Annotated in this window: 59 protein-coding genes, 3 tRNA genes and 1 other RNA gene (2 of these 63 running past the window's edge); 31 read left to right on the top strand and 32 right to left on the bottom strand. The window is 68.4% G+C overall.

Annotated elements, in window-relative coordinates; translation table 11 throughout:
• On the top strand, positions 1-141 hold the 3' end of the coding sequence (locus tag PSR88_RS06185; protein ID WP_005571613.1) for a glycine--tRNA ligase. The gene continues 1251 nt to the left of window position 1, outside the view; 141 of the gene's 1392 nt are visible here — the last part of the coding sequence; its start codon lies off the left edge, out of view; its stop codon occupies positions 139-141.
• 7 nt (positions 142-148) lie between these two features.
• On the opposite strand, the gene PSR88_RS06180 is transcribed toward PSR88_RS06185, so the two are convergent.
• Together PSR88_RS06180 and PSR88_RS06175 are read right to left on the bottom strand one after the other, a co-directional pair.
• Entirely contained in the window at positions 149-823 is a 675-nt protein-coding gene (locus PSR88_RS06180; protein WP_016879991.1) for a hypothetical protein, read from the bottom strand.
• A gap of 161 nt (positions 824-984) precedes the next feature.
• Positions 985-3045, bottom strand: coding sequence for a TPM domain-containing protein (locus tag PSR88_RS06175; RefSeq protein ID WP_011594304.1), 2061 nt, complete (start codon positions 3043-3045; stop codon positions 985-987).
• A gap of 69 nt (positions 3046-3114) precedes the next feature.
• Here PSR88_RS06175 and PSR88_RS06170 point away from each other — a divergent pair, with 69 nt between their 5' ends.
• The 4 genes from PSR88_RS06170 (at position 3115) to dnaG (ending at position 8389) form a co-directional block, all read left to right on the top strand.
• Complete coding sequence (locus tag PSR88_RS06170) at positions 3115-3807, top strand: YdcF family protein (RefSeq protein ID WP_011594303.1); 693 nt, start codon at positions 3115-3117, stop codon at positions 3805-3807.
• 7 nt (positions 3808-3814) lie between these two features.
• A complete protein-coding gene (locus PSR88_RS06165; RefSeq protein WP_009473924.1) occupies positions 3815-5113 on the top strand; it encodes a deoxyguanosinetriphosphate triphosphohydrolase in 1299 nt (432 codons plus the stop codon).
• Positions 5114-5200: 87 nt separating this feature from the next.
• Positions 5201-6406, top strand: a complete 1206-nt coding sequence (locus PSR88_RS06160) for a lipase family protein (protein WP_029537249.1) — start codon at positions 5201-5203, stop codon at positions 6404-6406.
• A 48-nt stretch (positions 6407-6454) separates the two neighbouring features.
• Entirely contained in the window at positions 6455-8389 is a 1935-nt protein-coding gene (gene dnaG, locus PSR88_RS06155; RefSeq protein WP_009473922.1) for a DNA primase, read from the top strand.
• 15 nt (positions 8390-8404) lie between these two features.
• On the opposite strand, the gene PSR88_RS06150 is transcribed toward dnaG, so the two are convergent.
• Positions 8405-8653 carry a hypothetical protein gene (locus PSR88_RS06150; RefSeq protein WP_005570860.1) on the bottom strand — a complete coding sequence of 83 codons (249 nt, stop codon included), beginning with the start codon at positions 8651-8653 and terminating at the stop codon, positions 8405-8407.
• A gap of 138 nt (positions 8654-8791) precedes the next feature.
• Here PSR88_RS06150 and PSR88_RS06145 point away from each other — a divergent pair.
• Together PSR88_RS06145 and PSR88_RS06140 are read left to right on the top strand one after the other, a co-directional pair.
• Positions 8792-8864, top strand: a tRNA-Asn gene (locus tag PSR88_RS06145).
• A 125-nt stretch (positions 8865-8989) separates the two neighbouring features.
• Entirely contained in the window at positions 8990-10159 is a 1170-nt protein-coding gene (locus PSR88_RS06140) for an AI-2E family transporter (protein ID WP_016879993.1), read from the top strand.
• Here PSR88_RS06140 and PSR88_RS06135 read toward each other — a convergent pair.
• Positions 10100-10330 (bottom strand): DUF6480 family protein, encoded by a 231-nt coding sequence (locus PSR88_RS06135; protein WP_083853000.1) that lies wholly within the window; start codon positions 10328-10330, stop codon positions 10100-10102. The genes PSR88_RS06140 and PSR88_RS06135 overlap by 60 nt on opposite strands.
• Before the next feature lie 217 nt (positions 10331-10547).
• On the opposite strand from PSR88_RS06135, the gene PSR88_RS06130 reads away from it, so the two are divergent.
• Positions 10548-10621: transfer RNA gene (locus PSR88_RS06130), tRNA-Ile, on the top strand.
• Positions 10622-10715: 94 nt separating this feature from the next.
• On the top strand, positions 10716-11198 hold the full coding sequence (locus PSR88_RS06125) for an adenosine-specific kinase (protein ID WP_009473920.1): 483 nt from the start codon (positions 10716-10718) through the stop codon (positions 11196-11198).
• Positions 11199-11214: 16 nt separating this feature from the next.
• On the opposite strand, the gene PSR88_RS06120 is transcribed toward PSR88_RS06125, so the two are convergent.
• On the bottom strand, positions 11215-12048 hold the full coding sequence (locus PSR88_RS06120; protein ID WP_237723744.1) for an MBL fold metallo-hydrolase: 834 nt from the start codon (positions 12046-12048) through the stop codon (positions 11215-11217).
• Positions 12049-12114: 66 nt separating this feature from the next.
• Here PSR88_RS06120 and PSR88_RS06115 point away from each other — a divergent pair, with 66 nt between their 5' ends.
• From PSR88_RS06115 to PSR88_RS06100, 4 genes are all read left to right on the top strand, one after another.
• Positions 12115-12633, top strand: coding sequence for a DinB family protein (locus PSR88_RS06115; protein ID WP_016879996.1), 519 nt, complete (start codon positions 12115-12117; stop codon positions 12631-12633).
• Positions 12634-12743: 110 nt separating this feature from the next.
• Positions 12744-13871: an NDMA-dependent alcohol dehydrogenase gene (locus PSR88_RS06110; protein ID WP_005247847.1), complete on the top strand. Its 1128-nt coding sequence runs from the start codon at positions 12744-12746 to the stop codon at positions 13869-13871.
• Positions 13872-13916: 45 nt separating this feature from the next.
• Positions 13917-14735: a serine hydrolase domain-containing protein gene (locus PSR88_RS06105; RefSeq protein WP_016879997.1), complete on the top strand. Its 819-nt coding sequence runs from the start codon at positions 13917-13919 to the stop codon at positions 14733-14735.
• A gap of 125 nt (positions 14736-14860) precedes the next feature.
• A complete protein-coding gene (locus PSR88_RS06100) occupies positions 14861-15370 on the top strand; it encodes a DUF3145 domain-containing protein (protein ID WP_005247843.1) in 510 nt (169 codons plus the stop codon).
• A 72-nt stretch (positions 15371-15442) separates the two neighbouring features.
• Here PSR88_RS06100 and PSR88_RS06095 read toward each other — a convergent pair whose 3' ends face one another.
• The 6 genes from PSR88_RS06095 to aceE all read right to left on the bottom strand — a co-directional run bounded on the left by PSR88_RS06095 (position 15443) and on the right by aceE (position 23894).
• On the bottom strand, positions 15443-16876 hold the full coding sequence (locus PSR88_RS06095; protein ID WP_009473915.1) for an acyl-CoA carboxylase subunit beta: 1434 nt from the start codon (positions 16874-16876) through the stop codon (positions 15443-15445).
• A gap of 94 nt (positions 16877-16970) precedes the next feature.
• The gene (locus PSR88_RS06090) at positions 16971-18221 is read right to left on the bottom strand and encodes a KasA/KasB family beta-ketoacyl-ACP synthase (protein ID WP_005247840.1); all 1251 of its coding nucleotides are present in this window, start codon (positions 18219-18221) and stop codon (positions 16971-16973) included.
• 8 nt (positions 18222-18229) lie between these two features.
• Positions 18230-18541 carry a meromycolate extension acyl carrier protein AcpM gene (acpM, locus tag PSR88_RS06085; RefSeq protein ID WP_005247839.1) on the bottom strand — a complete coding sequence of 104 codons (312 nt, stop codon included), beginning with the start codon at positions 18539-18541 and terminating at the stop codon, positions 18230-18232.
• Positions 18542-18647: 106 nt separating this feature from the next.
• The gene (locus tag PSR88_RS06080) at positions 18648-19565 is read right to left on the bottom strand and encodes an ACP S-malonyltransferase (protein WP_005247836.1); all 918 of its coding nucleotides are present in this window, start codon (positions 19563-19565) and stop codon (positions 18648-18650) included.
• Positions 19566-19692: 127 nt separating this feature from the next.
• On the bottom strand, positions 19693-20964 hold the full coding sequence (locus tag PSR88_RS06075) for a PucR family transcriptional regulator (RefSeq protein ID WP_005261202.1): 1272 nt from the start codon (positions 20962-20964) through the stop codon (positions 19693-19695).
• A 74-nt stretch (positions 20965-21038) separates the two neighbouring features.
• Positions 21039-23894, bottom strand: coding sequence for a pyruvate dehydrogenase (acetyl-transferring), homodimeric type (gene aceE / locus PSR88_RS06070; protein WP_342338063.1), 2856 nt, complete (start codon positions 23892-23894; stop codon positions 21039-21041).
• A 224-nt stretch (positions 23895-24118) separates the two neighbouring features.
• On the opposite strand from aceE, the gene PSR88_RS06065 reads away from it, so the two are divergent.
• From PSR88_RS06065 to PSR88_RS06050, 4 genes are all read left to right on the top strand, one after another.
• Positions 24119-24655 carry a hypothetical protein gene (locus tag PSR88_RS06065; RefSeq protein WP_011594296.1) on the top strand — a complete coding sequence of 179 codons (537 nt, stop codon included), beginning with the start codon at positions 24119-24121 and terminating at the stop codon, positions 24653-24655.
• Positions 24656-24823: 168 nt separating this feature from the next.
• A complete protein-coding gene (locus PSR88_RS06060) occupies positions 24824-25249 on the top strand; it encodes a DUF3052 domain-containing protein (RefSeq protein ID WP_005247829.1) in 426 nt (141 codons plus the stop codon).
• A gap of 40 nt (positions 25250-25289) precedes the next feature.
• On the top strand, positions 25290-25754 hold the full coding sequence (locus PSR88_RS06055) for a peroxiredoxin (RefSeq protein ID WP_009473911.1): 465 nt from the start codon (positions 25290-25292) through the stop codon (positions 25752-25754).
• Between the two features lie 32 nt (positions 25755-25786).
• Positions 25787-25858, top strand: a tRNA-Val gene (locus PSR88_RS06050).
• A 100-nt stretch (positions 25859-25958) separates the two neighbouring features.
• Here PSR88_RS06050 and PSR88_RS06045 read toward each other — a convergent pair.
• Complete coding sequence (locus PSR88_RS06045; protein ID WP_029537284.1) at positions 25959-26219, bottom strand: hypothetical protein; 261 nt, start codon at positions 26217-26219, stop codon at positions 25959-25961.
• Positions 26212-26727, bottom strand: a complete 516-nt coding sequence (locus PSR88_RS06040) for a GbsR/MarR family transcriptional regulator (protein ID WP_009473909.1) — start codon at positions 26725-26727, stop codon at positions 26212-26214. Before PSR88_RS06040 ends, PSR88_RS06045 begins: the two co-directional genes overlap by 8 nt.
• A gap of 135 nt (positions 26728-26862) precedes the next feature.
• On the opposite strand from PSR88_RS06040, the gene PSR88_RS06035 reads away from it, so the two are divergent.
• Positions 26863-27051 carry a hypothetical protein gene (locus tag PSR88_RS06035; protein ID WP_011594293.1) on the top strand — a complete coding sequence of 63 codons (189 nt, stop codon included), beginning with the start codon at positions 26863-26865 and terminating at the stop codon, positions 27049-27051.
• A 4-nt stretch (positions 27052-27055) separates the two neighbouring features.
• On the opposite strand, the gene PSR88_RS06030 is transcribed toward PSR88_RS06035, so the two are convergent.
• Together PSR88_RS06030 and PSR88_RS06025 are read right to left on the bottom strand one after the other, a co-directional pair.
• On the bottom strand, positions 27056-27247 hold the full coding sequence (locus PSR88_RS06030) for a hypothetical protein (protein ID WP_009473907.1): 192 nt from the start codon (positions 27245-27247) through the stop codon (positions 27056-27058).
• Between the two features lie 332 nt (positions 27248-27579).
• Entirely contained in the window at positions 27580-27942 is a 363-nt protein-coding gene (locus PSR88_RS06025; protein WP_009473906.1) for a DUF5655 domain-containing protein, read from the bottom strand.
• 49 nt (positions 27943-27991) lie between these two features.
• On the opposite strand from PSR88_RS06025, the gene PSR88_RS06020 reads away from it, so the two are divergent.
• A complete protein-coding gene (locus tag PSR88_RS06020) occupies positions 27992-28975 on the top strand; it encodes a cobalamin biosynthesis protein (protein WP_016880003.1) in 984 nt (327 codons plus the stop codon).
• On the opposite strand, the gene PSR88_RS06015 is transcribed toward PSR88_RS06020, so the two are convergent.
• The 3 genes from PSR88_RS06015 to PSR88_RS06005 are packed head-to-tail and all read right to left on the bottom strand — an operon-like array spanning position 28916 to position 31002.
• The gene (locus PSR88_RS06015; RefSeq protein ID WP_016880004.1) at positions 28916-29797 is read right to left on the bottom strand and encodes an SURF1 family protein; all 882 of its coding nucleotides are present in this window, start codon (positions 29795-29797) and stop codon (positions 28916-28918) included. The genes PSR88_RS06020 and PSR88_RS06015 overlap by 60 nt on opposite strands.
• Positions 29798-29840: 43 nt before the next feature.
• Positions 29841-30314 carry a low molecular weight protein-tyrosine-phosphatase gene (locus tag PSR88_RS06010; protein ID WP_009473904.1) on the bottom strand — a complete coding sequence of 158 codons (474 nt, stop codon included), beginning with the start codon at positions 30312-30314 and terminating at the stop codon, positions 29841-29843.
• Positions 30301-31002 (bottom strand): HAD-IA family hydrolase, encoded by a 702-nt coding sequence (locus PSR88_RS06005; RefSeq protein ID WP_016880005.1) that lies wholly within the window; start codon positions 31000-31002, stop codon positions 30301-30303. The genes PSR88_RS06010 and PSR88_RS06005 overlap by 14 nt, the downstream gene beginning before the upstream one ends.
• Positions 31003-31031: 29 nt before the next feature.
• On the opposite strand from PSR88_RS06005, the gene cobC reads away from it, so the two are divergent.
• The 4 genes from cobC to PSR88_RS05985 all read left to right on the top strand — a co-directional run bounded on the left by cobC (position 31032) and on the right by PSR88_RS05985 (position 35142).
• Positions 31032-32066 (top strand): Rv2231c family pyridoxal phosphate-dependent protein CobC, encoded by a 1035-nt coding sequence (gene cobC / locus PSR88_RS06000; RefSeq protein WP_009473902.1) that lies wholly within the window; start codon positions 31032-31034, stop codon positions 32064-32066.
• The gene (locus tag PSR88_RS05995; protein WP_016880008.1) at positions 32063-33202 is read left to right on the top strand and encodes a Nif3-like dinuclear metal center hexameric protein; all 1140 of its coding nucleotides are present in this window, start codon (positions 32063-32065) and stop codon (positions 33200-33202) included. The genes cobC and PSR88_RS05995 overlap by 4 nt, the downstream gene beginning before the upstream one ends.
• Positions 33203-33301: 99 nt before the next feature.
• Complete coding sequence (locus tag PSR88_RS05990; RefSeq protein WP_009473900.1) at positions 33302-34039, top strand: zinc ribbon domain-containing protein; 738 nt, start codon at positions 33302-33304, stop codon at positions 34037-34039.
• Positions 34036-35142, top strand: a complete 1107-nt coding sequence (locus tag PSR88_RS05985; protein ID WP_016880009.1) for a bifunctional RNase H/acid phosphatase — start codon at positions 34036-34038, stop codon at positions 35140-35142. Before PSR88_RS05990 ends, PSR88_RS05985 begins: the two co-directional genes overlap by 4 nt.
• 7 nt (positions 35143-35149) lie before the next feature.
• Here PSR88_RS05985 and PSR88_RS05980 read toward each other — a convergent pair whose 3' ends face one another.
• Positions 35150-36400, bottom strand: coding sequence for an SLC13 family permease (locus PSR88_RS05980; protein WP_016880010.1), 1251 nt, complete (start codon positions 36398-36400; stop codon positions 35150-35152).
• A 7-nt stretch (positions 36401-36407) separates the two neighbouring features.
• Positions 36408-36935 (bottom strand): DUF1697 domain-containing protein, encoded by a 528-nt coding sequence (locus tag PSR88_RS05975; RefSeq protein ID WP_029537293.1) that lies wholly within the window; start codon positions 36933-36935, stop codon positions 36408-36410.
• A gap of 60 nt (positions 36936-36995) precedes the next feature.
• On the opposite strand from PSR88_RS05975, the gene rnpB reads away from it, so the two are divergent.
• An RNA gene (gene rnpB, locus PSR88_RS05970) (RNase P RNA component class A) lies at positions 36996-37434 on the top strand.
• A gap of 195 nt (positions 37435-37629) precedes the next feature.
• A complete protein-coding gene (locus PSR88_RS05965) occupies positions 37630-38433 on the top strand; it encodes an alpha/beta fold hydrolase (RefSeq protein ID WP_011594282.1) in 804 nt (267 codons plus the stop codon).
• A gap of 8 nt (positions 38434-38441) precedes the next feature.
• Here PSR88_RS05965 and PSR88_RS05960 read toward each other — a convergent pair whose 3' ends face one another.
• From PSR88_RS05960 to PSR88_RS05950, 3 genes are read right to left on the bottom strand one after another with little or no spacing between them, the layout of a single operon-like run.
• The gene (locus PSR88_RS05960; protein ID WP_009473821.1) at positions 38442-39065 is read right to left on the bottom strand and encodes a LysE family translocator; all 624 of its coding nucleotides are present in this window, start codon (positions 39063-39065) and stop codon (positions 38442-38444) included.
• 22 nt (positions 39066-39087) lie between these two features.
• A complete protein-coding gene (locus PSR88_RS05955; RefSeq protein ID WP_011594281.1) occupies positions 39088-39507 on the bottom strand; it encodes a MaoC/PaaZ C-terminal domain-containing protein in 420 nt (139 codons plus the stop codon).
• Positions 39504-39950 (bottom strand): MaoC family dehydratase N-terminal domain-containing protein, encoded by a 447-nt coding sequence (locus PSR88_RS05950; RefSeq protein ID WP_011594280.1) that lies wholly within the window; start codon positions 39948-39950, stop codon positions 39504-39506. Before PSR88_RS05950 ends, PSR88_RS05955 begins: the two co-directional genes overlap by 4 nt.
• Before the next feature lie 403 nt (positions 39951-40353).
• Between PSR88_RS05950 and PSR88_RS05945 the strand changes: the two genes are divergently transcribed.
• Together PSR88_RS05945 and PSR88_RS05940 are read left to right on the top strand one after the other, a co-directional pair.
• Complete coding sequence (locus PSR88_RS05945; RefSeq protein WP_009473817.1) at positions 40354-40539, top strand: hypothetical protein; 186 nt, start codon at positions 40354-40356, stop codon at positions 40537-40539.
• A gap of 30 nt (positions 40540-40569) precedes the next feature.
• Positions 40570-41970, top strand: a complete 1401-nt coding sequence (locus PSR88_RS05940) for an RNB domain-containing ribonuclease (protein WP_029537299.1) — start codon at positions 40570-40572, stop codon at positions 41968-41970.
• Positions 41971-41974: 4 nt separating this feature from the next.
• Here the strand turns inward: PSR88_RS05940 and pip are convergent, their stop codons facing one another.
• The 3 genes from pip to panB are packed head-to-tail and all read right to left on the bottom strand — an operon-like array spanning position 41975 to position 44312.
• Positions 41975-42940 carry a prolyl aminopeptidase gene (gene pip, locus PSR88_RS05935; RefSeq protein ID WP_016880014.1) on the bottom strand — a complete coding sequence of 322 codons (966 nt, stop codon included), beginning with the start codon at positions 42938-42940 and terminating at the stop codon, positions 41975-41977.
• A gap of 7 nt (positions 42941-42947) precedes the next feature.
• Entirely contained in the window at positions 42948-43403 is a 456-nt protein-coding gene (locus PSR88_RS05930) for a hypothetical protein (protein WP_016880015.1), read from the bottom strand.
• 39 nt (positions 43404-43442) lie between these two features.
• Complete coding sequence (gene panB / locus PSR88_RS05925; protein WP_016880016.1) at positions 43443-44312, bottom strand: 3-methyl-2-oxobutanoate hydroxymethyltransferase; 870 nt, start codon at positions 44310-44312, stop codon at positions 43443-43445.
• 183 nt (positions 44313-44495) lie between these two features.
• Between panB and PSR88_RS05920 the strand changes: the two genes are divergently transcribed.
• The 4 genes from PSR88_RS05920 to PSR88_RS05905 all read left to right on the top strand — a co-directional run bounded on the left by PSR88_RS05920 (position 44496) and on the right by PSR88_RS05905 (position 51506).
• The gene (locus PSR88_RS05920; protein ID WP_029537301.1) at positions 44496-46064 is read left to right on the top strand and encodes an alpha/beta hydrolase; all 1569 of its coding nucleotides are present in this window, start codon (positions 44496-44498) and stop codon (positions 46062-46064) included.
• 116 nt (positions 46065-46180) lie between these two features.
• Positions 46181-47521, top strand: coding sequence for a type I glutamate--ammonia ligase (gene glnA / locus PSR88_RS05915; protein ID WP_005247775.1), 1341 nt, complete (start codon positions 46181-46183; stop codon positions 47519-47521).
• Positions 47522-47529: 8 nt separating this feature from the next.
• A complete protein-coding gene (locus tag PSR88_RS05910) occupies positions 47530-50544 on the top strand; it encodes a bifunctional [glutamine synthetase] adenylyltransferase/[glutamine synthetase]-adenylyl-L-tyrosine phosphorylase (protein ID WP_029537308.1) in 3015 nt (1004 codons plus the stop codon).
• On the top strand, positions 50541-51506 hold the full coding sequence (locus PSR88_RS05905) for an endonuclease/exonuclease/phosphatase family protein (protein WP_016880019.1): 966 nt from the start codon (positions 50541-50543) through the stop codon (positions 51504-51506). Before PSR88_RS05910 ends, PSR88_RS05905 begins: the two co-directional genes overlap by 4 nt.
• A gap of 3 nt (positions 51507-51509) precedes the next feature.
• Here PSR88_RS05905 and PSR88_RS05900 read toward each other — a convergent pair whose 3' ends face one another.
• The 6 genes from PSR88_RS05900 to PSR88_RS05875 form a co-directional block, all read right to left on the bottom strand.
• Entirely contained in the window at positions 51510-52493 is a 984-nt protein-coding gene (locus PSR88_RS05900; RefSeq protein ID WP_009473807.1) for a glycine betaine ABC transporter substrate-binding protein, read from the bottom strand.
• A complete protein-coding gene (locus tag PSR88_RS05895; RefSeq protein ID WP_011594273.1) occupies positions 52493-53275 on the bottom strand; it encodes an ABC transporter permease in 783 nt (260 codons plus the stop codon). The genes PSR88_RS05900 and PSR88_RS05895 overlap by 1 nt, the downstream gene beginning before the upstream one ends.
• Complete coding sequence (locus tag PSR88_RS05890) at positions 53272-54498, bottom strand: ABC transporter ATP-binding protein (RefSeq protein ID WP_011594272.1); 1227 nt, start codon at positions 54496-54498, stop codon at positions 53272-53274. Before PSR88_RS05890 ends, PSR88_RS05895 begins: the two co-directional genes overlap by 4 nt.
• Entirely contained in the window at positions 54491-55141 is a 651-nt protein-coding gene (locus PSR88_RS05885; RefSeq protein WP_029537312.1) for an ABC transporter permease, read from the bottom strand. Before PSR88_RS05885 ends, PSR88_RS05890 begins: the two co-directional genes overlap by 8 nt.
• A 97-nt stretch (positions 55142-55238) precedes the next feature.
• Complete coding sequence (locus PSR88_RS05880; protein ID WP_016880020.1) at positions 55239-56219, bottom strand: antibiotic biosynthesis monooxygenase; 981 nt, start codon at positions 56217-56219, stop codon at positions 55239-55241.
• A gap of 6 nt (positions 56220-56225) precedes the next feature.
• Positions 56226-56271 carry the 3' portion of a multidrug effflux MFS transporter gene (locus tag PSR88_RS05875; RefSeq protein WP_016880021.1) on the bottom strand. Its footprint extends 1208 nt past the window's final position, so the window shows 46 of its 1254 coding nt (coding positions 1209-1254); the start codon falls outside the window, past its right edge; it ends in the stop codon at positions 56226-56228.

Here is a 56271-nt window from a genome sequence, read left to right as displayed (position 1 = left end):
ACACCGTTCTGCATCACCGTGGACTTCGACACGCTCGAGGACCACGCCGTGACCGTCCGTGAGCGTGACTCCATGGCCCAGGAGCGGGTCGCGCTCGACCAGGTCGAGGGCTACCTGGCGCAGCGCCTCATCGGTTCCTGATCCGCCGTCACCTGCGCGCGTCGCAGGTGACGGTCAGATAGTTCGTCAGGATTCGCCGGTTCTCCTCGGACACCGGGATGCGCGAGTATTCCGGTGCCGAGGAGCCGACGGCGATCCACAGCGGAAAGACGAAGGGCTTCTTCGCCTCCGCAAGGGCATGGGGGTCGCACCGCGCCGCGTCGATGGAGATGTCGACGCTCAGCCGGTCCTCGCCCGCCCGCATGGTGGCGGGCAGTGCGCCGTGCAGCGCATACAGGACGCTGCCGCCGATCTCGTCCAACCGGATGTCACCCGACGCCGTTCCCCGGCTCACGACGAGCTGGGCGGGCAGGGGTGCTGCCGGCTCGGGCGGAGCCGCCGCCGGGATCAGTGTCACCGGTACGGCCCGCGCCAGATCCTCTGCGGCGCAGTCACTGTCGTGGATACGGCCGAGGACGTCGTACGGGGCAGCGAGCGGCACCCGCACGGGCGAGCCGCTCGGATCGGCGACCCCGATCAGGGTGTACGCCGGCTCCGGGGGTGTGTCGCAGCGCACCGGGCCGTATTCGGCCTCGACATCGATCCGGTTGCCGGGACCGAGTTCGACCACGCGCCGGGTCTCGGGTGCCGCCTCGAAGCCGGGACTGTCCAACGCCACGGATGTCACGTCGACGGGCACATCGCCGGTGTTCGCTATCCGCACGTGAATCCGCCCACCCGCCGCGTCGTCCTCCCGGCTGCGATACGCCTCCGCCGACAGCGGGATCGCGTCGTCCTCGGTCGGATCCCCGCCCGCGCAGCCCGACAGGCCGCCGCAGGCGGTGGCCGCGACGCAGGCGAGTGCGACGAAGACTCGGGAGGACGTCAGAATCGGCCGCCCCCACTGATCCGGCCGGAGCTGCTCGGCCCGCCGAAGGACCGCGGGCCGCTGCTGCGGCCGCCGCCGCCGGAGCCGCGGCTTCCCCAGTTGCCGCCGCCGCTGAATCCGCCGCGCAGGATGCTGTCGATCAGGATGCCGCCGAGGATCGCACCGGTGGCGTTCCCGCCACCGCTTCCGGGCCCGGGGAGCTGGCGGGACTCCCAGCGGCTCACGTCGTTCTGCGCCAGGCGCAGTGCGTCGGCCGCCAGGCCGGCCGCGGCCTGGGCGTGCTGAAGCGCGCGGGAGGCGTCGGTGGCGCGGAGTTGCTGCGCGCCCGCCAGGTGCCGCTGCGCCTCGGTCAGGCGGGTCCGGGCGTCCGCTCCCACCGCGCCGCGTCGGGTGCCGATGAAGTCCGACGCCGCCGTGACCTGCGACTGCGCGGCCACGAGGTCCTGCTCGAGACGCTGCTGCGCGCGCTCGGCCTGCTGCCGGGATTCCTGCGCCTCGGCGAGGACGGCGTCGAGTTCCGCGTCTGCCTTGACGATCTGGGTGAAGCTGCCGAGCGGGTCGGTGTCCGCGGCAGTGCGGGCCGCCGCCAGCGCTGCCTCGGCCGCGGCGCGGGCCGACGCGAGCCGGTCTCCACCCTGCTCGGTGAACTGGGCTGAGGCCGCGATCCCGGCCTCCACGTCGGTGATCGCGGCCGGCAGCGTCGCGATGGCGTGCCGGATGTCCTCCGCGGCGTGGTCGACGGCGTCGAGTAGCGTCCGGGCCTGTTCGAGGGCGCCCTCGGCTCCGCGGATCGCCGACACCGCCGGTCCCTGTTTTCCGGGCGGCAGGGCGATCGCGTCCCTGCCGTCGGCCACGGCCCGTTCCGCGAACGCGAGCCGCTCCTCCGCCATCGTCACGTTGTGGGCGACGGAAGCGAGTGCGGCGGCCGGGAATTCGGTCTGCAGGGTGGCGAGCGTCTGCGTGGAATCGGGGATGCGCACAGTCAGCGCGACCATGTCCCGGGTGAGCGCGTCGAGTCGGTCGGGGGCGTTGATCAGCAGGTCCCGGAGTCCGTCGAACTCCTGAACCCGCTCGTTGAGTTCGCGGTCGGCGCGCCCGCACGAGGTGATGATGTCGATGAGCATCTCCCGTTGCTGCTGTGGGGTCTCGGGGATCGCGTCGTCGAGTCGCTGACGGACGGTGAACGCGGCCGCGAGTGTCGCCTTCGCCGTGTCGAACGCCGCCGTGAACGATGCCGTGGCCTGCTCGCCGAATTCCCCGCGGGCCAGGTCGAGTTCCTCCTGACTCGTACGCAGCGCGTCGTCGGTCTCGACGAGCACCTCCTTGGCGCGCTCGTCCAGCGTCGGCAGCGGCAGCGCCGTCAGCGCGGCGGTGTCCTCGGGGCTGATGCTGCGCGCCGCCTCGACGCCGGCCCGGATGCGGTCGTGCTTCTTCTTCCGCGAATACAGCACCACGCCACCCGCGCCCACGACGACCACACCGCCGCCGATCAGCAGTGTGCGCACCGACATTCCTTCGCCCGGACTCATCGCGTCGCCCAGGCCGCCCGCTGCGGCGATCGCGCCTCCGGCCCAATCCTCCTCGCGCAGGGCGGGTTCCACCGCATCCACCCGGATCGACTCGGCCTCGTCGCTGGTGATCTCCGACAGTCCGTCCGGCGCGATGAGGGCGTACTCGCGGTCGACCGTCGCGACCGCGAGCAGGGCGTCGCGGTCGCCGAGCGAGGACGCCTGCGCCGTCTGATCCGCCCACGGACCGGCGCCGAGCCCGTTGAAGTCGGGCACGTACACCACCCACAACCGCACCTTGTGCTCGTCGTACAGCTGGTCGATCGCGGCCTGGACGTCGCTCTGCTGGTCGGCGTCGAGCACACCGACGGTGTCCGTGATCTGGCCGGGAAGACGGAACGGTGCGTCCGCCGAGGCGATCGCGGGAGAGAACAGGATCGCCACGAGAGTCAGGAGTGCGGAGACGGCGCCGACGGCGGCGAACCGCCGAGCACGGGGCTGTCGGGGGCGGGACGACGGCGTCTGCTCGAGGCGCGGTGCGAGTGGCATGGCAGCAAATCTATCGGGTGTGGCGAGTCGTCATCGGGACAGTTCGGCGACAGCTGGCAGAATCAGGGAGTGAATTCTGCACCGAGCCGTGAACGCCACGACCTCCCGCGCCGTCCTGCGCGCCTGGGGTTCGCCGGCACGCTGGCCCGGTGGACCCGCCGGATCATCGCCGGCGTGGTCCTCCTCGCCGCCGCGCTGGTGCTCGGCACCGCGGTCCGGGTGTGGCAGGTCGCGCGGATCGACGACACGTCGGCCGCCGACGCGATCGTCGTGCTCGGGGCCGCCCAGTACTCGGGAACCCCGTCGTCGGTGTTCGAGGCCCGGCTCGAGCAGGCGTACAAGCTGTACGAGCGCGGGGTGGCCCCCGAGGTCATCACGGTCGGCGGCAAACAGGAGGGCGACGAGTACACCGAGGCGGCGTCCGGCAAGAACTATCTGATCTCGCGCGGCGTCCCCGCCGACAGCATCACCGCGGTCGAGGAGGGGTCCGACACCCTGCTCAGCATCGAGGCGGTCAGTGAGGCGATGGCGGCGCAGGGCATCGATTCGGCGGTCCTGGTCAGCGACCCCTGGCATTCGCTGCGGACGCGGACGATGGCACGCGACGCCGGACTCGACGCCTGGACGGCGCCCACCCGGCAGGGGCCGGCCGTGTTCACCCGCGAATCCCAGTTGCACGGAATCGCCCGGGAGACAGGGGCGTTGATCTGGTACCAGCTCACCCACTTCTCGGCCGACTTCCCCTACACGGCGGGACAGTAGACATTCGATGACAGCACACACGACACCCCTCGGCGACGTGTACTCCGCGCACGACGTCGCCCGGCGGGTCCGCGAGGCACCGAAACGGGCGGGAATCCCGGGCAGCCAGATCGCGGCCGCGCAACACCGATCCGTCTTCTCCCGCGACCGCGCCCGCGTCCAGCACTCGGCCGCGCTCCGCAGACTCGCCGACAAGACCCAGGTGGTGGGTCCCCGGGACGGTGACACTCCGCGGACACGGTTGACGCACTCGATCGAGGTGGCGCAGATCGGTCGCGGGATCGCCGACGGTCTCGGCTGCGATCCCGATCTGGTGGACCTCGCCGGCCTCGCGCACGACATCGGTCACCCGCCGTACGGCCACAACGGGGAGAAGGCCCTCGACGAGGTCGCGGAAAGCTGCGGTGGGTTCGAGGGCAACGCCCAGAATCTGCGTATCCTCACGAGCCTCGAACCGAAGGTGCTCTACCCCGACGGAAGCAGTGCCGGGCTCAATCTGACCCGCGCGTCGCTGGACGCGGCGATCAAGTACCCGTGGACCCGGCCGCGCCCCGGCGCGAAGTTCGGGGCCTACGACGACGACGCCGACGTGCTCGCGTGGATCCGCGAGGGTGCCCCCGACGGCCACCAGTGCCTCGAGGCGCAGGTCATGGATTGGGCCGACGACGTCGCCTACTCCGTGCACGACGTCGAGGACGGCGTGATCGACGGGCGCATCGATCTGCGGTCACTGGCCGATCCGGTGGATCAGCGGGCGCTCGCCGAGTTCGGTGCGTCGGAGTTCCCGGGGCTCGACGTGGAGGAACTGATCGAGGCCGCGACGCGGTTGAGTCTTCTGCCCGTCGTCGTCGAGGTGGGCAGCTACGACGGCACGCTCACCAGTTCGGTCGCCCTGAAGAACCTCACCAGCGAACTGGTCGGCCGGTTCGCGACCGCCGCGATCATCGGGACCCGCGACGTCCACGGCGACAAGCCGGTCGCCCGGTACGACGCCGACCTGGTGGTCCCGCCGGTGGTGGCGGCGGAGGTGGCGCTGCTCAAGACGTTCGCACTGAACTACGTGATGTCGGATGCCGGCCACCGGGCGCGGCAGGCACGCCAGCGCGACCGCGTGCACCGCGTCGCCGAATGGCTGCTCGCGACCGCACCCGCCGGTCTCGACCCCATCCTGGTTCCCGCCTGGAACGCCGCGGCCGACGATCCCGCACGGGTCCGGGTCGTCGTCGACCAGATCGCCTCCTACACCGAGAGCCGTCTCGAACGCGTCGACAAGTCGAGTCTCGGAGCCCAGGCGAGCTGGGGCTGACAAAGTCGGAAGCCGGACCCATCCTGCCGCCGCGGTGCTACGAATACGTCTAGAGACAGCTCGCACCCCAATGGTCAGGGAGACCGGATGAAGTCTGCAGTGCGCAAGATCATCGGTTCGACGTCCGCAGCGCTGGCGGTGGCGGTCGGTGCCGCCCTACTGGCCCCACCCGCGGCCCAGGCCGCGCCGGCGTACCCGTTCGCGGACCCCGACCCGTTCTACGGTGCGCCCGTCGACGTCGGGGCACGCGCCGACGGTGACGTGCTGGCGAGCCGACCGGTCGCCGCCACCGGATACCCCACCGCCGACGCCTGGCAGGTGAAGTACAAGTCGACCAACTCCGCCGGAGCGCCCATCGCCGCGGTCACCACGGTGCTGGTACCCCGCGGCACTCCCGCGAACCGGCCGCTCGTGTCCTACCAGCCGTTCGTCAACGCGCTCGGGCTCGAGTGCGCGCCGTCCCATCAGCTGTTCACCGGCGGAATCCAGGAGGGGCCCGCCCTCAACGCCCTGCTCGCGCGCGGCTGGGCCGTGGCCGTGCCCGACCACCTCGGACCGACCAGCGCGTACGGAGCCGCGAAACTCGGCGGCCGGCTCGTCCTCGACGGCGTCCGCGCCGCGCAGCGGCTCCCGGAAGCGGGACTCGGTGGCAGTCCGGTCGGGCTGGCCGGCTATTCGGGCGGCGCCATGGCGACCAACTGGGCTGCGGCGCTCGCACCCACCTACGCCCCGGAACTGAACATCGTGGGCGCCGCCCAGGGCGGCACACCGGTCAACATCGGTGAACTGGCCGACCGGCTGGGCAGCACCCGCTCGCAGGCGTTCGGCCTGGGATTCGCGGCCGCCATCGGTCTCGAGCGTGAATACCCGACGCGCTCGCCGCTGGGGGACGGCCTCAACGGCGACGGACTCGCCCTGCGGGCGCAGATGAGCAACATGTGCACGGATTCGATACTCGGCGCCGGTGCGGGGAAGTCGCTACCCGACCTGACCAACGGTCCCGGCATCCTCGCCGATCCGTCCGGCCGCTCGGTGATGGACGAGAACAGCGTCGAACTGTATCCGGGAGTCCCGAGGACGCCGATGTTCGTCTGGCACGGCAGCGCGGACCCCCTCGTCGCCATCGAGCCGGTGCAGAACACCGTCGCCCGGTACTGCTCACAGGGTGTGCCGGTGCAGTTCGACGTGATCCCGGGCGCCGACCACGGCACCGCCACCATGCTCGGTGCCGGTCCCGCATTCGGCTATCTCGGCGACCGATTCGCCGGGATTCCCGCCCCGTCGAACTGCTGACCCCGAGGCGGAAGTTCGGGCTGCGGCGGAGCGCCTAGACTGTCGTTCGTGGCTGGCAGAATCCCTGATCGTGACGTTGCGGCCATTCGCGAGCGCACACGGATCGAGGACATCGTGGGGGAGTACGTCTCCCTCAAGCGCGCGGGCGGCGACTCCATGAAGGGGCTGTGCCCGTTCCACGACGAGAAGTCGCCGTCGTTCCACGTGCGGCCCAACCACGGGCACTACCACTGCTTCGGGTGCGGCGAGGGCGGCGACGTCTACTCCTTCCTCCAGAAGATCGACCACATCAGTTTCGTCGAGGCCGTCGAGCAGCTCGCCGACCGGTTGAACTACACCATCTCGTACGAGGGCGGCGGCACCTCGGTGCAACGCGACCGCGGCACCCGCTCCCGGCTGGTCGCGGCCAACGCGGCCGCGCAGGAGTTCTACTCGGCGCGTCTGCAGGAACCCGATGCACAGGCGGCCCGCGACTATCTGACGGAACGGAACTTCGACGCGCAGGCCGCGCAGCAGTTCGGGTGCGGGTATGCACCCGACGGCTGGGACATCCTCACGAAGCACCTGCTGGGCAAGGGTTTCGACGTCAAGGAGCTCGAGGCCGCGGGCCTGTCGAAAGCCGGGCGCCGCGGTCACATCGACCGCTTCCACCGGCGCCTGCTCTGGCCCATCCGGAACCTGTCCGGCGACGTCATCGGGTTCGGTGCCCGCAAGTTGTTCGACGACGACACCATGCCCGGCAAGTACGTCAACACGCCGGAAACCATGCTGTACAAGAAGTCTCAGGTGCTGTTCGGGCTCGACCTCGCCAAGCGCGACATCGCCAAGGGGCATCAGGCCGTGGTGGTCGAGGGATACACCGACGTCATGGCGATGCACCTGGCCGGGGTCAAGACCGCCGTCGCCGCCTGCGGCACCGCGTTCGGTGAGGACCACCTCGCGATGCTGCGGCGACTGCTGATGGACGACAGCTACTTTCGCGGCGAGATCATCTACACGTTCGACGGGGACGCCGCCGGCCAGGCCGCGGCGATGAAGGCGTTCGAGGGTGACCAGAAGATGGCCGGGCAGACGTTCGTCGCCGTGGCACCCGAGGGCATGGACCCGTGCGAGTTGCGGCAGAAGTCGGGTGACGCCGCCGTCCGCGACCTGGTGGCGCGTCGCACACCGATGTTCGAGTTCGTGGTCAAGTCGATCCTCACCGAGCACGACCTCGAGACCGCCGAGGGCCGGGTCGAGGCGCTGCGGCGCACCGTGCCGGTGGTCGCGCAGATCAAGGAAGCGACGCTGCGTGACAGTTACGCCGTCCAGTTGTCCGGCTGGGTGGGCTGGGACGACATCGCCGCCGTCCGGCAGCGGGTGCGGGACGAGGCACGCAAGCGGGCGTCCACCCGCGGGTCGCTGCCTGCGCCGCCCAAGAAGAAGGCCGCCCGGGACGAGGACCAGGACACACCGCAGTTGCCGGTCGGGCTCACCCGGCCCCGGCCGAACGATCCGACGCTGTGGGCGCAGCGCGAGGCACTGAAGGGTGCATTGCAGTACCCGGCGATCGCGGGCACCGTATTCGACTCGTTGCCGGTGGAGACGTTCACGCATCCGACGTACGTCGTGATCCGTGAGTCGATGATCGCGTCCGGCGGCACCAGCGCGGGACTCGGCGGCGGCGAGTGGGTCGACGCGGTCAGCCGCGGTGTCGACGACGTCACCGCGGCGTCGCTCGTGTCCGAACTCGCAGTCGAGCCGTTGCCCGCCGAAGAGGACACCGTGCCGCGATACATCTCCGGCGTGATCGCACGCCTGCAGGAGGTGTGGGTGGGGGAGCAGGTGGCGGAACTGAAGTCCAAGCTGCAGCGCATTTCACCGGCCACGGCGTCGGACGAGTTCCATTCGCTGCTCGGCGACCTCGTCGCCCTGGAGCAGTACCGCCGCAGCCTGCTCGATCAGGCGATCGGCGACACCAACCGGGACGGGATGGCCGGCTGAACCGGCCCCCGCCGGCTATTTCTTCTTGAGCTGATCCTGAGGAACCAGGATGGTCGTTTCCTCGTCGAGCGGCTTCATGGGCTCGAGCTTCGGCTGAGTGTTCAGGGAGTCGGACAGCTTCTGACGCGACATCTGCAGCACCTTCTTCGTGGCCGGGCTGGTGGCCACGGCCTTGGTGGCCCGGCTGATCTGTTCGTAGCGCGCACGTCCTGCTCGCGTACCCAGCACGTACCCCGCAGCGATACCGATCAACAACCGCATCATTCCCGCTTCCTCCCGACACACAACGACCTGCACCCATCCTGCCTGATGCGTCGACAGGCAGGCGATTTGGTACTGGGGTGGGGCTATGCGCTACAGTTTCTCTCGCATCGCCGGGAACGGCGAAGCACAGCAGAATAATCCCCTGTAGCTCAATTGGCAGAGCTTCCGACTGTTAATCGGACGGTTGCTGGTTCGAGTCCAGCCGGGGGAGCATCGAAACCCCGTCCGGTTCATCCGGGCGGGGTTTTCTGCTGCGCCCGGTCAATTCGGACAGGTGCACCGTCCGGGGCGAGTACATTCCCGCTGTATCGGCAGCAATCGATCGCGGGGTGTGCGATGAGCGAGGACGGCCGCGAAATCGGGCGGACAGGGTCGATCGGGCGCTTCGGCACGGGCGACGCCCCGCGGTGGCTTCTGCCCTCGATCCTCTACGTCCTGCTGGCCGTCGCCGCCTACCAGTTGTCGGGTTGGCTGTTCGTCAACCTGCGGAGCTTTCTGGGTTTGCTGTTCCTCGCGTGGTTGTTCAGTATCACCATCGAACCGGTCGTCGACTGGCTCGAGCGCCGGGGGTTGCGGCGCGGCGCCGCCACCGGACTCGTGCTGTTCGCGCTGTTCGTCTTCGCCATCGGATTCCTGGCACTCTTCGGGACACTGCTCGCGCAGCAACTCGCCCAGCTCCTCAAGGCCCTGCCGGGTGCGCTGTCCTCGGTCACCGACTGGTCCAATCGCGTGTTCGACACCGACTTCGCGACGGGCGAGGATCTGATCCACCTCACACCCGATACCATCCGAGACCTCGCCGAGCGGTTCACGCCGGGAGTTCTGGGTGTGTTGTCGTCGCTGCTCGGTGTCGTGTTCCAGATGCTGACGCTGCTGCTGTTCGTGTTCTACATGTCCGCGCAGGGGCCTGCCCTTCGCCGCACGATCTCGAGCTGGTTTCCGGCGCGGCAACAGGGGGTCATCTCGGTGGTGTGGGAGATCTCGGTCGAGAAGGCCGGCGGATACGTGGTGTCGCGGCTGATCCTCGCTGCGGTGAGTTCGGTCGCCACGGGCATCTTCCTCGTGGCGATCGGAGTGCCCTACTGGTTGCCGCTGGCGCTGTGGACCGGCATCGTCTCGCAGTTCGTCCCCACCCTGGGCACCTACCTCGCGATCGCCCTCCCCGCGATCATCGCGGCGGCGTCCCAGCCGATGGACGGTGTGTGGGTGATCGTGTTCGGGACCGTCTACCAGCAGATCGAGAACTACGTGCTGCACCCGCGCATCACGTCCGCGACGGTCTCGATCCACCCCGCGGTCGCGTTCGGATCGGTGATCGTGGGCGCCTCGCTGTTCGGTCCGGTCGGCGCCCTGGTGTCGGTGCCGGTGGTCGCCGCGATCCAGGCCCTCGTCGAAACGTACGGGCGACGGTACGAACTCGTCGCAGACGCATCGGCGCCGGTCACCTCAGTCGAACAACGCAAACACGCGGGCGACGAAGAAGGCCGCGACCGCGAGGACGAGTAGACCCACCACGATGAACGCGAGGATCGGCACCCTCCGGCCCGGCATCGGCTGCGGATGCGACAACCCCGAGGTCTGGCCGGCATCCGGTGGCGTGTCACCCGGCTGAACGCCCCCTCCGTCGTCGAGCGCCGGTGCATCGTCCGGTTCCGGTCCTGGTCGTTCGACGCTCATCCTGTGCTCCCTCTCGTGATCCTCCGCACTGCGGATCACACCCGCGTACCCCGGAAGACGCGTTCGCACACACGGCGGCGGGGCAGTGCCCACGTCCGGACACGATCCGGTTCGCCGACCACGAAAGGTCCTGTCAGGGCGGGCTTCGTCCCGGCTACGCGCCCACGGCGGGCGCACGGTAACATCGGCACGCCGCGATCGCGAGTAGTGCGGCGATGGGGCGGTAGCTCAGTCGGTTAGAGCCGTGGACTCATAATCCATTGGTCGCGGGTTCGAGCCCCGCCCGCCCCACCGTTTTCCGCGGATCCCCCAAGTCGAACGCCCGCTCCGTCGTTGTTCTCCGTGCCGGAGCGGGGCAGACTGAAAGGCATCCGAGGAGGCCATCGTGGAGCTGCAGATCGTGGCGATCGACAAACCCGACGACATGAACGTGATCGTCGGACAGTCCCACTTCATCAAGACCGTCGAGGACGTGCACGAGGCCCTGGTCGGAGTGGGCCCGCATCTCCGGTTCGGTGTCGCGTTCTGCGAGGCCTCGGGTCCTCGCCTCGTGCGTTGCTCCGGCAACGACGACCGTCTCGTCGAGTTGGCCACCCGTAACGCCGTCGCGGTCGGCGCGGGACACTCGTTCTTCGTGTTCCTGGAGGACGGCTACCCGGTGAACGTCCTGAACACGCTGAAGCAGGTGCCGGAGGTGTGTGGCATCTTCTGCGCCACCGCCAACCCCCTCGAAATCATCGTGGCCGAGACGGAACTCGGCCGGGGCATCGCCGGCGTGATCGACGGCCGCCCACCCGCCGGTGTCGAGACCGATGCCGACGTCGCCGACCGCAAGGCGTTGCTCCGGACGATCGGTTACAAGCTCTGAGCGAGCGGAGCCCGGACTAGGCCAGCGGATCGACGCGTTCCCAGGCAACCGGGAGTTGCACGTCGACCCCCTCGGCCAGGCCCCTCTCGGTGAGAAACCGCAGGGACCGCCGGAAGTTGTCGGCGAAGCGGGGGAGCGGCGTCAGCGGCCGGTCGAGCAATTTCCAGAAATTGTCCCAGTGGATCGGGATCACGCGGCGTGCGCCGGTCCGGGTCACGAGTGCGTCCCAGTAGTCGCGGCGGAACCGGTCGGACTGCTTGCCGAGTGTGCCGATGCCGAGATAGACGGTGTCGGCGTCGTATCCGTCGAGCGCGCCGGGAACGAAGTTCGCACTGGCGTGGACGAGGACGCGGCCGTCGGGGTGCGCGAAGTGGAACGAGAAGCAGTCGCCCTGCGCGTATTCGCCGATCGATGCCGGCGGGTGTACCGCGTGTTCGATCGTGCCCGGGAACTTCGCCCGGGGGCTGTGCTCGGCGGGCAGCGCCGTCACCTCGAATGCGCCGTACCTCACGGGAGTTCGCACCTGGATCGTCCGGAACCGGTCCATCGCGAACCCGTAGCCCTCGGCGATGTGACGCGTCGACGGCGAACCGACGAGTTCCGCACCGGTGCGCTCCGCAACCGGCGGGGAGTCCATCGCGTGGTCGTAGTGCGAGTGCGCGACGAGGACGGCGGCGAGGCGGTCGGTTCGAGTTCGGGTGAGGGCCCGGTCGACGGCGGCACCGTCGGGGCGCAGCGGCCGGAGGACCGAGCGCAGGAGCGGCGGCCTGGAGAAGAACCCGTCCGTCATCAGCGACGTCTCGCCGTCGGACAACAGGATCGTGGAAACACCGAGAAAGGTGGCGTGCATGCTCGCGACCGTACCGGTGGGCGGCATGCGCACGGCGGGATCTGTGGCCGTTCTACGATGACCGCCATGGCGATCACTCCCGACACGAAGAACTGGACCTGGGTCCTCGACCGGGCGTGCCCCGACTGCGGGTTCGACTCGGCGGCAACACGGTACGAGGACATCCCGGCTCTCGTCCGGGCGAACGCGGAGGCCTGGTCGCCGGTCCTCGCCCGCCCCGACGTGACGGTCCGGCCGGACGAGCAGACGTGGTCGGCGCTCGAGTACGCCGCACACGTTCGCGACGTGTTCCGGATCTTCGACGTCCGGCTCCGGCTCGTGCTCGACGAGACGGATCCACTGTTCCCGAACTGGGATCAGGACGAGACCGCGGTCGCCGAACGCTACAACGAGCAGGATCCGGCCGTCGTCGACGCCGAGTTGCGCGCGGCAGGCGCTGCGGTGGCGGACGACTTCGAGGCCGTCGCGCCGGAATCCCGGGTGCGGACCGGGCGGCGGAGCGACGGCGCATCGTTCACGGTGGAGTCGCTGGCCAAGTACTTCGTCCACGATCCGATCCATCACCTCCACGACGTGTCGGGGTAACAGTTTCGGATTCCCGGACCCGATTCGGTAGAACGTGTTCCAATTCGGTCCGTTTGTGTCTATCGTCACATCAGCAGATGCGCAGACATGAATGAAGGGTTGGAAGACACATGAAGACCAAGGGTGCGATCCTGTGGGGCCTGAACGAGCCGTGGTCGGTCGAGGAGATCGAGATCGGCGATCCGGTTGCGGGCGAGGTGCAGATTCGCATGGAAGCCGCCGGAATGTGCCACTCCGACCACCACATCGTCACCGGTTCGATGCCGATGGCGTCCTTCCCGGTGATGGGCGGCCACGAAGGGTCCGGCGTCATCACCAAGCTGGGGCCGGAGGTGAAGGACCTCGAAGTCGGCGACCACGTCGTGCTCTCGTTCGTGCCCGCCTGCGGACGCTGTCCGGCGTGCTCGGCGGGACACCAGAATCTCTGTGACCTCGGAATGGGACTCCTGAGCGGGCTGGCGATCAGCGACGGCACCTTCCGCATCCACGCGCGCGGCGAGAACGTCATCCCGATGTGTCTGCTCGGGACGTTCTCGCCCTACATGGTCGTGCACGAGACGTCGGTCGTGAAGATCGACAAGGACATTCCGTTCGACGTCGCCGCCCTCGTCGGCTGCGGTGTACCCACCGGATGGGGTTCGGCGACGCGGATGGCGGAGGTGAAGCCGGGCGAATCCGTCGTCATCATGGGGGTCGGCGGCGTCGGCATGAGCGCACTGCAGGGCGCGGTGGCGTCCGGGGCGCGTCAGATCTTCGCCATCGACCCGGTGCCGTGGAAGCGGGAACAGGCACTGAAGTTCGGGGCCACCCACGCGTTCGAGAGTGCCGCCGCCGCAATCGAGCCGATCATCGCGCTCACCAACGGTTTGATGGCGCAGAAGACGATCATCACGGTCGGGGAGATGCACGGCGAATACGTCGAGGAAGCCCTGTTGCTCACCAGCAAGTTCGGCACGTGCGTCGTCACGGCCATGGGCGCGATGACCGACATGGACGTCAAGCTGAACCTGTTCCTCTTCTCGATGCTGCAGAAGGACCTGAAAGGCACCATCTTCGGCGGCGGAAACGCCCGGGTCGAGATCCCGAACCTGCTGGCCATGTACAAGTCGGGGCAGCTGAACCTCGACGACATGATCACCCGCACCTACACCCTCGAAGGTGTCAACGACGGGTATCAGGACATGCTCGACGGCAAGAACATTCGCGGCGTCATCCGGTACACCGAAGCCGACTGGTGACGGCTCGCCGCTGCTGACCGCGAGCCGCTCTCGTAGGCTGACCGGGTGCAGAGTCTCGATCAGATTGCCCGATGGCCCGTGGACAACGCTGCGGCGGTGGTCCTGTCGTACGACGAAGGGGTGATCGGCGAGTACGGCGACCAGCAGCGCGTCTTCCCCCTGGCATCGGTGACCAAGCTGCTCTGCGCGTACGCGGTCCTGGTGGCCACCGAAGAGGGGGCCGTCGAACTCGACCAGCCCGCAGGCCCGGAGGGCTCGACCGTGCGTCACCTGCTGGCGCACGCGTCGGGTCTCGCGTTCGATGCGAACCGTGTGCAGACGGCACCGGAGCGCAAGCGGATCTACTCGAGCGCCGGCTACGAGGTGCTCGCCGACTTCCTCACCGCCGAGACGTCGATCGATTTCGCCGACTATGTCGCGGAATCCGTCTTCGTTCCACTGTCGATGGGCGCGTCCGCGCTCGTCGGGCCCGCCGGTCACGGAGCGCAGGCGTCGGCGGGCGATCTCGGCCGGTTCGCAGTGGAACTGTTCCGCCCGGCCCTCATTTCGCCTCAGACGTTCGCGGACGCCACCTCCGTGCAGTTTCCCGGGCTGGACGGAATCCTGCCCGGATACGGCTCACAGCGGCCCAACGACTGGGGTCTGGGATTCGAGATCCGTTCGGGCAAGAGCCCGCACTGGACGGGCACCGGCAACTCGCCGCGGACGTTCGGCCACTTCGGGCAGTCCGGCACCTTCCTGTGGGTCGATCCGGCCGCCGGACTGGCGTGCGTCGCATTGACGGACCGGGATTTCGGCGACTGGGCCAAGCCCCTGTGGACCGAGCTGAGCGACGGTATCCTCTCGGAACGCAGAAGACGATGACACACCGATTGCTCGAATCACTGGCGCAACACAGGCATCACAAGGCACACTGATCAACCGAGCCCGCTGCACACACCGACTGAGGCCGTTGGGGAAGACGTCCCTCGTCGAAGCAGGAGGCTCGAGTGCGCGCATTGAATCAGTTCGCGGACGCGACGGCTGGTGTTGTCTACATCCACTCGTCGCCCGCCGCGTTGTGCCCCCATATCGAATGGGCGTTGACCGCGACCCTCGACTGCCGAGCCAACCTGAAATGGACCTCGCAGCCGGCCTCCAACGGCGTTCTGCGCGCGACCACCAGCTGGGTGGGGCCTGTCGGCACCGCCTCACGGCTGGTCAACGCGCTCCGCGCCTGGCCGATGCTGCGCTTCGAGGTCACCGAGGACGCCAGTGAGGGCGTGGACGGCGAACGGTACAGCCACGTGCCCGGTATGGGTCTGTGGCACGGGTCCACCAGCGCGAACGGCGATGTCGTCGTGGGTGAGATGCGGCTGCGGGCACTGATGCAAGCGGGCGGCGACATCGCGGCGGAACTGGACTACGCACTCGGAACCGCCTGGGACGAGGCTCTCGAGCCGTTCCGCAGCGGCGGAGAAGGCGCCGAGGTCACCTGGTTGCGCCGCGACGTCGGCTGACACCCCGCTCACGTATGCGAAAAGGCCCCCGCCACAACAACGGCGGGGGCCTTCTCTCGACCAGAGCTCAGATCACAGCGGGATGTTCTTGTGGTCGCCGCGGCTGGAGGGAGCAGCGGCGAGGGCGGCGGTGACGACACTGCGCGTCTTGGCGGGGTCGATCTCCTCGTCCACCACACCGATCGCGACGGCGCGGTCGACGCCACCGGCGATGCTCTCGTGTTCGACGGCCAGACGCTCGTGCAGGGCCTCACGCTCGTCTTCCGGCGCTGCGGCCAGGGCGCGCTTGTGCAGGATGCCGACGGCGGCCTTGGCGCCCATGACGGCGACCTCGGCATCGGGCCACGCGTAGACGGCGGTGGCGCCGAGCGCGCGGGAGTTCATGGCGATGTAGGCGCCGCCGTAGATCTTGCGGGTCACGACCGTCACGCGGGGAACGGTGGCTTCGGCGAACGCGTGGAGCAGCTTCGCGCCGCGACGCACGACGCCTTCCCATTCCATGCTCACACCGGGGAGGTAACCGGGTACGTCCACGACCACGACGAGCGGGATGCCGAATGCGTTGCACAACCGGACGAAACGAGCCGACTTCTCGGCGCTCTCCGAGTTCAGGCAACCACCCAGGCGGAGCGGGTTGTTGGCGATGACACCGACGGTGCGGCCGCCGAGGCGTCCGAGACCGGTGACGATGCTGCGGGCGTAATTGCCCTGCAGTTCCTCGAAACTCGACTCGCCCTCGACGTTGTCGAGAAGTTCGTGAACGATCGGACGGACATCGTAGGCGCGTTTCGCCGACTCGGGCATGAGCGCGCGGAGATCGGTGTCGCCGTGCGCGGCCGCGGCCTGATCGAACTCGCCCTGCTCGCAGAACATCGACACCAGGCGGCGCGCCCGGTGCAGGGCGTCACCCTCGTCGTGGGCGGCGATGTGCGCGACACCCGACTTCTTCGTGTGCGTGTCGGGACCGCCGAGGGACACCATGTCGACCTGCTCACCGGTGACACTGCGGACCACGTCCGGTCCGGTGACGAAGACGCGGGCCTCGGGCGCCATGATGACGATGTCGGTCAGCGCGGGACCGTACGCCGCACCGCCGGCCGCGAAGCCGAGGACGACGGAAATCTGTGGGACGCGGCCGGACGCGCGGACCATGGCCTCGAAGACCAGTCCGACGGCGTGCAGGGCCTCGACGCCCTCGGCGAGACGCGCGCCACCCGAGTGCCAGAGACCCACGATCGGGGCGTCTTCCTCGAGGGCGGTGTCGATCGCCGTCACGATGTGCTTGCAGCCTTCGACACCCATGGCGCCGCCCATGACGGTGGCATCGGAGCAGTAGGCGATGGTGCGGACACCGTCGATGTTGCCGGACGCGGCCAGAACACCGGACTTGTCACGCGGATGCAGAGGGACGACCGTCCCGGCGTCGAACAGCTTCTCCAGGCGCGCAAGGGGATCGCGCGGATCGATCGACGCATCGGACTTAGTCGCGGGTGCCAAGATTGTCATCGCGTCCTCCTTGTGGCGGGCCCGGGTGGGCTGTCGATGGGTGGAGACCCCTTCAGAGAAGGGGTCTCCACCCGCGAGCTAGCAGGACCGGCTGTCAGGCCCGGCCGAAGGCGAGCGCGACATTGTGCCCACCGAAACCAAACGAGTTGTTGATCGCGAAATCGATCTCGCCGTAACGGGCTTCGCCCTTGACGACATCCAGGTCGATCTCTGGATCCTGATTCTCGAGATTCAGCGTGGGCGGAATGACTCCGTCACGCAGACTCAGGACCGTGAGCACCGCCTCGAGCGCACCGACGGCGCCGATCGAGTGCCCCAACGCGGACTTCGGTGCGTACACCGCAGCATGGTTGCCGACGGCAGCCTTGATGGCGTTCGCCTCTGCCGTGTCACCGATCGGCGTTGCCGTGGCGTGCGCGTTGATGTGCTGGATGTCCGTCTTCGTCAATCCAGCCGTCTCGATCGCCCTCGTCATGGCCCGCGCAGCGCCCGAACCCGAAGGATCGGGAGCGACGATGTGGAACCCGTCGGAGGTGATTCCCGCGCCCAGCAGACGGGCGTGGATGGTGGCACCGCGAGCCTTGGCGTGCTCCTCGGTTTCGAGGACCATCATCGCTCCGGCCTCACCGAACACGAAGCCGTCACGATCCTTGTCGAACGGCCGCGAAGCCGCCTTCGGATCGTCGTTGCGGGTGCTCAGCGCGCGCATCATCGCGAAACTCGCGATCGGCACGGCGTCGAGGTAACCCTCCACACCACCGGCGACGATGATGTCCGCGTCGCCCATCACCAGCATGCGGTACGCATGGGCGATGGCCTCGGAACCCGAGGAACAGGCCGACACGGGAGTGATCACTCCGGCGCGGGCCCCGAGCTCGAGTCCGACGGTGGCCGACGGACCGTTGGGCATCACCATCTGGACGGCGAACGGCGACACCTTGCGGTACCCACCGGCCTTCATCTTCTCGACGGCGTCGATCAGAGCTTCGCCGCCGCCCAGTCCGGTGCCGATCACGACGCCGAGGCGATCCTTGTCGACCTCCGGGCTGCCGGCGTTCTCCCAGACCTGACGGCCCAGGACGAGCGCCAGCCGCTCGACGAAGCTCATCCGGCGGATCTCCACCCGGGACAGCGACTCGTCGGGCGACACCTTGAGCTTGCCGCCGATCGTCACCGGAAGGTCGTTCTCCGTGACGAAGGCTTCCCGGATGGTGTCGATGCCGCTCTCGCCGGCCAACAGGCCCTTCCACGTGGCATCCACGTCACCAGCGATCGACGTCGTGGCCGCGAGGCTGGTGACGACGATGTTGGGGAACTGCTTCCCGTTGGTCGAGGCGGAAGTCACGGCTGAGCTCACTCCTCGTCGTTCTTGGCAGCTTCGAGCTTCGCCTTCACGGCCTCCGCGTCGGCGCCACCTTCTGCTTCGAGCTTCTGGATGTAGGACACGGCGTCACCGACGGTGCGCAGTCCGGCGAGATCCTCGTCGGGGATCTTCACGCCGTACTTGTCCTCGGTCTGGACGGCGATCTCAACCATGGAGAGGGAGTCGATGTCGAGGTCGTCGACGAAAGACTTTTCGATGGTCACCTCGGACGGCTCAATACCGGTGACCTCCTCGATGATCTCCGCGAGTCCGGCGATGATGTCTTCCTGGGTGGCGGCCACTGAGTGGCTCCCTTCTAATTCGGTGTAGATGTATCTGGAGTTGTGCAGGCACGTCCCCATCGGCCGCGCCTGCGGGCCCTGCACGCACCGAGGTGCGCGCAGCAAACTAGCCGAGTTCTGTCAGTTCGGCTAGCGCGGAGATATCCCCCGGGGTCTTGAGTGCCAGAGTCGGCGTGCCGCGCATTTCACGCTTGGCGATACCGACGAGGGTTCCGGCTGGTGGAAGTTCCGCGATCGCGGAGACCTGAGCGGTCCGCAGGCTTGCGGTACACAGGTCCCAACGCACAGGTCGGGTTACCTGCGCGGCCAGTTTAGTCAGTGCGTCCGCTCCGGATGCGACCGGTGCGCCGTCGGCGTTGGAGAGCAGAGTGCGGGTGGGTTCACCCGGTGTGATCTTGGACGCAGCCTCGGTGACGGCCTCCTGCGCGGGAGCCATGAACCGGGTGTGGAACGCGCCTGCGACGGGAAGAGCGCGAACCCGCGCCTTCTCCGGCGGGTTGGCCGCGAGTTCCTCGAGCGCCGACAGCAGACCTGCCGCGACGATCTGGCCCGCCGCATTGCGGTTGGCCGGTTCGAGGCCCAGTTCGTCGAGGCGGGCGAGCACCTCGGCCTCGTCGCCCCCGAGGACCGCGGACATGCCGGTCGGTTCGAGTGCGCAGGCCTTCGCCATCTCCGCGCCGCGGACGGCGGCGAGGGCGACGGCGTCGTCGGCGGAGAGGACTCCGGCGACCGCGGCTGCGGCGAGTTCACCGACCGAGTGCCCGGCCGCGATGGTGTCTGCGGGAACCAGGCCACGCGCGTCGAGTTCCTCGAAGGCGAGGAGTGCGGCGGCCACGACGAGGGGCTGAGTCACCGACGTGTCGGTGATCTCCTCCGCTGTCGCGGTGGTACCGAGGCGGACGAGGTCGAGGCCGGCAGCCTTCGACCACAGTGCGACACGGTCATGAGAACCCGGCAGCTCCAACCAAGGGATGAGCATGCCGGGAGTCTGAGAGCCCTGACCCGGGGCGAGCAACGAAATCACTCTTCAAGAGAACACCGTCAACGGCGTGCTGCGAGATGTCGTTGCGGATGAACCTTTGTCGGCGGATTTGTTGGGTTCCCACAAAATTGCACGTGGGGTCCTCGCATCGAATCTGGACAGACGTTCGTTACAGCCCTGCTTCTCCGAATGGGAAGGGTGTGACTGGTGTTAAACGTGATATGGGTTCGTTATGGGAATGTGTCAATCGACCCACTGTGGCAGCCACTCTGAGTACATACGCATCCCGCGGATTCGTCGGATCGCGACCGGTGACTTCGGCGATTCTCTTGAGTCGATACCGCACAGTATTTGGATGAACAAACAGCTGCCGGGCACAAGTCTCAACCGCACCTCCACAGTCGAGATATGCGTCCAAAGTGTCGGTGAGAACACCTCCGGCGGCCGCCAGCGGCGCGACCAGATGGTCGTTCAGAGCGGTGACCGCGGCGTTGTCCCCGAGCAGTGCGCGCTCGGGTAACAATTCGGCGGCGTGGACGGGCCGAGGCGCGCCCCGCCAGCCGGCGACCGCCTGCATCGCGGCGAGCGCCTCGACGGCACTGAAGTGCGCCGCACCCAGCGTCGGCGTGGTCGGGCCGATGATCACCGGCTCGTCCGAGAACTTGCCGAGCAGGTCGGTCATGAAACTCGAGTGCCCCGACCCCTCCTGAAGTTCGCCGCTGACGACCATCACGAGCCGAGAACCCTGCACCACGGCGAGGGCGGCGCGTCCGTGCTTCTGCGCGATGGTGTGGACCGTGCCGACGACGGAGACCCGTTCGTCCTCGGGGGGAGTGCCGACGATGACAGTGGCGGGGGCGGTGGCGTCCCAGTTGAGGGTCGCCGCCCGCGACAACATGTCCGAGCCCGTGTCACCACGGACCACGGCGTCGACCACGAGTGCCTCGAGCCGGGTGTCCCACGCACCGCGGGACTCCGCGGCACTCGCGTACACCGAGGCGGCCGCGAAACCCAGTTCGCGGCCGTAACGGAGGACGGCCTCGGTGAGGGCGATCAGCTGCTGGTCGTTGCGGGCGAGCGCCGGCAGCCACTGCTCGAAGAACTCCATCGCCACGCGGACCATGTCCACCGTCTGGCTGAGGGTGAGCCTGCGCGCGAGATCCTGCGGAATGACCTGGAACGCGTCCAGGCTGAACCGGATGTCGCTGTCCGGGTTCTTGAGCCACTCGAGGAAGTTCACGACCGCCGTCTGAACCAGCAACTGCACGTTGGAGCGTTGAGCGGCGTCGAGGTCGTCGAAGAACGGCAGTTGATCCTGCATCGTCGTGACGGCCTCGGTCGAGAGGCGACCGGAGAACTGTTTGACGCGACGCAACAGCGCGTCGGGCAACGGATCCCGGGTTTGTCGTCTGCGGGAGACCAACGGACTCTGCTCGACCATAGTCAAGAACCTACGCCCACCGCCGCCCGTGTAGTCCGACGGACACACGGGCGGCGGTGGGGAGGATCTCGGCGTTACGCGCTGCCGGTGTCCGTGTACGAGACGGCGGCGGCGCGGACGTCGTCGATGCGGTACCGGTTGGCGGCTTCGACGGCCTTGGAGCGGTCGAGGGTGCCTTCGCCGGCGAGGGCGGACAGGACGGCGACGACGATGGATTCGGCGTCGACGTTGAAGTACCGGCGGGCGGCGGGGCGGGTGTCGGAGAAGCCGAACCCGTCGGTGCCGAGGGTGGTGTACGAGCCGGGCACCCACTGACGGATCTGATCGGCGACGGCGCGCATCCAGTCCGAGGCCGCCACGAACGGGCCGGCGGCGTCGGACAACGCCTGCGTGACATACGGCAGCGGGGCGTCGGTGCCGGGGTCGCGCAGGGCCTGGCGCTCCGATTCGATGCCGTCGCGGCGCAGCTCACCCCAGGAGGTGACCGACCACACGTCGGCGGCCACACCCCACTCGTCGGCGAGCAGTTCCTGCGCACGCAGCCCCTCGGGCATGGTGACACCGGAGACCAGGATCTGCGCCTTCGGGCCCGAAGCCTGCGACTTCTTGAACAGGTACATGCCCTTGAGCAGGCCCTCGACGTTGAGGTCGGCGGGCTCGGCGGGCTGGGAGTAGGGCTCGTTGTAGAGGGTGATGTAGTAGAAGATGTCCTCCCCACCGAACCCGTCGACCCCGTCGGTGCCGCCGTACATCCGGCGCAGTCCGTCCTTGACGATGTGCGCGATCTCGTAGGAGAACGCCGGGTCGTAGGCGACGGCGGCCGGGTTGGTCGAGGCCAGCAGCAGCGAGTGCCCGTCGGCGTGCTGGAGGCCTTCGCCGGTGAGGGTGGTGCGGCCGGCGGTGGCGCCGAGGACGAATCCGCGGGCCATCTGATCCGCCGCCGCCCACAGGCCGTCGCCGGTGCGCTGGAACCCGAACATCGAGTAGAAGATGTACAGCGGGATCATCGGCTCACCGTGGGTGGCATAGGAGGTGCCGACCGCGGTGAACGAGGCGGTCGAGCCGGCCTCGTTGATGCCCTCGTGCAGGATCTGCCCGATCTCCGATTCCTTGTAGGCGAGCATCAGGTCCGCATCCACCGCCGTGTACAGCTGGCCGTTGCGGTTGTAGATCTTCAAGGAGGGGAACCAGGAGTCCATCCCGAAGGTGCGGGCCTCGTCCGGGATGATCGGCACGATCCGCTTGCCGATCTCCTTGTCCCGCAACAGCTCCTTCATGATCCGCACCAACGCCATGGTGGTCGCGACCTGCTGCTTGCCGGAGCCCTTGCGGACCACGTCGTAGGTCGAATCCGGCGGCATCGGCAACGGCGCCGGGCTGGTGCGGCGCTGCGGCAGGAACCCACCGAGCGCGCGGCGGCGGTCGAGCATGTACTGGATCTCCGGGGCATCGGGGCCGGGGTGGTAGTACGGGGGCATCTTCGGGTCCTTCTCCAACTCGGCGTCGGAGATCGGGATGCGCTGCAGGTCCCGGAAATTCTTCAGATCGTCGAGGGTCAGCTTCTTCATCTGGTGGGTGGCGTTGCGGCCCTCGAAGTGCTTACCCAGGGTGTAGCCCTTGATGGTGTGCGCCAGGATCACCGTCGGCTGCCCCTTGTGCGCCATCGCCGCCGCGTACGCGGCGTAGATCTTGCGGTAATCGTGGCCGCCGCGCTTGAGGTTCCAGATGTCCTGATCCGACAGGTTCGCGACCAGTTCCTTCGTCCGCGGATCCCGGCCGAAGAAGTGCTCGCGCACGTACCCGCCGTCGTTGGCCTTGTACGTTTGGTAGTCACCGTCCGGGGTGACGTTCATCAGGTTGACCAGGGCGCCGTCCCGGTCCGCGTGCAGCAGCGCGTCCCACTCGCGGCCCCAGACCACCTTGATCACGTTCCAGCCGGCGCCGCGGAAGAACGACTCCAACTCCTGGATGATCTTGCCGTTGCCGCGGACCGGGCCGTCGAGGCGCTGCAGGTTGCAGTTCACCACGAAGGTCAGGTTGTCGAGGCCCTCGGTGGCCGCCACGTGCGCCAGACCGCGGGATTCGGGTTCGTCCATCTCCCCGTCACCCAGAAACGCCCACACGTGCTGATCGGCGGTGTCCTTGATGCCGCGGTCGTGCAGGTAGTGGTTGAACCTCGCCTGGTAGATCGCGTTCATCGGGCCCAACCCCATCGACACGGTCGGGAACTCCCAGAAATCCGGCAGCAGCCGCGGGTGCGGGTACGACGGCAACCCGCCGCCCTGATCGGCGTGCGAGTGTTCCTGCCGGAACCCGTCCATCCGCTCCGCCGGGATCCGCCCCTCCAAAAACGCGCGGGCGTAGATGCCCGGCGAGGCGTGGCCCTGGATGAAGATCTGATCCCCACCCCCGGGATGGTCCTTGCCGCGGAAGAAGTGGTTGAACCCCACCTCGTACAGGGCCGCCGACGACGCATACGTCGAGATGTGACCACCGACCCCGACCCCGGGGCGTTGCGCGCGGGTCACCATCACCGCCGCGTTCCACCGGATGAACGCCCGATACCGGCGCTCGGTCTCCTCGTCCCCGGGGAACCACGGCTCGTTCTCCGTCGGGATGGTGTTCACATAATCGGTCGACGTCAACGCCGGCAACGCGACGTGCTTCTCCCCGGCCCGCTCGAGCATCCGCAACATCAGATACCGGGCACGAGTCGGTCCGGACCGGTCCAACAGTCCGTCGAACGATTCCAACCACTCCGTGGTCTCGTCCGGGTCGATATCCGGCAGATAAGACGCAACACCCTCACGGATGACGCGAACGCGGGCGTCGGAACCCGGGGTCGCACTGGGGTTGGAAGGTTGGGCCGCTCCGGCGCCGGGTGTGGCGGAATCCGGTTGAGACGCGGGTCCCTGGATCAGGTCTGACAACGTTGCTCCTCATTGTGGTGGGACGCGCGGTGTGGCGTCCTCTCCATGCGATCGCGGCCTTGTTAGGCCCGACCCATCTCCTTTATGAATATGGCGCGACCCTCATCTTTCACCATCGCGGCGCAGTCGGCACACTGTGTTCGGGTTACTCTCCGGTAGCGTTTGCGCAGATCCGGGGCCGAATGTTGAACTTGTCGATGCCGTCGAAAACATGGGGGAGACGAATGCGCACGTCGACGCGCCGCTGGGGGCCGGCGAGTGCTGCCGTCGCGGCGATCGTCGGTGTGGGCGTCATCGCCGGATGCGGCGGCGCGGTCGAGGGGACCGCGCAGCAAAACGATTCTCAGGCCGCCGAGTACGCCGCGGAGGCGACGTCCTCATCGGTGGCCGCGTCGTCCTCCCAGAAGGCCGCGGCCGAGCGGGAGGCGCTCGTGGAGCAGTGCACGATGTTCGTGAACCGTGCCGGCGACACCATCGACAGCTACAACGCCTTCATCGACGCCGCCAACGCCGACGCCGCAGACACCGGTGCGAAGGCGAGCGCCGCGGCGGCAGCCCTTCGGGCGGCGGCCGACGGGGCGAATGCCGCCACGCCCGCACTTCCCGCGGAGCTGACCGGACTGCTGACCGATTACGCGAACAACTACCGGGAACTCGCGACCGCGGTCGACGGCGGGCAGCGCGGTGACATTCTGAACACACTCGCGAGCCGTGGAGACGAGCTCAGCGACTCGATTCGGGGAGCCTGCCCCACATCGTGACTCCCGCACCGTAGGCTCGGTCGATGACCACGCATCAGTACTTTCTGAGAAAAATTCGCGTGGTCGGCTTGCGCGAAAGCGTTCGAGCATGTTCGCTTTCACCTAATTGATCTTCATCCGGCAGGTGTTCGGGTATCCGAGCACCGTCAACAAAAGGAGGACCCCACCGTGGTCGCCGCGGCGGACGCCCAAAACTACGCTCAGAAACTCGGGATCACTGCCGACATGGCGGTACAGGAACTGGGCTGGGACGAGGACACCGACGACGACCTGCGTGCCGCGGTCGAGGACACCATCGGTGGAGAACTGCTTGACGAGGATTCCGACGAGGTGATCGACGTCGTGCTGCTGTGGTGGCGCGACGAAGACGGAGACCTCGTCGACGCCCTCATGGATGCCATCGGCCCCCTGGCCGACGAGGGATTCGTGTGGGTCCTCACCCCCAAGACCGGTCAGCCCGGTCACGTGGAGCCCAGCGAGATCGCCGAGTCCGCACCTACAGCCGGTCTCACCCAGACGTCGGCGGCGAACCTCGGGGACTGGTCGGGAAGCCGTCTGGTTCAGCCGAAGTCGCGTCCCGCGAACAAGCGCTGAACAGTCGCACCTTTTCGTTCACTCACCGAAGGATCACGTCATGCCGCTCGAGGTGGGCACCACCGCCCCCGATTTCACCCTCAAGGACCAGAACAATCAGGAAGTGACGCTTTCCGATTACCGCGGAAAGAAGAACGTCCTGCTCGTGTTCTACCCCCTCGCGTTCACCGGAACGTGTCAGGGTGAACTCTGCAAGGTTCGCGACGAACTGCCGAAGTTCGAGAACGACGAGACTGCGATTCTCGCGCTCTCCGTCGGTGCGTCGCCGACACACAAGATCTGGTCCGCCGAGCAGGGATACACCTTCCCGCTGCTCGCCGACTTCTGGCCGCACGGTGCGGTCGCGCAGCAGTACGGTGTCTTCAACGAGAAACTGGGCTTCGCGAACCGCGGCACCTTCGTCATCGACAAGGAAGGCGTCATCCGGTTCGCCGAGATGAACGGGCCCGGAGAGGCCCGTGACCAGGAAGCTTGGGAGAAAGCGCTCGCCACGCTAGAGTCCTGATGCGCATCCGGCGAGGTTCTCGCCGGATGTTCGGGCGTGTAGCTCAGTGGTAGAGCTCTGGTTTTACACACCAGCGGTCGGGGGTTCGAAACCCTCCGCGCCCACCGTCAGGGCAAAGCCCCGATCTGCGTTCCGCGCGGGTCGGGGCTTTCTCCGTGTCGGTGTTCACCGTGCTGCCCGCGTTCGGCCGCCCCGCACGGCACTTCACTCCTCGGTGAGTTCCATGAGCTGCTCGGCGGCGGTGATGTTGCCGTTGTCGGCGAGGCGGCGGAGTTCGTTCATGTCGCCCAGTTCCGTGGCGAGTTCGATGAGCTGGTCGGCCGCGTCGGAGCTGCCGTTGTCTGCGAGCCGGCGGAGTTCGTCCATGTCACCCCGTTCGCCGGCGAGCTCGATCAGGATGTCGAGCGCGGTCGAATCGCCGTTGGCCGCCTGCTCGCGCAGGGCGGACAGTTCGATTTCAGTCATGGTGTACATCCTCTTCTCGATCGGGTTTCTTTGTGCGCCGAGCCCGGAGCTCGTCGCGATGCGCGTGCCACTCGTTCAGCAGCGCCGGAAGTCGCTCGCTGAGGAAGTCGGCCAGCGCGACCATCTCCTCGAGCGGGGCGCGACGTTCGGGTGGAGCGTCGGCCAGCAACGCCAATCCCTCCCGGAACAGCGCCGCATGCTCCTGATGGAGAGCGGAATCGAAGTTCTGCGGTTGCTGACTGGCCGGGTCCAGGCTCACCCGGTCCACCCGCTCGCCGGCCATTCGGGTTCGCCGCGCCATCCGATAGCCCTCGAGCAGCTTGACCGCCCCGGTGATGGCGCTCCGGCTCGCCAGCAACGCCTCGCCCAGTTCGTCGATCGTCTGTTGCGGTGGATCGCAGACGAACAGGTACCCCAGCAGCCGTCCCGCCATCGGCGGGAATCCGTACCGGCGTGCGTAGAAACGGCCGACGTGGTCGGCGAATATCAGCTGTGTGTCGGACGGCACAATACCGAAAATAGCAGTTCTGACTGAAATAGCACAGATTTGTGTCATTTCAGTTCAGCTGCCGTCCTGTGACAGGTTTCGTGGAGTTAACCTGTTCATCGCCCGCGGCCTCGCCGGCAGTGGCATATTCCTGACATGCCCAGGTACAAGGTGACGCTGCGCAACGGCACGTCGAGCGACAAGACCTTCGAATCAGACTTCCAGGCCGTCAACGAGACGCACCGGCCCACCGAAACCGGCGCGGGCATCGTGAAGATCGACCGCTACGAGGACGACGGGGAAGTGACCGGCGTCTGGTCCGCTCCCACCACGAGCCGCAGGTAGCCCGTCAGGTCGCGTCGCGCGAGGTCGCGGAGCCGCGGCGACCGAGTTCGGCCTCGAACGCCGTGATCCGGATGGTGACTCCGCGGACCGTTTCGCAGCCGTAATCGTTCGCGATCGACTCGCCGAGCAGTGCTCGGTGCTCATCCAGCTGGGCGAGCAGTTCGTCGTCGCCGAGCTTGGTCAGGTCGCTGCACACCTCTCGATCGTCCCAGGCGCAGTCGGCGAAACCAATGCCTCACACGAATTTCCACCGGACGCGCAGAACCCCGCCGGGCCACGTGGGTGTGTTGAGTCAGCACCGAAGATGTGAGCAGGGCGGGGCCGTGCGCCGCCCCTGAATGGGGGGAACGAGGCGGCATTTACCATGGTAGGCGCAGTAAAGGGCGCTTGGCGAGATACTCAGCAGAGTTTCAGGAATCAGACATACCGACCGGAACGAGTGCGTGGTTCGCAGCCGCCGACGGATTGGTGAGACGCACACGCTATTGCGCGGGAATCCGGCGAATCGGCGCGCAATTGTGCCCCCGGCTAGTGCGCGCGAATGCCTGGACCCACGGTGTCGTAGGCCTCGGCGAGGAGCGCCGCTAGGGTGTCGTCGAGCTGATCGTCGGACGTGATCGTCAAACGGTGCGTGATCACCGTCTTCGTGGTGGGAAACGCCTCGCGGAGCTGCGGGTGATGGACGCGCCGACGCAGGTCGAGAGCGATCTCGAGCCGCGACGAATAGATGAACGCGGCAGCGAAGACGCGGGCACGAGCCCACGCGATCTCGGTCCGGTGGACCCGCTCGTCCACCTCGCCGCACGCGAGAACGAGGTCACGGAACTGCAGCAGGCGCTCGGTGGCGTCCGGGTCCTTGCCTACCAGGTACTCGTCGATCGCGGCATTCATGGGACGCTCCTTTACATCGACTGCAACGTTAGTTGATACAAATATCGGCGTGCATCGAACCTCCCGTCCCGCCACCGCGCGTGCTGCAGGCCTGCTCCTCGGCTTCGCCGCCGACCGCGTGTTCGCCGATCCGGCCCGGTGGCATCCCGTGGCCGGATTCGGACGCACCGCAATGGCATTGGAGAAGGTGACGTACCGCGACTCCCGGCCGGCCGGGATCCTGCACGTGGCGGTCCTCGTCGGCGGAGCGGCGGGGCTGGGGGTCGCCGCGACGCGGATGGCGCGGCGCGGGGGATGGCCAGGCGAGGTAGCCGGAACGGCCGTCGCGACGTGGGCCGTGCTCGGCGGGACGTCGCTGGGACGGACCGGATCGAGCATGGCCGCACACCTGGAGGTGGACGACCTTGCCGCCGCCCGCGCCCTGTTGTCGTCGCTGTGCGGCCGCGACCCCAGCGTGCTCGGCGTCGACGGGCTCACGCGGGCGACGCTGGAGTCGGTGGCCGAGAACACGTCGGACTCGGCGGTCGGGGCATTCGTGTGGGGCGCCGTGGCCGGAATTCCCGGACTGTTCGTCTACCGGGCGTCCAACACCCTGGACGCGATGGTCGGGTACCGCTCGCCGAAGTACCGCAACTTCGGCTGGGCGGCGGCGCGGTGGGACGACGTCCTCAACCTGCTGCCCGCCCGCCTGACGGGTGCGCTGTCCGTCATGGCCGCGCCGGCGGTCGGCGGGTCGCCGAACGAGGCGTGGGAGGCGTGGCGACGCGACGCGTCCCAGCACCCCAGCCCCAACGCGGGCGTCGCGGAGGCCAGCGCGGCGGGCGCACTCGGGATCTCGCTGGGTGGGCGCACCGAATACGCGCACGGCGTCGAGATGCGACCCGTCCTCGGCTCCGGGCCGTCGCCCCTGCCCGTCGACCTCGACCGTGCGGTACGGCTGTCCGCGGCGGTGCAGGTCGGTGCGGCGCTGGTGTCAGCGGCCCTTGCCGTAGCGGTCGGCCAGCTTCGCTTCCGCCGCCGTCCGCGGCGCTGACTCCACCGGCTTGCTTCGGGCGAACGGCTTCTTCCGGGCCACCGGTGTGGGAACCGGGGCGGAGTCGTCGGAGGTCTTCGCGGACTTCTCCTTGCGGCGTTCGCGCCACTCCGCGCGAATGAAGTAGGCCAGGCCGAGCGGGGCCATGATGCCGAACGCCAGCCACTGCAAGCCGTACGACAGGTACGGGCCGGCGTCGAGTTGGGGGAGCGGGATGGTGCCGAGGCCGCCGGGCTGACCGGGTTCGAGTTGCACGTACGCGTCGACGAGATCGGTGCCGATGAAACCGCCGATCTGACCCGCATCGATGTAGTACACCTGGCGGAGCCCGTTCTCGTCGATCGGTTCCTTGCCTGCGATGGTGCCCTCGGACTTTCGGACGCGACCGTCGAGCGTAACCTGCCCGGCCGGCGGCGGATCCACCGGCGGCGGCTCGGTTCCCTGCACAGGGCGGACGTAGCCGCGGTTGACCAGGATCGTGCGACCGTCGGTCAGTTGCAGCGGCGTCAGGACCTCGTACGCGGGCTGCGATTCGATGGACCGCAACCGGACCAGCAGATCACTGTTCTGGACGTAGGACCCGGTCGCGGTGACGCGGCGCCACTCGTCGTCCGGATTCGGGGCCGCGCCGGACAGCAGGGTCTCCAGCGGGACGGGGTCGGCGTCGACCGAGTCGGCGATCAGCTGGTTTCGGTGCTCCGTCGACGTGTTCTTGCCGAGCTGCCACGGCGCGAGCACGTAGAAACACATGAATGCGAATCCGGCGACCACCAAGGCCAACACCAACCAGCCGGGTCGCAACAGAAATCTCAGCCTTCGCACGCCTCCACGGTAGCCGCTCGCAGGTGGGGACCCTGATCGTGGGTTACCGGCTGCGCACCCAGTCGAGCAACCCGGGCACCGCGGCCTCGATCTGCAGGCGGACCCGTTCGAAGTCCTCGAGGTCGCCGTAGAAGGGGTCTGGGACGGACGACGTGTCCGCGTCCGGGTCGAAGCTGCGCAGCAGCCGGCGGCGTTCGTCGGGCACCCCCATGTGGGCAAGCTCACGGTCGTGGTTGGCCGCCAGTGCGACCACCAGATCGGCGCCGAGATGGAACGGCCCGACCTCCGCGGCCGTGTGGCCCGTCGGGTACCCGTTCAGCTTCAGGGTCTCGTTGGTGCGGATGTCGGCCTCGCGGCCGACGTGCCAGCCGTGGGTCCCGGCGCTGCTCACCGTCACCCGGTCGTCGAGGGCTTCCCGGCGGAGGTGCTCGGCGAAGATCTTCTCGGCCATGGGGGAGCGGCAGATGTTGCCGGTGCACACGAACGTCACGTGCAACGGGGTGTCAGGCTGCGGCATCGAGCATCTTCCCGAGGTGGGCGACGGTCTGCGCCGTCGTGTGCGCGCGCTCGGCCTCGGCCGGGAAACCGTAACCCCACTCGACGAACACCGCGGGGATGCCCCAGTGCGCGGCACCGAGGACGTCGTGGTCACGGTCGCCGACCATCAGGACGTCGGGGGTGGCGCCCTCGGTGGCGGTGACTCCCAGGTTGCGGAGGGAGTGGGCGATCACGTCCGACTTGGCGCGCCGACTGCCGTCGTCGCTGGCACCGCCGATGAACTCGAAGTATTGGGCCAGTTCGAAGTGTTCGAGGATGCGGATCGCGAACCGTTCGGACTTCGACGTGGCGACGGCGAGCCGTCGGCCGCTGTCGCGGGCGTCGATCAGCACCTTCTCGACGCCGTCGAAGACGGCGTTCTCCGCCCACCCCACGCTGTCGTAGCGCTCGAAGTAGGCCGCGACCGCCTGCCGCACGACGTCTTCGTCCAGCCCCATCGACCGGAACGTGTCGATCATCGGCGGGCCGATGACGGCGTCGATCATCTCGTCGGTCGGTTCCGGCTGCCCGATCGTCGCGAGCGCATGACGGAACCCGGCGTGAATGCCGGGCGCGGAGTCGGTGAGCGTGCCGTCGAGATCGAACAGCACGATCGGAGCCGACAGGGCCGAAGGGGCGGAGGACAGGGAGGTGGAGAGAGATGTCACCGGACCATTGTCCCTTAGGCTCGACGGTTGTGGACATTCGTGCCGGTACCCGGGAGAGCCTGCGTCACCACGGAGACGTGGATGCGGGGCCCGGTCTCCTCGATTTCGCAGTGAACGTGCAGGGCGACGGGCCCCCGGAATGGCTGCGACTGCGTCTCGCGGACGCGTTGCCGCGCCTGGGCTCCTATCCCACCGTCGGGGCCGATCGCGCCGCCCGGACCGCAGTCGCCGCCCGGCACGGCCGGACGCCCGAGGAGGTGCTGCTCCTCTCGGGTGGGGCCGAGGGCTTCTCCCTGCTCCCGCGGCTCGGGGTCCGGGAGGCAGCACTGATCCATCCGTCGTTCACGGAACCGGAGTGGGCGCTGCGGGAGGCGAACGTGCCCGTCACACAGGTGCTGCTCGACGACCCGTACGTCCTGGATGCCGCCGCGATTCCCGAATCCGCCGACCTGGTGGTGATCGGCAACCCGACCAACCCCACCTCGGTGCTGCACCCCGCGGAGGAGATCCTGCGGCTGCGCCGCCCCGGCCGGATCGTCGTGGTCGACGAGGCGTTCGCCGACGCGGTGCCGGGCGAGGTCGAGTCGCTCGCCGGTCGTTCGCTGCCCGACGTGCTGGTGCTGCGCAGCCTCACCAAGACGTGGGCACTGGCCGGACTGCGCTGCGGGTACGCGCTCGGCTCCCCGGAGATCCTCGAACGCCTGCAGGTGGGGCGGGCGCACTGGCCACTGGGAAGCCTGCAGGTGGAGGCGATCGCCGCATGCAGCGAACCGGACGCCGTCGCCGCCGCTCGGGAGCACGCCGTCGTGCTGGGTGCGTGGCGGGACGACATGATCCGGCGGCTGAACGCGATCGGCGTCGCGGTGCACCAGCCCGCCGTCGCACCGTTCCTGCTGCTCCGACTGCCGGACGGCGAACTCGTGCGGAAGCAACTACGCGAGCGGGGCATCGCCGTGCGGCGGTGCGACACGTTCCCCGGACTCGGTCCCGACTTCCTCCGGGTCGCGGTCCGACCCCCCGAGCAGACCGATGTGCTGATCGACGCGATGAAGGAGATTGTGTGAACCCGGTGCGTCTCGCCGACGTGATCGCGGCCCTGGATGCGGCATACCCGCCCGCCCTCGCCGAATCGTGGGACTCCGTCGGCCTCGTGTGCGGCGACCCCGACGACACGGTGACGACGGTGACGATCGCGGTCGATCCGACCGCCGAAGTCGTCGACGAGGCGATCGACGCCGGCGCCGACCTTCTCCTCGTCCACCACCCGCTGCTGCTGCGCGGCGTCGACACCGTCGGCGCGCACACCCCGAAGGGCGCACTCGTCCACAAACTGATCAAGGCCGGATGCGCCCTGTTCACCGCGCACACCAACGCCGACTCCGCGGACCCCGGCGTCTCCGACGCCCTGGCCGCGGCGCTCGGACTCACCGTCACCGGACCGATCGACCCACACCCCACCGAGGACCTGGACAAGTGGGTCGTCCTGGTCCCGGCAGGCGACGCCGACACGGTGCGCCGCGCCCTGTTCGACGCGGGCGCCGGACACATCGGCAACTACCGCAACTGCAGCTGGTCCGTCACCGGGCAGGGCCAGTTCCTCCCGACCGACGGCGCGAACCCCACCCTCGGCGCGGTCGGTGCGCTCGAACGCGTCGAGGAGAGCCGGGTGGAGGTGATCGCCCCGCGCGGCATCCGGCAGAAAGTGCTCGCCGCGATGCGCGACGCACACCCGTACGAGGAGGTCGCGTTCGACGTGTTCGAGATGGCGACGTTCCCCGGACCCCGCGGACTCGGGCGGTTCGGGGAGCTCCCCGAACCGCTGTCGCTGCGCGACTTCACCGACCGGGTGGCGGACGCCCTGCCCGCCACGACGTGGGGTGTGCGGGCCGCGGGCGACCCCGAAGCGACGATCCGCACCGTCGCGGTGTGCGGCGGCTCCGGCGACTCGTACCTGGACGCCGTCTCCCGACTCGGCGTGGACGCCTACGTCACCGCCGATCTGCGACACCACCCTGCGGACGAGCACCTGCGCGCCGGAGGTCCGGCCCTGATCGACGTCGCGCACTGGGCGAGCGAGCAGCCGTGGTGTGACCAGGCCAAGGGCGTCCTCGACGCCGCGTTCGGCCGCACACCGGAATGGCAGGTTCGGGTGTCGGCCGTACGAACCGATCCGTGGTCGGTCAGCGCGTCGCCGTCGTAGCGCCGTCCGGCCGAAACCAGTGATCCGCCGGGGTACGGTTGACACCCAAGCAATCTGCACACCAGAACCCTTCACAGAAGACAGCAGGAGTTACCACGCGTGAACGTCGAACCACAGGTGCAGTCCAAGCTTCTCGACCTCGCCGGCGTCGATGCGGAGCTGTCGAGGATCGCCCACCGACGCACCGCGCTTCCGGAGCGTCAGGAAGTCGAGCGGCTCGAGGCGGAGCGCGTCACCCGTAAGGACGCGGCCGTGGCCGTCGAAATCGTCCTCGACGATCTCGACCGCGACATCCGCAAACTCGAAGGTGAGGTCGACGCCGTCCGTCAGCGCGAGGACCGCGACCGCACACTGCTCCAGAGCGGAACGGTCGGATCGAAGCAGCTCACCGAACTCGAACACGAACTCGGCAGCCTCGTCCGCCGTCAGGGACTGCTCGAGGACGAATTGCTCGAGGTGATGGAACGGCGCGAGGCGTCGCAGTCCGACCACGACCACGCCGGTGCGCAGCTGTCGCAGATCGAGGAAGACCTCATCGACGCCGGCCGCCGCCGGGACGACGCCGTCGCGGATCTGGACGCCGCCGAGCAGCGCTGCATCCGCGACCGAACGGCCCTGGCCGACCAGTTTCCCGCCGACTTGATCGCCGTCTACGAGAAGCAGCGGAGCCAGAACGGCGTCGGAGCGGCACTGCTGCAGTCGCGGCGCTGCGGAGCATGCCGCATCGAACTCGATCGCGGCGAGATCTCCCGGATCACCGCCACCGCACCCGACGTCGTCGTGCGCTGCTCCGAATGCGGCGCGATCCTGGTGCGCACCAAGGAGTCGGGTCTGTGAGTGCCGGTCGGGTCGTCGTCGAGGCCGACGGTGGTTCGCGCGGCAATCCCGGACCCGCCGGCTACGGCGCCGTGGTGTTCGACGCCGCCAACGGCACCGTTCTCGCGGAGCGCAAGGAGAGCCTCGGGATCGCCACCAACAACGTCGCCGAGTACCGGGGCCTGATCGCCGGTCTCGACGCCGCCGCCGAACTCGGCGCCTCCGAGGTGGACGTGCGGATGGACTCCAAACTGGTGGTCGAGCAGATGTCCGGGCGCTGGAAGGTCAAGCACCCGGACATGATTCCGCTGCAGCGCCAGGCGTCCACACTCGCCCGGCAGTTCGATTCTGTGACGTACACGTGGATTCCGAGGGCGGAGAACGCGCACGCCGACCGCCTCGCCAACGAAGCCATGGACGGCGCCGACGGCGATGCCGACGTCGAACCGGAACCGGCTGCCGTCCCCTCGGAGAAGACCACCCCCGCGGCACCGGGCTGGATGGACACGACGGGCGCCCCGACCCGGATGCTGCTGCTCCGGCACGGGCAGACCCCGCTGTCCGTCGACCGGCGCTACTCGGGTCGCGGGAACCCGGCCCTCACCGAGATCGGGCAGGCCCAGGCGAACGGCGCGGCCGCCCGCTTCGCGGGCAACAACGGAATCGCGGCCGTGGTGTCGTCCCCGCTCGGGCGCGCGCAGCAGACCGCGACGGCGGCGGCGAAGGTGCTCGGACTCCCGGTCACCGTGCACGAGGGCCTCACCGAAACCGACTTCGGCGAGTGGGAGGGCCTCACGTTCCGGGAAGCTGCCGAGCGCGACCCCGAACTGCACCGCAAGTGGTTGTCGGACACGTCGGTGTGCCCGCCCGCGGGGGAGAGCTTCGACGAGGTGCGGGAGCGCATCCTGAAGGTCCGCGACGACCTCACCGCCTCCTACGCCGGCTCCACGATCCTCGTGGTCACCCACGTGACCCCCATCAAGACCCTGCTGCAGTTGGCGCTCGACGCGGGACCCTCCCTGCTGTACCGGCTGCATCTGGATCTGGCGTCGCTGAGCATCGCCGAGTTCTATCCCGACGGCGGCTCGTCCGTCCGGCTGGTGAACGACACCTCCCACCTGTGAGTACTTGTTAACCGCCCGCGGTTAACAAGTACTCACAGGCCCAGAGGGCAACGACCGCGGCGAGCAGGGTCAACGGCGTGGTCACCAGCGCGAGAACCGTGAACGTCCGGAGATCTGCGGGAGATCCGGCTCGCGCGGCCACGCGCCGCCACAGCATGATCGCGAGCGATCCCACGTAGGTGAGGTTGGGGCCGAGGTTCACACCGAGCAGCATCGCCAGCACGAGTCCGGTCGGAGGGTGCGGTCCGAGCGCCGCCAGCAGGAGCAGCGTGGCGGGCAGGTTGTTCACCAGGTTCGCCGCGACCGTGGCGACGACGGCCATCGTGAGCAACGCGGTGAACGACGTGTCGGTCGGCAGCCGCGTGGCGATCCATTCGCCGATCGGACCGTTGGCGACCCCGGCCACGACGACGCCGAGGATCAGGACGAACGCGCAGAACCACACGTCGATCGAATACACGATCCGTCTCACGCTGGTCCGGCCGTCGCGCAGGGCGACGACGCCCAGCACGATCGCCCCCGCCGCGGCCACCCATGCCGGTGCGACCCCGACGAAGCCGGACACCGCGAACCCGAGGAGTGTGGCCGCGATGATCGACAGTGCGGCGACCGGCGCCTGCGGATCGCGTTTCGGATCCGGCTCGGCTTCGGGCCGGCCGAGGTGACGCCGGAAGAACACGCGGAACAAGATGAGTTCGACGACGATCGCCACAGCCCACGGCAGGGCCATCACGGCGGTGAAATGCAGGAAGGTCAACCCGGTCGCCGAGAACGCGATGAGGTTTGTCAAGTTGGACACGGGCAGCAGGGTCGACGCGGTGTTCGACAGGTGAGCCGTGGCGTACGAGTGGGGGCGCGGATCCATTCGCAGCGAGCGGGCCGTGGCGATCACCGCCGGTGTCAGCAGGACCACCGTGGCATCGAGACTCAGCACCGCGGTGGTCAGCGCCGCCGCCCCGAACACGAGTGTCAGCAACCTCTTCGGATCCCCCCGCGCCCCCCGGCGCAACCGGCCCGCGATCCAGGTGAACACACCCATGGCGTCCGCGAGGTGCGCGAGCACGAGGATCGCCGCCAGGAACCCGACGGTGGGGGCCATCTCCGACACTTCGTCCCAGGCCTCCGACGGCGTCACCAGACCGGTGGCCAGGACGACGACCGCAGCCGGTGCGGCCGCGACGATCTCGGGCAGCCTGCGTGGGCGCACGACCGCGAAGACGAGGACTCCGGCGACGAGCGCCACCGCCAGAACTGTCACCGAGGGGTCACTTCAGGAGCTTGTGGAGGGTGCGCAGATTCCGGGTCGTGGTGAACGCCTTGAGCTTGGGAGCGCCGGTGCTCCTGCCGAACCTGCTCTTCAGCGTCATGCCCCGTTCGACTTCCCAGTACAGGACGCCGTCGCCGGCCTGCACCCGTTCGACCTCCGGATCCAGCTCGTCCCGGATGCTCAGAAGTGTGTCCAGGACGTCGGGTTCAGGCGTCACCAGCACGTACGGGTGCCAGCCTTCTCGCTCGGGGTCGAATGGGTAGTCCTCGACGATCTTCCGGACCGTGTCGAGGTCGAGGACGAAAACCCAGGCTTCGTAGTGGAATTCGGCACGCAGCGCGGCTTCGATCTCCCTCTTCAGGGCGGGGGCGTCGCCGCGGTCGGAGTCGAAGAGCACGTTGCCCGACGCGAGAACGGTCTTCACGTTCTCGAATCCGAGATCGACGAAGGTGCTGCGGAGGTCGGCCATCTTGATGTTGACGCCACCCACGTTGATGCCGCGCAGGAGGGCGGCGTATCGGGTCATGAACAGACCATAGTGCGGCGACATGACACGTTCGCACGGACTGTAGGCTGATCGCGCGGACGAGTTGGCCGGGCGACCGCGGCACAGGGAACCAGCACTTCAGTGCACAGGCCCTGAGTCGAGGAAAGTCCGGACTCCACAGAGCAGGGCGGTTGTTAACGGCAACCCGAGGTGACTCGCGGGACAGTGCCACAGAAAACAGACCGCCGATGCCACATCCTCCGGGGTGTGGCGTCGGTCAGGGTGAAACGGTGCGGTAAGAGCGCACCAGCACCCCGGGTGACCGGGGTGGCTAGGTAAACCCCGCCCGGAGCAAGGTTGAAGGCCGCACCGGTTCCTCCGGGATCCCGGTGCGGCTGCGCAGGTGTTCGAGGGCTGCTCGCCCGAGCCTGCGGGTGAACCGCTCGAGGTACCCGGCGACGGTGTGCCCAGATGGATGGTCGCCACCCGGCGCTTCGGCGCCCGGGGACAGGATCCGGCTTACACGCCAACTCGTCCGCCTCACCCTTGTACCAATCGGCGAGGTCACGGCCCCGACTGGCGAATAACAAACAGACCGGTTAGCATCTTTCCCGCATCGGCCCGACCGACCCGAATCGGGGTCGATGTCGGGGCCCGTCGCCCACAACCGTGGGCGACGGGCCCCACTACCGGCGGCAGTAGATGTTACTCGTGATAGCGGTAACATCTGTCCATGGACTTGCCCCACGACATCGCCGGCTCCGGCCCCACCCTCGTACTCGTGCACGGGGTGGTGCATCGCCGGCAGGCCTGGAACGCCCTCCTGGACCAGTTGACGCCCTACCGCCGGGTGGTCACCGTCGACCTTCCGGGGCACGGAGAATCGGCCGCACTCGACGACGGCCCGGACATGATGGATCAACTCCTCGAGGAACTGAGCGGGTTCGTCCGCTCGGTGACGCCGGCCGGGGAACGGCCGCACGTCGCGGGGAACTCGCTCGGAGGCTGGCTGTCCCTCGCTCTGGCGGCCCGGGGCGAGGTCGCCTCGGCCACGGCGCTCTCACCGGCCGGCTTCTTCGTCAACCATGCCGATCAAGCACGCACCATCTACACGTTCCGCGCCCTGCGCGGACTCGCCCGGGCGATGGGTCCGAACGCTCCGAAGGCTTTGCGATACAAGGCCGTCCGCTATCCCTCGCTCGCCGCCTTCTTTGCCCGGCCCAGCCGGGTGCCGTACGAGGACGCCGTGATCGACACGCACTCGCTCACTACGAATGCCCTGGTCGACAAGGGGATGACAGCAAAGTTCGATCTCCCGCCGGTCGTCGACGCGACGGTTCCCGTCACCGTGGCGTGGGGGCGGCGCGACCTGATTCTGCCGGTGTATCAGGCACGACGCGTGCGCCGATTCTTCCCGCAGGCGCAGATACTGGTCCTGCCCGGCATCGGGCACGTCCCGATGACCGACGACCCGAATCTGATCAGCACGATTCTGCTCGGCGGCAGTTCGGCGAGTGCCGGCGACTCCCGGAACTGACCTCGGTCCTACCGCGCCTCGGCGACGACGCCGGCACCGAAACCGAACAGGACCGTTCCGGTGATCCGATCCAGGACCCGTCGCACCGACGGCTTCTCCAGCGTGGTGCGCGCCCGGGTCAGCAGGAGGCTGTACGCGCCGAGCCAGACGATCCCGAGGAGCCCGTGAACGAGCACGAGCAACGCCAGGGTCGGGGCGGTCGGCCACCCGGGCGGAACGAGTTGCGGGAGCAGGCCGGTGTAGAACACCGCGATCTTGGGGTTCAGGAGGTTCGTCAGGAACCCGGCCCGCCAACTCGATCCCGGCGACGGAACAGGTGCCGGTTCGACCGCGGCGGTGCGTCGTCGCGACCGGCTGCGCCAGAGGGTGGAGAGCCCCAGATACACCAGGTACATCCCGCCGACGATCTTCACGACGGTGTACGCCTCCGCGGAGGCGGCGAGCACCGCTCCGAGCCCGACGACGGTCAGCGCGCCCCACACCGTCAACCCGGCGACCACACCGAATGTCGCCCGCAGCGCGGCGCCGCATCCACCGGACAGGCCCGCGCGCGTCACCACCGCCATGTCCGGGCCGGGAATGACGGTCAGGAGCCCGAGCACCGCGAACGCGGTCACCACGACACCGATCATGGGGTCAGTATGTCGGGCGCGCTCAGCGCAGTGAAATCCACACTTGCGACTTGCCGAGCACCGCGTGTCCGTCGAAGGTCACCGTCAGGTCGATCCGGGCGGTGCCCGCGGCCTCGTCGACCTGCGCGGCCTTCGCGACGACCTCGACGACCGCGCCCTCGTCCGGGGCGACGATCACCGGCTTGGTGAAGCGGGCGCGGTATCCGGTGACGCGTGCCGGGTCGCCGAGCCAGTCGACGACGCACTGCGTCGCCAGTCCCAGCGTCAGCATGCCGTGCGCCAGCACGCCCGGCAGGCCCACGGCGTCCGCGACGTCGTCCCGGTAGTGAATGGAGTTGAAGTCGCCGGACGCCCCGGCATAGCGGACCAGGGATTCGCGGGTCACGGTATATCGGGACTTGGCGACGGTGTCGCCGAGCATGATTCGCCCCGGGGACGTCATTCCTCCCCCCTGACGAACAGGGTCGACGTCATGGTGCTCACGTGATCGCCTGTGGCGTCGAGGATCTCGATGTCGGCGACGAGCAGTGTGTGCGGGCCGCGCGACGTCACGTTCGTGACGGTAAGTATCGCGGAGAGTTCGTCGCCCGCCACGACCGGGCGGACGGACGTGGCGTGCTCGGTGCTGTGCACCAGGTTGACGGGCTCGATTCCCGACGTCGGATCCGCGACGAGCTGCGCCAGTGCACGTTCCTGCACGATGACGGGAAACGTGGGCGGGGCAACGAGATCGGCGTGACCGGCGGCGCGGGCACTGTCGACGTCGAACGACGTCGGGTTGGTGGCGAAGACGGCGCGGGCGAATTCCCTGATCTTCTCGCGGCCGACGAGGTAGGGCTCGGTCGGTGGGTAGACACGACCCTCGATCGCTGGATTCACTGCCATCAGATCAGCCTAGAGACGTGCAGTCCCCGGGGCAGGGCGAAGCGTTCGGACCAACGTCACGAATGTGTCGCGGGCGTGCCTGCCCCTTCACAGCGAAGCCCCCGCCGGACACGTCCGGCGGGGGCTTCGAGGTATCGACTGATCGATAGCCGTCAGACGGGATCGACCATCAGCAGTTGGGCCCAGTAGGTGGCGCCTTCGGCACCGAGGTAGGGAAGTAGCTGATCAAAAATGATCGTTGACATGCTCGCTCCATTCTCTGTTCGGGCACTGCGCCGGAAAGGCGAGCCATCGGCACCGCACTGACCGGCGCCGGGGACCGTATCACCGGACAGGTCTCCGAGGGTAACAGTCTGAGCGTGATCCACAACCCCACACGTCCCACCGGTGCCACACTGAGGGAATGACTGACGAAGATCATCTCTGGTACTACAACGTCGACGACGGCACGGTCACGCAGGGGAAGGCGGCATCGTCGATGTCCCGGATGGGGCCGTACCCCGACCGCGCGTCCGCCGAGAAGGCGCTGCAGATCGCCGCGGAGCGGAACAAGGCGGCGGACCGGGCAGACGAGGAGTGGAACAACTAGCGTTGCGGAAAGGGTGTGTGTGAGGTGCCGGTGAGTCGTTTCGTTGCGCGCGGAATCGATTTCGGCACCGTGCGCACCGAATTCCACCTGCCGGAGGGGTATCCGCCCGCGGCGGTCGCGCAGGCGCGGGCGGCATCCGATCGGTACGCGTCCGAGCGGGAGGACCGCACCGATCTGGCGTTCGTCACCATCGATCCGCCCGATTCCCTGGATCTCGATCAGGCGCTGCATCTGGAGCGGACACACGGAGGATTCGTCCTGCACTACGCGATCGCGGACGTCGGCGCGGTCGTGGAGCCCGGTGGGGTGCTCGATGTGGAGACCCGCAAACGCGGGCAGACGTTCTACCTGCCCGACGGCAAGGTGCCGCTGCACCCGAAGGAGCTCTCCGAAGGATCCGCGAGTCTCCTTCCGGACGAGGACCGCCCGGCGGTGGTGTGGCGGATCGAACTCGACGAGTCGGCCGAACCGGTGTCCTGCACGGTGTCCCGTGCCACGGTCCGTTCCGTGGCACGGCTGGACTACGCCGGTGTGCAGGCCGATGCGGAGGCGGGACGACTGCATCCGTCGATCGCGTCGCTGCCGGAGTTCGGCCGGCTTCGCACCGCGGCGGCGGTGGCGCGCGGCGCGATCGAACTCCGGCTCCCCGAGCAGGAAGTGGTGCCGGACGGGGACGGCTGGCGCGTCGACCTCGCGCCCCGCACCGAGGCCGACGACTGGAACGCCGAGATCTCGCTCCTCACCGGAATGTGCGCCGCGGCCATGATGCTCGACGCGAAGGTCGGGTTGCTCCGCACCCTGCCGCCCGCCGGGCCGGACGCGGTCGAGGCGCTGCGACGCACGGCGTCGGCGTTGGCGATCGACTGGCCGCAGAGCGTCGGGGTAGGTGAACTCCTGGCGCGGCTCGATCCGAATTCGGCGTCGACGCTGGTGCTGATGACCGAGGCGCCGTCACTGCTGCGGGGCGCCGACTACGCGGCGTTCGACGGCGCCCTGCCCGAATTGACGACGCACGCCGCCATCGGCGCCCCGTACGCCCACGTGACCGCGCCGTTGCGCCGGCTCTCGGACCGGTATTCCACGGAGGTGTGCCTCGCCGCCACCGCGGGAACACCGGTGCCGTCCTGGGCGCGGGAAGCGCTGGGCTCGATGCCCGAGATCATGGTCGGCTCGGATTCTCTCGCGAGCAAGATCGACCGTGCCTGCATCGACCTCACCGAAGCGACCGTGCTCGCCGACCGGGTGGGGGAGACGTTCGACGCGACCGTGCTGCGGTCACGGAACGGCAAGCGCACCGCGGACGTGTTCGTCCCGTCCGTATCCGTGATGGCGAAATGCGTGGGCGACCCGGCCGAGGGCGAACAGGTGAAGATCAGGCTCGTCTCTGCCGACGTCGCGAAGCGGACCGTCGAGTTCGGTTACCCCGCATAGCGGGTCAGTTGCGGAACCGGTCCGTTGCCTCGACGAGGTGATGCACGATGCCCGGCTCCATCGCGGAGTGTCCGGCGTCGTCGACGATCTCGAGCCGCGAATCCGGCCAGGCCCGGTGAAGCGCCCACGCACTGGTCGCCGGGCACACCACGTCGTAGCGTCCCTGCACGATCACGCCCGGAATGCCGTCCAGTGCGGCGGCGTCCCGGAGAAGCTGACCCTCGTCCAGGAAGCCGCGGTTGTGGAAGTAGTGGTTCTCGATGCGGGCGAAGGCAAGCGCGAACCTCGGCTGGGACGTCTCCACCACCCGTTCCGGTTTGGGGAGCAGCGAACTCGTCGCGCCCTCCCACGTGGACCACGCGACCGCGGCCCGCGTCGCGACGTCGGGATCGTCGGACTGCAGGAGCCGGTGGTAGGCCTCGACGAGGTCGCCACCCCGCTCCGGTTCCGGGACCGGAGCCAGGAACTCCTCCCACAGTTCGGGGAACAGGTGTCCGGCGCCGCCGTTGTAGTACCAGTCGATCTCGCTGCGGCGCAGCAGGAAGATCCCCCGCAGCACCAGTTCGGTGACCCGGTCGGGATGCTTCTGGGCGTAGGCGAGAGCCAGTGTGGAGCCCCACGACCCGCCGAAGACCTGCCACCGGTCGATGCCGAGATGGGCGCGCAGCAACTCCACATCGCCGAGGAGACGGCCGGTGGTGTTGACCGACAGATCCGCCCCGTCGGCGACGTGGGGTGTGGAACGTCCGCATCCGCGCTGGTCGAGGAGCACGATCCGGTACACCTGCGGGTCGAAGAACTGTCGTTGCGCAGGATCGGTGCCGCCCCCGGGCCCGCCGTGGAGGAACACCACCGGCTTCCCGTCGGGGTTGCCGCTCTGCTCCCAGTACATCTGCTGTCCGTCGCCGACGTCGAGATGCCCGAACTGGTACGGCTCGAGCGGCGGGTACAGGGTGCGCAGCTGGGTCACGTCGGCCTCAGAACCCGATCAGGCCGGACGCCAGATCGGGGATCTCCAGCGCGGTCACCGCCTCCTGCCGGATGCCGGGGCAGGCCGCCGTCGTGATCACGTCGATCCGGCCCCGGTCCTGCAGGAAATCGAGCGCGTTGAGGTTGTTCTGCGCGATCCATGTGCCGACGAGACCGTTCAACCCGGTCTTGCCGATGGTCGGGGTGTAGGTGCGCCAGCTCTGCAACTGACCTTCGAGGTCGGTGCACAGCTGGGCGGCCTGCGCCTCGGTGACGCCACCCGGCACGAGGGCGGTGCCGGGTACCGCGGTGGTGGCCGGCGCCGGGGGTGCGGTGGTGCCGGGTGCGGGGCCGGGGCCGGCGCACCCCGTGACGACCGCCGCGGCCGCCACCGTCCCGGCCGCCATCACGGCCAGGCGGTGACGCCGTCCGGTGCCGTGCACGTGTCGCTGTCCCATGAACATCCCCTCGAGTGTGTGCCGGCCCGGTGAGTCGAGGACGGCCTAGAAGCTGTGCTCTTCCGCCGGGAACGTTCCGGCGCGTACCTCGGTCGCGTATGCGGCGGCCGCGCCGCGCAGCTCGTCCCCGACGTTACCGAAGCGCTTGACGAACTTCGCCGTCTTGCCGCTGGTGTAGCCGGCCATGTCCTGCCACACGAGGACCTGGGCGTCACACTCGACGCCCGCTCCGATGCCCACGGTGGGGATGGTGAGCTTGCGGGTGACCTGGCCTGCGATCTCGGCGGGCACCATCTCCATGACGACGGAGAACGCGCCGGCCTCCTGCACGGCGATCGCGTCGGCGACCAACTGCTCGGCGGCGTCGCCGCGGCCCTGCACGCGGAAACCGCCGAGCGAGTTCACGCTCTGCGGGGTGAACCCGACGTGGGCCATGACGGGGATGCCTGCCGCGGTGATGGCGGCGATCTGCGGCGCGACGCGCTCGCCGCCCTCGAGCTTGACCGCGTGGGCCAGCCCCTCCTTCATGAACCGGGTCGCGGACGCGAGGGCCTGTTCGGGGGAGCTTTCGTAGCTGCCGAAGGGGAGGTCCGCCACCACGAGAGCGTGCGGCGCACCGCGGACGACGCCGCGAACGAGGGGGAGGAGTTCGTCGATCGTGACCGGGACGGTGGTCTCGTATCCGTAGACGACGTTGGCGGCCGAATCGCCGACGAGGAGAACGGGAATCCCAGCTTCCTCGAAGATGCGGGCGCTGGAGTAGTCGTAGGCGGTGAGCATCGCCCAGCGTTCACCCTCGGCCTTCATGGCCTGCAGGTGGTGGGTTCGGGTCTTGCGCTTGGGAACGTCGTGCGATGGTGCTGATCCGTAGAGCCGATCTTCTGACGTGCTCGCGGACGACTTGCTATCGGACATCGTTGTCCCTTTCTGGCCTCGAGGCCCTTGACGGGTCCCCGGGTGCGGGTGATGACGCCTACAGTCTGCCACCGGCCCGCGGGGGAGCGAAGGGCTCGCGCGGGTGCGATAGGTCACACCCCCTGCCTGTCCTCTGACCTGCGGGAAGGCCTGTCGGCGCAGAACCCCTGGCACGATCGTCCTATGTCGAAGAGTGCTCGGGTACCGGCCGCGTTCGCGGGGTGCATCGCCGTCCTCCTTGTCGTCGCAGGCTGTGCGGGAGGCGGACGGGACGCCGGTGAGGCAGTCGCCGAACCGTCGGCGGCCGAGGCGGCTCCGGCCGGGCCGATCCCCGCCGGGCTCGAGGAGTACTACACGCAGCAGGTGCAGTGGGCCTCGTGCGAGGGATACAGCACGGACGGGTCTCCGCTCGGCGACACTCTCGACTGCGCGAAGGTGACCGTGCCGAACGACTACGCGAATCCCGGGGGCGCCACCGCTCAGATCGCCGTCTCCCGGTCGAAGGCGACCGGCGACAAGGTCGGATCGCTGCTCGTGAACCCCGGCGGCCCGGGGGCGTCCGGTATCGGGCTGGCGTCCGTGGCCGACGGCACCGAGATCGCGGAGCGGTTCGACGTCATCGGTTTCGATCCGCGCGGCGTCGGCGCGTCCACCCCGCAGGTGACCTGCCTGACCCCGCCGGAGGTGGACGCCAGACGCAAGGACGACGACGTCGACATGAGTCCCGCCGGAATCGCGCGGACGGAGGCCGAGAACCGCGAGTACGCGGACAAGTGCGCGGACCGGACCGGTGTCGACGTCCTCGCGCACGTCGGCACGTACGACGTGGTGCGCGACATGGACGTCATCCGGGCGGTGCTCGGTGACGAGAAGCTCAACTACCTCGGCTACTCGTACGGCACCCGGCTCGGCTCGACGTACGCGGAGACGTTCCCGGGCAACGTGCGCGCGATGGTCCTCGACGGTGCCCTCGATCCCGAGCAGGACCCGACGGAGGAAGTGATCCTGCAGGCGGCCGGTTTCCAGTCCGCGTTCGACGCGTTCGCCGCGGACTGCATGCAGCAGCCGGACTGTCCGCTGGGCACCGACCCGGCACAGGCGAACGCGAGGTTCCGGGCGCTCGTCGACCCGCTGATCGACAAGCCGGCCGCGACCACCGACCCGCGCGGACTCAGCTACACCGATGCGATCACCGGCGTCCAGCAGGCCCTGTACTCGCCGAATCTGTGGGGCCCGCTCCGCGGCGGTCTGGAGAGCCTGCGGACGGGGACCGGTGATTCGCTGCTCATGCTGGCCGATCTGTACGAGGGGCGCGCCGACGACGGCACGTATTCGAATCTCAACGACGCGTTCAATTCGATCCGCTGCATGGACGATCCGCCGGTCACCGACCGCGCGGTCGTCGGGGAGGCGGACGTGCGGTACCGCCAGGCGGCGCCGTTCCTCGACGACGGTCGCGGCACCGGCAGCGCGCCGCTGGACGTGTGCGCGTTCTGGCCCGCGCCGAACACGGGCGCGCCGCACACGGTGTCGGCGCCCGGGATCCCGCCGGTCGTCGTCGTGTCGACGACCGAGGATCCGGCGACGCCGTACCAGGCGGGTGTGGATCTGGCGAAGCAGATGAACGGCTCGCTCGTCACGTACCGGGGCACTCAGCACACCGTCGTTCTCGACGGCGAGGCGTGCGTCGACGACGCTGTTTCGGACTATCTGGTCGACCTCGCGGCGCCGGCTGCGGATCTGGCGTGCTGACCCATGCCTGTGACGGGATCGGCCGAGGTGCCCGCACGCTGGCACGATGCGGAATCCGGCAGAGTCGAATCAACGAAGTAACACAGATTTAACGAACTTTGCTTACTCTCGCGGACATGGATCGCCAAAAGGAATTCGTGCTTCGCACCCTCGAAGAGCGCGACATTCGGTTCGTCCGATTGTGGTTCACGGACGTTCTCGGATACCTGAAATCGGTGGCGATCGCCCCCGCGGAACTGGAAGGCGCCTTCGAGGAGGGCATCGGCTTCGACGGATCCGCGATCGAGGGCTTCTCCCGGGTGTCCGAGGCGGACACGGTCGCGAAGCCGGACGCGTCCACGTTCCAGGTGCTGCCGTGGAGTTCGAGCAAGGGGCACCAGCACTCCGCCCGCATGTTCTGCGACATCGCCATGCCCGACGGTTCGCCCTCCTGGGCGGATTCGCGGCACGTGCTGCGCCGTCAGCTGAACAAGGCGAGCGATCTGGGCTTCAGCTGCTACGTGCACCCCGAGATCGAGTTCTTCCTCCTGGAGAACGGGCCGATCGACGGCACCCCGCCGAAGCCCGCCGACTCCGGCGGCTACTTCGACCAGGCCGTCCACGACTCCGCCCCCAACTTCCGCCGGCACGCCATCGACGCACTCGAGTCGATGGGCATCTCCGTCGAGTTCAGCCACCACGAAGCGGCCCCCGGCCAGCAGGAGATCGACCTGCGGTACGCGGACGCCCTCTCGATGGCCGACAACGTGATGACGTTCCGCTACGTCGTCAAGGAGGTCGCGATCGCCGAAGGTGTGCGCGCCACGTTCATGCCGAAGCCGTTCAGCGATCAGGCCGGTTCGGCGATGCACACCCACATGAGCCTGTTCGAGGGCGACACCAACGCCTTCCACAACCCGGACGATCCGATGCAGCTGTCGGAGACCGGTAAGGCGTTCATCGCCGGCATCCTCGAGCACGCCAACGAGATCAGCGCCGTCACCAACCAGTGGGTCAACTCCTACAAGCGGCTGATCCACGGTGGCGAGGCCCCGACCGCCGCGTCCTGGGGTCCGTCCAACCGGTCGGCGCTGGTCCGCGTCCCGATGTACACGCCGAACAAGGCGTCGTCGCGTCGCGTCGAGATCCGCAGCCCCGATTCGGCCTGCAACCCGTACCTGACGTTCGCGGTGCTCCTCGCCGCGGGTCTGCGCGGAATCGAGAAGGGCTACGAACTTCCGCCGGAGGCCGAGGACGACGTGTGGGCGTTGACGTCGGCCGAGCGCCGCGCCATGGGCTACCGGGAACTGCCCGGCAACCTCGACGGCGCGCTGCGCGAGATGGAGAAGTCGGAGTTGGTGGCCGAAGCACTCGGCGAGCACGTGTTCGACTTCTTCCTGCGCAACAAGCGTCGCGAGTGGGAGGAGTACCGGAGCCACGTGACGCCGTTCGAACTCAAGACGTATCTGGGGTTGTGAGCAAGAGCATGGTGAAGCCTCCGGCAGCGCGTTCTGCCGTTCCCGGCCCGGGTCGCCTGGGTCTCGTCGAGCCGACCGCTCCGTCCGAACTCCGCGATCTGGGCTGGGTCGGTGAAGACAGCATCGAACTGCTCTGGTCGTTGTCGCGGGCCGCGAACGCCGACCTCGCTCTCCGCACCCTGGTGCGCCTGAAGGACGGCCTCGGCGAGGACTGGGCCGAACTCGATGCGGCGCTCCGCACCGACAAGGGCCTTCGTGGCCGGCTGTTCGGTCTGTTCGGTGCGTCCAGCGCGTTCGGTGACCATCTGGTCGCGGACCCCGCGTCCTGGAAGATCCTCGCCGGCGACGTCCGCCTCCCGTCGAAGGACGAGGCGACCGCCACGATGATGGCCTCGGTCGGGGCCGAACCCGAGGAAGGCGCCCACCCGGACGCCAACCTCTACCGGGCGAAGGTCACCGGACCCGATGCCATCGCGGCGCTGCGCAAGACGTACCGCGACGAGCTGATGCTGCTCGCCGCCATCGACCTCGCGGCGACTGTCGAGAACGAGCCGGTACTTCCGTACCAGACGGTCGGGCATCAGCTGTCCGATCTGGCGGACGCCGCGCTGAACGCCGCCCTCGCGGTGGCCGTCGCAGCCGTGTGCCCGGACGCCCCCTGCCCCGTGCGGCTGGCGGTCATCGCCATGGGCAAGTGCGGTGCCCGCGAACTCAATTACGTCAGCGACGTGGACGTGGTCTTCGTCGCCGAACCCGCCGACGCGACCGCCAGCCGGATCGCGGGCGAGATGATGCGCATCGGCTCCTCGGCGTTCTTCGACGTGGACGCCGCGCTGCGGCCGGAGGGCAAACGCGGGGAACTCGTCCGCACCCTCGAATCCCACGTCGCGTACTACAAACGCTGGGCCAAGACCTGGGAGTTCCAGGCGCTGCTCAAGGCCCGCCCGATGATCGGCGACGCCGCGCTCGGACAGCAGTACGTCGACGCCCTCAGCCCGATGGTGTGGACCGCGTCGGAGCGTGAGGACTTCGTTCCCGAGGTGCAGGCGATGCGCCGCCGGGTCGAGGAGATGGTTCCGCCGGAACTGCGCGAACGCGAGCTGAAACTGGGACGCGGAAGTCTGCGCGACGTCGAGTTCGCCGTCCAGCTCCTGCAACTCGTGCACGGGCGCGCGGACGAGGCTCTGCACGTCCAGAGCACCATCGACGCGCTGACCGCTCTCGCCGCCCGCGGCTACGTGGGTCGCGACGACGCCGCGAATCTCGCTGCGTCCTACGAGTTCCTGCGGTTGCTCGAGCACCGGCTGCAGTTGCAGAAGCTGCGGCGCACACACACCCTCCCACCCGCCGACGACGAGGAGGCGCTGCGCTGGCTGGCCCGGGCGGCGCACATGCGTCCGGACGGCAGCAAGGACGCGCTCGGCGTTCTCAACGCGGAGATCAAGCGCAACTCGCACCGCGTGCGGCGCCTGCATGCCAAGCTGTTCTACCGGCCGCTGCTCGAATCGGTGGCGCGCATCGACAAGGAGGCGCTGCGGCTGAGCCCGGACGCGGCCATCCGCCAGCTGGCGGCGCTGGGTTACACCGCCCCGGAGAACGCGCTCGGCCACCTCACCGCTCTGACCAGCGGCGCGTCCCGTAAGGGCCGCATCCAGGCGCTGCTGCTGCCGACCCTGCTCGAATCGCTCGCCGACACACCGGATCCCGATGCGGGTCTGCTCGCGTACCGGCGGCTGTCGGACGCGATGACCGATCAGACCTGGTTCCTCCGGCTGCTGCGTGACGAGGCGTCGGTCGCCGAGCGGCTGATGACGGTGCTGGGATCCTCCGCCTACGTTCCCGACCTGCTGATCAAGGCGCCGGACGTGGTGCGCCTGTTCGCGGATTCGCCGGCCGGACCGCGACTGCTGGAGTCGAAGCCGGAGGACGTCGCGCGCGGCATCCTGACGGCGTCGGCACGCCACGACGACCCGGCCCGCGCGATCGCTGCGGCGCGGTCGCTGCGTCGCTACGAGCTGGCGCGTATCGCGTCCGCGGACATCCTCGGCATGCTCGACGTGCAGGGCGTGTGCAAGGCGCTGTCGTCCGTGTGGGCGGCGGTGCTCAATGCTGCCCTGGCGGCGGTGATCAAGGCGAGCGAGAAGGAACTCGGCACGCCCGCTCCCGCGACATTCACGGTGATCGGCATGGGCCGCCTCGGTGGCGGTGAGCTCGGCTACGGCTCCGACGCGGACGTGCTGTTCGTCTGCGAGCCGCGCGAGGGGATCGACGAGACCGTCGCCGTCAAGTGGGCCAACAGCATCGGCGACAAGGTGCGGGCCCTGCTCGGCGCGCCCAGCACCGATCCGCCGCTCGAGGTCGACACCGGCCTGCGCCCGGAGGGTCGCAGCGGCCCGATGGTGCGCACCCTGGCGTCCTACGAGGCCTACTACGCGCAGTGGGCGCAGGCCTGGGAGATCCAGGCGCTGCTGCGCGCGCATCACGTCGCGGGCGACGCCGATCTGGGGCTGCGCTTCCTGCACATGATCGACAAGACCCGCTACCCGGAGGGCGGGGTGTCGGAGCAGGCGGTGCGCGAGATCCGGCGCATCAAGGCGCGCGTCGACTCCGAGCGGTTGCCGCGCGGCGCCGATCCCGCGACGCACACCAAACTCGGGCGCGGCGGCCTCGCCGACATCGAATGGACCGTGCAGCTGATCCAGCTTCGGCACGCCCACGAGATCGAGTCGCTGCACAACACGTCGACGCTCGAGACGCTCGACGCGATCGGCGCGGCCGAGTTGCTCAGCGAGTCCGACGTCGAATTGCTCCGTGACGCGTGGATCACCGCGACGAAGGCGCGCAACTGCCTGGTGCTCGTCCGCGGCAAGGCCACCGATCAGCTGCCCGGTTCGGGACGGGTGCTGTCCGCGGTCGCGCAGATCGCCGGCTGGGGTGGCAGTGATGCGGGCGAGTTCCTCGACCACTACCTGCGGGTGACCCGGCGGGCCAAGGCTGTGGTGGAGAGAGTCTTCGGGGAGTGATCGCCACCCGGGGGGTGCGGGCACTGACGGCCCTCGGATGGCTCGCGGTGCTCGTCGGCGTGTTCGGCGTCGTGCTGAGATTCCTCGACGTCCAGAACCAGCGCCTGCTCGTGCTGGCGTCTGCGGCGCCGTACCTGATGGCCGTCGCCGCGGTCGGGGTGCTGTTGCTCGGAATCGCCCGGCACTGGACCGGTTTCGGCGTCGCGCTGATGGTGGCCGTGGTGGCCACCCTGTCGCAGGGCCCGCTGTACGTCGCGAACAGTTCGGTGACGGCGTCCGGGCCGGAACTGACGGTGATGCAGGCCAACATCTGGCTCGGCAACGCGGACGCCGACTCCCTCGTCCGGCAGATCCGGGACCGCGGCGTCGACGTGCTCACCGTCAACGAACTGACACCGGAGGCCGTCGACCGGTTGGTGGCAGCGGGAATCGAATCGACCCTGCCGTTCTCGTTCCTCATGCCCGGCAGCGGCGGCGAGGGAACCGGGATCTGGAGCCGGTACCCGCAGACCGACAAGGTCCACCACTCGGAATTCGTCCTGTCCGCGCTGTCGGCCCGGGTGGAACTCCCGGACGGTGCGAGCACGGCACTGTACGCGTTCCACCCGGTTCCGCCGTGGCCGTCGGATCCGTCGCTGTGGTCGCGCGAGATGGACCGCATCAAAGCCATTCTCGACGCCGTCCCCGCCGACTCGGGACCCGTGATCGTCAGCGGCGACTTCAACTCCACCCGCGACCACGTGAAGTACCGCAACCTCGTGACCGGACGCTACCGCGATGCCGCCGACCAGGTGGGTGCCGGAATCCAGAACACGTATCCCGCCGACCGGCAGCCGTTGCCGCCGATGATCGCGATCGATCACATCGTCACGAGCGGCGCACAGGCGCAGTCCGTGGAATCGGTGGTGCTGACGGGTTCGGATCATCGCGGCCTGATCGCGAAGATCGACCTCGGCAGCTGACCGTCACGGCAGCGTGACGAAACCCTTCTGCACCAGCCAGTCCCGGGCCACGTCCGCCGGTTCCTCGCCCTCGACGTCGACCCGGCGGTTCAGTTCGGTGATCTCCTCGTTGGTCAGCGCCGCGGAGATCGGGGCCATCACCTCCGCGACCTGCGGATGTGCCTCGGCGAAATCCTTGCGCATGGTGATCGCCGGGTTGTACTTCGGAAAGAACTGTCGATCGTCGTCCAGCAGCACCAGATCGAGCGCGATGATGCGGCCGTCCGTCGTGAACACCTCACCGAACTTGCACTGCGTTCCGTCGGCGGTGGCCTGATAGATGATGCCGGTCTGGAGAATCTGGCGGTTCGCGCGGGCGGGGTCGAAGCCGTATTTGGCGGCCATACCCGGGAACCCGTCCTGGCGGACGTTGAATTCGGTTTCGACGCAGGTCGTCGCGGCAGCGGGGTCGCGGTTGACCAGATCCGCGTACTCCGACAGGGTGGTGATCCCGGTTTCCTCCGCGGTCTGCCTGCTCATCGCGAGTGCGTACGTGTTGTTCATCGGTGCCGGATCGACCCACACCATGCCGTTGCTGTCGAGGTCCTCGTCGCGGACCGCCTCGAACTGCGCGGTCGGGTCGGGGATCGGAATCTCGTTGCCGAGGTAGTTGATCCACCCGGTCCCGGTGTACTCGTAGGTGACGTCGATCTGCCCGTCCAGCTGGGCGTCCCGTGTGCTGTTGGACCCCTGGATGTTGGTGAGGTCGCGCACCTCGGCACCGGCGGCACTGAGCGCGAACTCGATGATGTACCCGAGGGTGACCTGCTCGGTGAAGTCCTTGGAACCGACGGTGATCTTGACACCTTCGAGTTCGGGGACGGGCTGGATGCTGCCCGGTTCCACCGACAGCGGCAGGGCGCCACCGGATTCGAGGCCGCAGGACGCTGCGAGGACTCCGCAGAGTGTCACGGCCGTCGCGGCAATCGCCTTCCGGAGATGGTTCATCAGCGCAGCCCCTTCGGGCCGAGGAACTCCTCGGCCAGGGCGCCGCACCAGTCGACGAGCAGCGCGAGCGCGACCGCGAGCACGGCTCCGACCACCAGGGTCACGTTGTCGCGCAACTTGTATCCGGTGTCGATGAGGATTCCCAGACCGCCGGCGCTGACGAGGAAACTGAGCGTCGCGGTGCCCACGGCGAGCACGAGCGACGTGCGCAGTCCCGCGAGGATGTACGGGACGGCGAGTGGGAACTCGACCTTCCGCAGGACGAGGGCGGCGGTCATGCCCTGTCCGCGCCCGGCGTCGATGACGGCGGGATCGACCTCCTGCAGACCCAGGATCGTGTTCCGGAGAACGGGCAGGAGAGAGTAGAACGCGATGGGGAGCACCCCGATCCAGAATCCGGTGGTCCCCGTCGCGAGGAAGAGCAGCACCAGCAGTCCGATGGCCGGCGCGGCCTGTCCGATGTTGGCGATTCCGAGGAAGATCGGTGCCAGCTTGGTGAACCCGGGCCGCGTCAGCAGGATCCCCAGCGGGACGGCGACGACGACGACGATCGCGACCACCGCGGCCGTGATCAGCACGTGCTGCCACGTCAGGGTCGCGATGTTGGCGGCGTTGAGGCTGCCCTTCTGCGTGGCGGTGAGTTCGCGGTTGAAGGCCCAGGCGAGCACACCCACCACCAGGATCACGACGATGATCGGCTGGACCAGCAAGCGGGCCCGCTCCGACCGCCGGGCGGCAGGTGCGGTGGGTGCGGTGGGCTTCGTGGCGACGGCGGCCGTCATGACGGTGTGCCGCCCTCGCGCGCCCCGTCCTGCTGCGGCTCGCCGTCCTCGTCGTCGTGCGCGTGTTCCTCACGCATCGCGGACAGGTGCGTCACCAGTGTGTCGATCGTGATCAGGCCGCGGTACTCGCCCCGCCGGCCGGTGACGATCGTCGACGCACTGCTCTCCGCGAGGAGCGCCTCGAGGGCGTCCTGCAGCGTCGACTGGGTCGACACCACCTCCTCGATCGGGTCGCCGATGTCGCGCAGCGACGTGGCGTTGGCCAGATGCCGCAACGACACCCAGCGGGTCGGGCGGTCCCGCGCGTCCAACAGGACTCCCCACTTATCCTTGCGGCGTGCGATCGCCGCCCGCAGATCGTCCACCGACCCGTCCTCGTACGCGGTGGGGCAGTCGAGGAGTTCGACCTCCGCCACCCGGGTGAGCGTCAGCTGCTTCAGGGAGGCGTCCGCGCCGACGAATCCGGCCACCATGTCGTTCGCCGGATGGGCGAGGATCGCCTCCGGGGTGTCGTACTGCATGATGTGCGACTGGTTGCCCAGCACCGCGATCCGATCGCCCAGCTTGACCGCCTCGTTGAAATCGTGCGTCACGAAGACGATCGTCTTGCCGAGATCGGACTGCAGTCGCATCAATTCGTCCTGCAGCAGTCCGCGCGTGATCGGGTCGACCGCGCCGAACGGCTCGTCCATGAGCAGCACCGGGGGATCGGCGGCCAGCGCCCGCGCCACCCCGACGCGCTGCTGCTGACCGCCCGACAACTGCCGGGGGTAGCGCTCGCGGTAGAGGTCGGGTTCGAGTCCGACGAGGTCGAGCATCTCGTCGGTGCGGTCGGCGATCTTCTTCTTGTCCCAGCCGATCAGACCGGGGACCGTGCCCACGTTCTTCGCGATCGTGAGATGCGGGAACAGTCCGGCCTGCTGGATCGAGTAGCCGATGCCGCGCCGCAGCTTGTCCGGGTCGATGGACAGGGCGTCCTTGCCGCCGATCGTGATCTTCCCCGACGTCGGTTCGATGAGCCGGTTGATCATGCGCATGGTGGTGGTCTTGCCGCAGCCGGACGGGCCGACGAGGACCACGATCTCCCCGGCGGGGATGCGCATCGACACGTTGTCGACGGCCGCCTTCTCCTGGCCCGGATAGCTCTTGACGACGTCTTCGAGGACGATGTCCACTCCCGAGACGGTGCTTCCGTTGGTGTGCGGTGTATCGAGGTCAGTCACGGATCCCCCTGGAGGTGGTGAGTCGGCCGATGACGGCGAGGACGCCGTCGAGTACGAGGGCGAGGATCACGATGAGAACGGTCCCCGTGAGGGCCTGCGGTATCGCTGTCGGGCTGCCGACGCGGGACAGTCCCGAGAAGATGAGGTTGCCGAGCCCGGGACCCTTGGCGTAGGCGGCGATCGCGAGGATGCCCATCAGCATCTGGGTGCTCACCCGCATGCCCGTCAGGATCGACGGCCAGGCGAGCGGGATTTCGATCCTGCTCAGCACCGTCGTGCGGCTCATTCCCACGCCCCGGGCGGCGTCGGTGATCGCGGGATCGACGGAGGCGAGTCCGAGGATGGTGTTCCGGATGATCGGCAGCAGTGCGTACAGCACGAGAGCGGTGACGGTGGGGGCGACACCGAGTCCGAGGATCGGAATCAGCAGGCCGAGCAGGGCGAACGACGGGATGGTGAGGATCGTGCTCGCGAGTGCGGTGGCGATCGCGGAGCCGGCCGGACTGCGGTACACGAGGATCCCGATCGCCACCGCGACGATCGTGGCGATCACCACCGACTGCACGACGGCGCTGACGTGCAGGAAGGAGTCGGTGAGCAGTTGCTGCTTCCGGGCGGAGACGAAGTCCCACAGTTGCTGCATGTCCAACCGTGAACACCTTTCTCCAGATGTGAAAACAGACCTCGGTCCTTCACAGTGCTCTGTACCCGAACATCGCGCAGGTGAATCGGAAACTCTGTTACGTGGTCGGGATCATGAACAGCAGGGTGCACACGGCGATCGAAATCCCGAACAGCGCGATCATCACGGCGTAACCGAGGTTGCGCCGGCGGGGTGAGATCGCCGGGTCCATCCACCACCCGAACACCTTGAACGCCGCCGGAACCGCCCACCAGCCGAGGATCTGGGTGGTGACGAGGTTCCCGACGAACAGGGCGACGGCGATCGGAACCCCGTGCGCCTCGATGAACGGTGCGCTGACGAAATGGCCCCAGATCACCACCAGCGGATACAGCACCAGCAAGGCCAGGAGATTGCTTCGGGCGACGGGCACCGGGGGCGGCTCGTCTCCGCCCGCGCCGCGGAACCAGAAGTCGAAACCGTAGCTCGCTTTGCGGATTCGGAGATTCTTGTTGAACTTCTCACCCTCCTTCAGGAGGGTGGCCCGCTCGCGTGAATCCATCCACGCCGCCAGGTTGTCCTCGGTGTCGAAGCTCAGCACGATCGTCCAGTCCTCGGTGATCCCCTGCACCGGTCTCTCGACCTTGTGCCCCCGGAAACCCCGGAACCCCGCCTCGGCGGCGGAGATCTTGCGCTGCCAGTCCATGAACGCCGACTCGTCCTCGGGGTCGACGTGACAGGAGATGACCACCGACGTCGCCGACTGCTCCCGGGTCTGCTCGCCGGTGAGCAGGTGGACGTCCTCGTTGCCGATGAAGGCATGCTTGATCTCCGCCACGAGTTCTGTCCGGCGGTCGCTGTCGAGCCACGCGCGGGCGTCCTCGATGGTGGCGAACCGCAGTACGTCCACCCAGTCGTCCTGCACGGGCGGCGACGGCGGCACGATGTCCTGATCGATGAAACCCGGAACCGTCGCGAGGGCCTCCGCCGCGTGTTTCTGCCACCGTGCGTAGTCGGCGTAACTCGCGTCGTCGATCCGGCGTTGGAAGATCACCGACACCGGGGACGCGGCAGGGCTGCGCGGGTGTGAATGCGGCACGTGAGGTCACCTCCGTTCTGGTCGTGGTGCGGGTGCGGCGGAGGGAGAACCC

This window comes from Rhodococcus sp. DK176 (genome assembly GCF_038447315.2).
Lineage (GTDB): Bacteria > Actinomycetota > Actinomycetes > Mycobacteriales > Mycobacteriaceae > Rhodococcus_F > Rhodococcus_F jostii_A.
The sequence above is the reverse complement of the archived record's forward strand: the minus strand, read 5'-3'. Positions and strand labels throughout refer to the sequence as shown.

Coding starts and splice junctions, on each gene's coding strand:
- PSR88_RS06175 (WP_011594304.1), bottom strand. CDS start 3,045: ATGCCACTCGCACCGCGCCTCGAGCAGACGCCGTCGTCCCGCCCCCGA.
- PSR88_RS06165 (WP_009473924.1), top strand. CDS start 3,815: ATGACAGCACACACGACACCCCTCGGCGACGTGTACTCCGCGCACGAC.
- PSR88_RS06160 (WP_029537249.1), top strand. CDS start 5,201: ATGAAGTCTGCAGTGCGCAAGATCATCGGTTCGACGTCCGCAGCGCTG.
- PSR88_RS06150 (WP_005570860.1), bottom strand. CDS start 8,653: ATGATGCGGTTGTTGATCGGTATCGCTGCGGGGTACGTGCTGGGTACG.
- PSR88_RS06140 (WP_016879993.1), top strand. CDS start 8,990: ATGAGCGAGGACGGCCGCGAAATCGGGCGGACAGGGTCGATCGGGCGC.
- PSR88_RS06135 (WP_083853000.1), bottom strand. CDS start 10,330: ATGAGCGTCGAACGACCAGGACCGGAACCGGACGATGCACCGGCGCTC.
- PSR88_RS06120 (WP_237723744.1), bottom strand. CDS start 12,048: ATGCACGCCACCTTTCTCGGTGTTTCCACGATCCTGTTGTCCGACGGC.
- PSR88_RS06115 (WP_016879996.1), top strand. CDS start 12,115: ATGGCGATCACTCCCGACACGAAGAACTGGACCTGGGTCCTCGACCGG.
- PSR88_RS06110 (WP_005247847.1), top strand. CDS start 12,744: ATGAAGACCAAGGGTGCGATCCTGTGGGGCCTGAACGAGCCGTGGTCG.
- PSR88_RS06095 (WP_009473915.1), bottom strand. CDS start 16,876: ATGACAATCTTGGCACCCGCGACTAAGTCCGATGCGTCGATCGATCCG.
- PSR88_RS06075 (WP_005261202.1), bottom strand. CDS start 20,964: ATGGTCGAGCAGAGTCCGTTGGTCTCCCGCAGACGACAAACCCGGGAT.
- PSR88_RS06065 (WP_011594296.1), top strand. CDS start 24,119: ATGCGCACGTCGACGCGCCGCTGGGGGCCGGCGAGTGCTGCCGTCGCG.
- PSR88_RS06055 (WP_009473911.1), top strand. CDS start 25,290: ATGCCGCTCGAGGTGGGCACCACCGCCCCCGATTTCACCCTCAAGGAC.
- PSR88_RS06045 (WP_029537284.1), bottom strand. CDS start 26,219: ATGACTGAAATCGAACTGTCCGCCCTGCGCGAGCAGGCGGCCAACGGC.
- PSR88_RS06035 (WP_011594293.1), top strand. CDS start 26,863: ATGCCCAGGTACAAGGTGACGCTGCGCAACGGCACGTCGAGCGACAAG.
- PSR88_RS06025 (WP_009473906.1), bottom strand. CDS start 27,942: ATGAATGCCGCGATCGACGAGTACCTGGTAGGCAAGGACCCGGACGCC.
- PSR88_RS06010 (WP_009473904.1), bottom strand. CDS start 30,314: ATGCCGCAGCCTGACACCCCGTTGCACGTGACGTTCGTGTGCACCGGC.
- PSR88_RS05975 (WP_029537293.1), bottom strand. CDS start 36,935: ATGACCCGATACGCCGCCCTCCTGCGCGGCATCAACGTGGGTGGCGTC.
- PSR88_RS05965 (WP_011594282.1), top strand. CDS start 37,630: ATGGACTTGCCCCACGACATCGCCGGCTCCGGCCCCACCCTCGTACTC.
- PSR88_RS05960 (WP_009473821.1), bottom strand. CDS start 39,065: ATGATCGGTGTCGTGGTGACCGCGTTCGCGGTGCTCGGGCTCCTGACC.
- PSR88_RS05955 (WP_011594281.1), bottom strand. CDS start 39,507: ATGACGTCCCCGGGGCGAATCATGCTCGGCGACACCGTCGCCAAGTCC.
- PSR88_RS05950 (WP_011594280.1), bottom strand. CDS start 39,950: ATGGCAGTGAATCCAGCGATCGAGGGTCGTGTCTACCCACCGACCGAG.
- PSR88_RS05945 (WP_009473817.1), top strand. CDS start 40,354: ATGACTGACGAAGATCATCTCTGGTACTACAACGTCGACGACGGCACG.
- PSR88_RS05930 (WP_016880015.1), bottom strand. CDS start 43,403: ATGTTCATGGGACAGCGACACGTGCACGGCACCGGACGGCGTCACCGC.
- panB (WP_016880016.1), bottom strand. CDS start 44,312: ATGTCCGATAGCAAGTCGTCCGCGAGCACGTCAGAAGATCGGCTCTAC.
- PSR88_RS05920 (WP_029537301.1), top strand. CDS start 44,496: ATGTCGAAGAGTGCTCGGGTACCGGCCGCGTTCGCGGGGTGCATCGCC.
- glnA (WP_005247775.1), top strand. CDS start 46,181: ATGGATCGCCAAAAGGAATTCGTGCTTCGCACCCTCGAAGAGCGCGAC.
- PSR88_RS05910 (WP_029537308.1), top strand. CDS start 47,530: ATGGTGAAGCCTCCGGCAGCGCGTTCTGCCGTTCCCGGCCCGGGTCGC.
- PSR88_RS05900 (WP_009473807.1), bottom strand. CDS start 52,493: ATGAACCATCTCCGGAAGGCGATTGCCGCGACGGCCGTGACACTCTGC.
- PSR88_RS05895 (WP_011594273.1), bottom strand. CDS start 53,275: ATGACGGCCGCCGTCGCCACGAAGCCCACCGCACCCACCGCACCTGCC.
- PSR88_RS05885 (WP_029537312.1), bottom strand. CDS start 55,141: ATGCAGCAACTGTGGGACTTCGTCTCCGCCCGGAAGCAGCAACTGCTC.